General features: G+C 47.8%; 53 protein-coding genes (2 of these 53 running past the window's edge). 10 read left to right on the top strand and 43 right to left on the bottom strand.

Going from position 1 to position 57,671, the window contains the following annotated elements:
- Positions 1-1,162 carry the 3' portion of a transglycosylase domain-containing protein gene (locus tag M3212_RS04395; protein ID WP_251192741.1) on the top strand. It extends 911 nt beyond the left edge of the window, so 1,162 of the gene's 2,073 nt are visible here — the last part of the coding sequence; its start codon lies off the left edge, out of view; the stop codon is at positions 1,160-1,162.
- A gap of 252 nt (positions 1,163-1,414) precedes the next feature.
- Here the strand turns inward: M3212_RS04395 and M3212_RS04390 are convergent, their stop codons facing one another.
- Positions 1,415-1,954, bottom strand: a complete 540-nt coding sequence (locus tag M3212_RS04390; RefSeq protein ID WP_251192740.1) for a YwhD family protein — start codon at positions 1,952-1,954, stop codon at positions 1,415-1,417.
- 179 nt (positions 1,955-2,133) lie between these two features.
- Here M3212_RS04390 and M3212_RS04385 point away from each other — a divergent pair, with 179 nt between their 5' ends.
- Positions 2,134-2,319, top strand: coding sequence for a 2-hydroxymuconate tautomerase (locus M3212_RS04385; protein WP_251192739.1), 186 nt, complete (start codon positions 2,134-2,136; stop codon positions 2,317-2,319).
- A 148-nt stretch (positions 2,320-2,467) separates the two neighbouring features.
- On the opposite strand, the gene M3212_RS04380 is transcribed toward M3212_RS04385, so the two are convergent.
- The 13 genes from M3212_RS04380 to M3212_RS04320 form a co-directional block, all read right to left on the bottom strand.
- Positions 2,468-4,429: a TRAP transporter permease gene (locus M3212_RS04380; protein WP_251192738.1), complete on the bottom strand. Its 1,962-nt coding sequence runs from the start codon at positions 4,427-4,429 to the stop codon at positions 2,468-2,470.
- A gap of 4 nt (positions 4,430-4,433) precedes the next feature.
- The gene (locus M3212_RS04375) at positions 4,434-4,913 is read right to left on the bottom strand and encodes a DUF1850 domain-containing protein (RefSeq protein WP_251192737.1); all 480 of its coding nucleotides are present in this window, start codon (positions 4,911-4,913) and stop codon (positions 4,434-4,436) included.
- 143 nt (positions 4,914-5,056) lie between these two features.
- Positions 5,057-6,064: a TAXI family TRAP transporter solute-binding subunit gene (locus M3212_RS04370; protein WP_251192736.1), complete on the bottom strand. Its 1,008-nt coding sequence runs from the start codon at positions 6,062-6,064 to the stop codon at positions 5,057-5,059.
- 317 nt (positions 6,065-6,381) lie between these two features.
- Positions 6,382-7,737, bottom strand: a complete 1,356-nt coding sequence (locus M3212_RS04365) for a sigma-54-dependent transcriptional regulator (RefSeq protein WP_251192735.1) — start codon at positions 7,735-7,737, stop codon at positions 6,382-6,384.
- Positions 7,734-9,722: a transporter substrate-binding domain-containing protein gene (locus M3212_RS04360; protein WP_251192734.1), complete on the bottom strand. Its 1,989-nt coding sequence runs from the start codon at positions 9,720-9,722 to the stop codon at positions 7,734-7,736. The genes M3212_RS04365 and M3212_RS04360 overlap by 4 nt, the downstream gene beginning before the upstream one ends.
- 215 nt (positions 9,723-9,937) lie before the next feature.
- Positions 9,938-10,630 carry a ribulose-phosphate 3-epimerase gene (locus tag M3212_RS04355; RefSeq protein WP_251192733.1) on the bottom strand — a complete coding sequence of 231 codons (693 nt, stop codon included), beginning with the start codon at positions 10,628-10,630 and terminating at the stop codon, positions 9,938-9,940.
- Between the two features lie 147 nt (positions 10,631-10,777).
- Positions 10,778-12,058, bottom strand: a complete 1,281-nt coding sequence (locus tag M3212_RS04350; RefSeq protein ID WP_251192732.1) for a TRAP transporter large permease — start codon at positions 12,056-12,058, stop codon at positions 10,778-10,780.
- Between the two features lie 58 nt (positions 12,059-12,116).
- Positions 12,117-12,602, bottom strand: coding sequence for a TRAP transporter small permease (locus tag M3212_RS04345; RefSeq protein WP_251192731.1), 486 nt, complete (start codon positions 12,600-12,602; stop codon positions 12,117-12,119).
- Between the two features lie 18 nt (positions 12,603-12,620).
- The gene (locus tag M3212_RS04340) at positions 12,621-13,664 is read right to left on the bottom strand and encodes a C4-dicarboxylate TRAP transporter substrate-binding protein (protein ID WP_251192730.1); all 1,044 of its coding nucleotides are present in this window, start codon (positions 13,662-13,664) and stop codon (positions 12,621-12,623) included.
- A 445-nt stretch (positions 13,665-14,109) separates the two neighbouring features.
- Entirely contained in the window at positions 14,110-14,625 is a 516-nt protein-coding gene (locus tag M3212_RS04335; protein WP_251192729.1) for a YwgA family protein, read from the bottom strand.
- Positions 14,626-14,643: 18 nt separating this feature from the next.
- Positions 14,644-15,942 carry an HD domain-containing protein gene (locus M3212_RS04330; protein WP_251192728.1) on the bottom strand — a complete coding sequence of 433 codons (1,299 nt, stop codon included), beginning with the start codon at positions 15,940-15,942 and terminating at the stop codon, positions 14,644-14,646.
- A gap of 234 nt (positions 15,943-16,176) precedes the next feature.
- Positions 16,177-17,421 (bottom strand): dicarboxylate/amino acid:cation symporter, encoded by a 1,245-nt coding sequence (locus M3212_RS04325; RefSeq protein WP_251192727.1) that lies wholly within the window; start codon positions 17,419-17,421, stop codon positions 16,177-16,179.
- Between the two features lie 419 nt (positions 17,422-17,840).
- Entirely contained in the window at positions 17,841-18,065 is a 225-nt protein-coding gene (locus tag M3212_RS04320) for a DUF1450 domain-containing protein (RefSeq protein ID WP_251192726.1), read from the bottom strand.
- A gap of 168 nt (positions 18,066-18,233) precedes the next feature.
- Here M3212_RS04320 and M3212_RS04315 point away from each other — a divergent pair, with 168 nt between their 5' ends.
- Positions 18,234-19,070: a lipoate--protein ligase family protein gene (locus tag M3212_RS04315; RefSeq protein ID WP_251192725.1), complete on the top strand. Its 837-nt coding sequence runs from the start codon at positions 18,234-18,236 to the stop codon at positions 19,068-19,070.
- 27 nt (positions 19,071-19,097) lie between these two features.
- Here the strand turns inward: M3212_RS04315 and pta are convergent, their stop codons facing one another.
- A complete protein-coding gene (gene pta, locus M3212_RS04310) occupies positions 19,098-20,093 on the bottom strand; it encodes a phosphate acetyltransferase (RefSeq protein ID WP_251192724.1) in 996 nt (331 codons plus the stop codon).
- A 362-nt stretch (positions 20,094-20,455) separates the two neighbouring features.
- On the opposite strand from pta, the gene hemQ reads away from it, so the two are divergent.
- The 3 genes from hemQ to gerQ all read left to right on the top strand — a co-directional run bounded on the left by hemQ (position 20,456) and on the right by gerQ (position 22,455).
- Entirely contained in the window at positions 20,456-21,205 is a 750-nt protein-coding gene (gene hemQ, locus M3212_RS04305) for a hydrogen peroxide-dependent heme synthase (RefSeq protein ID WP_251192723.1), read from the top strand.
- 288 nt (positions 21,206-21,493) lie between these two features.
- Positions 21,494-21,925, top strand: a complete 432-nt coding sequence (locus M3212_RS04300) for a cell wall hydrolase (protein WP_251192722.1) — start codon at positions 21,494-21,496, stop codon at positions 21,923-21,925.
- Between the two features lie 29 nt (positions 21,926-21,954).
- On the top strand, positions 21,955-22,455 hold the full coding sequence (gene gerQ / locus M3212_RS04295) for a spore coat protein GerQ (RefSeq protein ID WP_251192721.1): 501 nt from the start codon (positions 21,955-21,957) through the stop codon (positions 22,453-22,455).
- A 129-nt stretch (positions 22,456-22,584) separates the two neighbouring features.
- On the opposite strand, the gene M3212_RS04290 is transcribed toward gerQ, so the two are convergent.
- Complete coding sequence (locus M3212_RS04290) at positions 22,585-22,959, bottom strand: DUF423 domain-containing protein (protein ID WP_251192720.1); 375 nt, start codon at positions 22,957-22,959, stop codon at positions 22,585-22,587.
- A 148-nt stretch (positions 22,960-23,107) separates the two neighbouring features.
- On the opposite strand from M3212_RS04290, the gene M3212_RS04285 reads away from it, so the two are divergent.
- Positions 23,108-23,719 carry a GNAT family N-acetyltransferase gene (locus M3212_RS04285; RefSeq protein ID WP_349774168.1) on the top strand — a complete coding sequence of 204 codons (612 nt, stop codon included), beginning with the start codon at positions 23,108-23,110 and terminating at the stop codon, positions 23,717-23,719.
- Between the two features lie 126 nt (positions 23,720-23,845).
- Here M3212_RS04285 and M3212_RS04280 read toward each other — a convergent pair whose 3' ends face one another.
- The 18 genes from M3212_RS04280 to M3212_RS04195 all read right to left on the bottom strand — a co-directional run bounded on the left by M3212_RS04280 (position 23,846) and on the right by M3212_RS04195 (position 42,541).
- Positions 23,846-24,115 carry a DUF5327 family protein gene (locus tag M3212_RS04280; RefSeq protein WP_251192718.1) on the bottom strand — a complete coding sequence of 90 codons (270 nt, stop codon included), beginning with the start codon at positions 24,113-24,115 and terminating at the stop codon, positions 23,846-23,848.
- Between the two features lie 258 nt (positions 24,116-24,373).
- Positions 24,374-24,634, bottom strand: coding sequence for a MerR family transcriptional regulator (locus M3212_RS04275; protein WP_349774166.1), 261 nt, complete (start codon positions 24,632-24,634; stop codon positions 24,374-24,376).
- Between the two features lie 31 nt (positions 24,635-24,665).
- Positions 24,666-25,418 carry a 3'-5' exonuclease gene (locus M3212_RS04270; RefSeq protein WP_251192717.1) on the bottom strand — a complete coding sequence of 251 codons (753 nt, stop codon included), beginning with the start codon at positions 25,416-25,418 and terminating at the stop codon, positions 24,666-24,668.
- Entirely contained in the window at positions 25,409-26,428 is a 1,020-nt protein-coding gene (locus M3212_RS04265; protein ID WP_251192716.1) for a DUF294 nucleotidyltransferase-like domain-containing protein, read from the bottom strand. Before M3212_RS04265 ends, M3212_RS04270 begins: the two co-directional genes overlap by 10 nt.
- 2 nt (positions 26,429-26,430) lie before the next feature.
- Positions 26,431-27,699 (bottom strand): ammonium transporter, encoded by a 1,269-nt coding sequence (locus M3212_RS04260; RefSeq protein WP_251192715.1) that lies wholly within the window; start codon positions 27,697-27,699, stop codon positions 26,431-26,433.
- 431 nt (positions 27,700-28,130) lie between these two features.
- Positions 28,131-29,177, bottom strand: coding sequence for an AbrB family transcriptional regulator (locus M3212_RS04255; protein ID WP_251192714.1), 1,047 nt, complete (start codon positions 29,175-29,177; stop codon positions 28,131-28,133).
- Between the two features lie 147 nt (positions 29,178-29,324).
- Complete coding sequence (locus M3212_RS04250; RefSeq protein ID WP_251192713.1) at positions 29,325-30,014, bottom strand: uracil-DNA glycosylase; 690 nt, start codon at positions 30,012-30,014, stop codon at positions 29,325-29,327.
- A 113-nt stretch (positions 30,015-30,127) separates the two neighbouring features.
- Positions 30,128-31,243 carry a mandelate racemase/muconate lactonizing enzyme family protein gene (locus M3212_RS04245; RefSeq protein WP_251192712.1) on the bottom strand — a complete coding sequence of 372 codons (1,116 nt, stop codon included), beginning with the start codon at positions 31,241-31,243 and terminating at the stop codon, positions 30,128-30,130.
- A 17-nt stretch (positions 31,244-31,260) separates the two neighbouring features.
- Positions 31,261-32,412, bottom strand: coding sequence for a mandelate racemase/muconate lactonizing enzyme family protein (locus tag M3212_RS04240; protein WP_251192711.1), 1,152 nt, complete (start codon positions 32,410-32,412; stop codon positions 31,261-31,263).
- A gap of 38 nt (positions 32,413-32,450) precedes the next feature.
- Positions 32,451-33,725, bottom strand: a complete 1,275-nt coding sequence (locus M3212_RS04235; RefSeq protein ID WP_251192710.1) for a TRAP transporter large permease — start codon at positions 33,723-33,725, stop codon at positions 32,451-32,453.
- 25 nt (positions 33,726-33,750) lie between these two features.
- The gene (locus M3212_RS04230) at positions 33,751-34,248 is read right to left on the bottom strand and encodes a TRAP transporter small permease (RefSeq protein WP_251192709.1); all 498 of its coding nucleotides are present in this window, start codon (positions 34,246-34,248) and stop codon (positions 33,751-33,753) included.
- 107 nt (positions 34,249-34,355) lie between these two features.
- Positions 34,356-35,378 carry a TRAP transporter substrate-binding protein gene (locus M3212_RS04225; protein ID WP_251192708.1) on the bottom strand — a complete coding sequence of 341 codons (1,023 nt, stop codon included), beginning with the start codon at positions 35,376-35,378 and terminating at the stop codon, positions 34,356-34,358.
- Between the two features lie 143 nt (positions 35,379-35,521).
- On the bottom strand, positions 35,522-36,637 hold the full coding sequence (locus M3212_RS04220; protein WP_251192707.1) for a mandelate racemase/muconate lactonizing enzyme family protein: 1,116 nt from the start codon (positions 36,635-36,637) through the stop codon (positions 35,522-35,524).
- 19 nt (positions 36,638-36,656) lie between these two features.
- A complete protein-coding gene (locus M3212_RS04215) occupies positions 36,657-37,352 on the bottom strand; it encodes a GntR family transcriptional regulator (protein ID WP_251192706.1) in 696 nt (231 codons plus the stop codon).
- A 223-nt stretch (positions 37,353-37,575) separates the two neighbouring features.
- The gene (locus M3212_RS04210) at positions 37,576-38,637 is read right to left on the bottom strand and encodes a TRAP transporter substrate-binding protein (RefSeq protein WP_251192705.1); all 1,062 of its coding nucleotides are present in this window, start codon (positions 38,635-38,637) and stop codon (positions 37,576-37,578) included.
- Positions 38,638-38,784: 147 nt separating this feature from the next.
- Complete coding sequence (locus M3212_RS04205; protein ID WP_251192704.1) at positions 38,785-40,065, bottom strand: TRAP transporter large permease; 1,281 nt, start codon at positions 40,063-40,065, stop codon at positions 38,785-38,787.
- The gene (locus tag M3212_RS04200) at positions 40,062-40,574 is read right to left on the bottom strand and encodes a TRAP transporter small permease (RefSeq protein WP_251192703.1); all 513 of its coding nucleotides are present in this window, start codon (positions 40,572-40,574) and stop codon (positions 40,062-40,064) included. Before M3212_RS04200 ends, M3212_RS04205 begins: the two co-directional genes overlap by 4 nt.
- 287 nt (positions 40,575-40,861) lie before the next feature.
- Complete coding sequence (locus tag M3212_RS04195; protein WP_251192702.1) at positions 40,862-42,541, bottom strand: methyl-accepting chemotaxis protein; 1,680 nt, start codon at positions 42,539-42,541, stop codon at positions 40,862-40,864.
- Positions 42,542-42,757: 216 nt separating this feature from the next.
- Here M3212_RS04195 and pdxK point away from each other — a divergent pair, with 216 nt between their 5' ends.
- Positions 42,758-43,567 (top strand): pyridoxine/pyridoxal/pyridoxamine kinase, encoded by an 810-nt coding sequence (pdxK, locus tag M3212_RS04190; protein WP_251192701.1) that lies wholly within the window; start codon positions 42,758-42,760, stop codon positions 43,565-43,567.
- A 259-nt stretch (positions 43,568-43,826) separates the two neighbouring features.
- A complete protein-coding gene (rarD, locus tag M3212_RS04185) occupies positions 43,827-44,795 on the top strand; it encodes an EamA family transporter RarD (RefSeq protein ID WP_251192700.1) in 969 nt (322 codons plus the stop codon).
- A 177-nt stretch (positions 44,796-44,972) separates the two neighbouring features.
- Here the strand turns inward: rarD and glnA are convergent, their stop codons facing one another.
- The 3 genes from glnA to M3212_RS04170 form a co-directional block, all read right to left on the bottom strand.
- Entirely contained in the window at positions 44,973-46,331 is a 1,359-nt protein-coding gene (glnA, locus tag M3212_RS04180; protein WP_251192699.1) for a type I glutamate--ammonia ligase, read from the bottom strand.
- Positions 46,332-46,774: 443 nt separating this feature from the next.
- A complete protein-coding gene (locus M3212_RS04175) occupies positions 46,775-48,259 on the bottom strand; it encodes a DEAD/DEAH box helicase (RefSeq protein ID WP_251192698.1) in 1,485 nt (494 codons plus the stop codon).
- A 95-nt stretch (positions 48,260-48,354) separates the two neighbouring features.
- Positions 48,355-50,037 (bottom strand): alpha-glucosidase, encoded by a 1,683-nt coding sequence (locus M3212_RS04170; protein ID WP_251192697.1) that lies wholly within the window; start codon positions 50,035-50,037, stop codon positions 48,355-48,357.
- A gap of 218 nt (positions 50,038-50,255) precedes the next feature.
- Between M3212_RS04170 and M3212_RS04165 the strand changes: the two genes are divergently transcribed.
- Positions 50,256-51,800 carry an FAD-dependent oxidoreductase gene (locus M3212_RS04165; RefSeq protein ID WP_251192696.1) on the top strand — a complete coding sequence of 515 codons (1,545 nt, stop codon included), beginning with the start codon at positions 50,256-50,258 and terminating at the stop codon, positions 51,798-51,800.
- Between the two features lie 262 nt (positions 51,801-52,062).
- Here the strand turns inward: M3212_RS04165 and M3212_RS04160 are convergent, their stop codons facing one another.
- The 6 genes from M3212_RS04160 to M3212_RS04135 all read right to left on the bottom strand — a co-directional run.
- A complete protein-coding gene (locus tag M3212_RS04160; protein WP_251192695.1) occupies positions 52,063-52,542 on the bottom strand; it encodes a 2,4'-dihydroxyacetophenone dioxygenase family protein in 480 nt (159 codons plus the stop codon).
- Between the two features lie 28 nt (positions 52,543-52,570).
- The gene (locus M3212_RS04155) at positions 52,571-53,350 is read right to left on the bottom strand and encodes an SDR family NAD(P)-dependent oxidoreductase (protein WP_251192694.1); all 780 of its coding nucleotides are present in this window, start codon (positions 53,348-53,350) and stop codon (positions 52,571-52,573) included.
- 206 nt (positions 53,351-53,556) lie between these two features.
- Positions 53,557-54,567, bottom strand: coding sequence for a C-terminal binding protein (locus tag M3212_RS04150; protein ID WP_251192693.1), 1,011 nt, complete (start codon positions 54,565-54,567; stop codon positions 53,557-53,559).
- Positions 54,568-54,855: 288 nt separating this feature from the next.
- On the bottom strand, positions 54,856-57,033 hold the full coding sequence (locus tag M3212_RS04145; RefSeq protein ID WP_251192692.1) for a DNA topoisomerase III: 2,178 nt from the start codon (positions 57,031-57,033) through the stop codon (positions 54,856-54,858).
- A 68-nt stretch (positions 57,034-57,101) separates the two neighbouring features.
- Positions 57,102-57,419, bottom strand: coding sequence for a DMT family transporter (locus tag M3212_RS04140; RefSeq protein WP_251192691.1), 318 nt, complete (start codon positions 57,417-57,419; stop codon positions 57,102-57,104).
- A 1-nt stretch (position 57,420) separates the two neighbouring features.
- A protein-coding gene (locus M3212_RS04135) for a DMT family transporter (RefSeq protein ID WP_251192690.1) crosses the window boundary here: on the bottom strand, positions 57,421-57,671 show its 3' portion. 97 nt of this gene lie beyond the right edge of the window; only the last 251 of its 348 coding nucleotides appear in the window; its start codon lies beyond the right edge, outside the window — the gene reads right to left on this strand; its stop codon occupies positions 57,421-57,423.

Genomic DNA, 57,671 nt, shown 5'->3' with positions numbered 1-57,671 from the left:
TCCCGCTATGCAGAAAGAAGCGGAGAACTGGGTCGAGAAGGAAATGCCGGACTCCGAGCTGCAAACCGCTCTTGTGGCAATGGACCCGCGCACAGGAGATGTGAAGGCATTGGTCGGCGGAAAAAATTATGCCGACAGCCCGTACAATCGCGCGACGCAGGCGAAGCGCGCTCCCGGCTCTGCTTTTAAGCCTTTTCTGTACTATGCGGCACTCGAAAACGGCTTCACGCCCGCCTCAACCTTACTAAGTGAGGAAACAACATTCACCTATGATGACGGACGGGCAACGTATTCGCCGAATAACTTCCAAAGTGTCTATGCCGATGATTTTATTACCCTTTTACAGGCGATCGCCTTTTCCGACAATATTTATGCAGTGAAAACCCATCTGCTGCTCGGCACCGACAAAATCATTGAAGTCGCGGAAAGACTGGGCATTACGTCGCCATTACGGGAAATTCCTTCTTTGGCGCTTGGGACTTTGCCGGTTGATGTCGTTGAGATGGTCCAGGCATACAGCGCCTTTGCCAACGGCGGAAATAAGGTTGAGCCGCGCTTTATCCGCAAGGTTGTCGATGCCAAGGGAAATGTCCTGTTTGAAGCCGAGCCTGAACTCACCCAAGTGCTCGACCCGAAATTGGCTTTCATTTTAACCGACCTGATGACCGGGATGTTCGATCCTTATTTGAATGCCCACACCTCTGTCACAGGCGGTTCAGTTGCCCATTTAGTCAATCGCCCTGTTGCCGGGAAGTCGGGCTCGACCTCGACCGACAGCTGGATGATCGGCTATGCGCCACAGCTCGTTACCGGCGTCTGGGTCGGTTATGATCAAGGGCAGACGCTTGAGCATGCCACTGAAGGGCAGATCGCCAAGAAAATTTGGGCCAACTTTACGGAACATGCGCTGGAAAAGCAATTAAAAATTCCATTTCAGCAGCCGGAGGGTGTCGTCGCGGTCGAGATGAACCCGCAAAACGGACTACTCGCAACCGCCGACTGCCCGACTCATCGCGTCACTTATTTTGTCGAAGGGACCGAGCCGACAAAGCCGTGTCCACCACCCGCGCCTGACGGCGAAGAAGTGGAAGCGATTGACGAGGCTACCCATGAAAAGGAAAACATCATTAACCGTTTCTTTAAATGGTTTCAGCACAACTGAACTGCTGAAAATGGATTACTTTCAGCAGCCGGGACAAGCCGACGAGCTGGTCGAATCAAACTCCATTCCCCAGCTCGTCAAAAAAGAGTGCCCCAAAAGCGCTTCAGCTTTTGGGGCACTCTCGTGTCCTAGTATAAATGTGTTTTTATACTGCCTTTAAGTTTACTCGCTCTCGTCGAAAAGCTCAAGAGGGCGCACCAGTGTTCAAAAATCGTTCAAAGTTATGTTATTTTAGGGGTTTACAATCCTCCTTTAAGCTGATCCTTCCCCCGCAAGCGCATTATGCAGCTCTTTTTCAGAATGAAGCCACATTTGCTCATTATGGTTTTTCAAAAATTCAGCGAGAATTGTTTTTGACTTCTGATCCATATGCTCAACGATAATTTTCCCTTTCAGCGCCTTATCCATGTTATTAACATGCTCGGGAAGGCTTTTATAGCCGCGGCGGATTTCTTTATCAACCGTCATCTCACAGCCCGTCACTCCGGCGTAATACGGCTTGCCTTCTCGGTATTGGATGGCTACCCAGACGAGCCAGTACAGCTTGCCGTTTGGCACGTCCTCCTTGTTCGGTAGGAATTTAATCCGTTTTTCAACGGCTGAGCGGGCGTGCAGCGCGCCCATATCGACGAACGCTTCCCCTTCCGCCGGGTCGACGAAAACCGGCGATACGTTATCAAGGTTCAGCACACCAGCCCCATATCCTCCATGACCGGAAGTGGAATCCCCACTTAAAATATTAAAGCCGCTGCTTTTCTTTTTCTTCAAATTATCGTTATTCAGTAAATCCATCTATGTCACCCTTTCCTATTTCCTGCCTTAATTAAATTCTACACAAAATGACCTTCCATATGCTAGTCTTAAGATAGCGTTTTCTACTTCCCTGCTTTTATGCCTGATCAGACACAATCGCAGCGGGAGGAAAAACGGATGGATACATATTCTTCTCAATAGGAAAGGAGGGTGTTTTCATGCCAATCGTTACCGTAAAAATTCTTGAAGGACGTTCTGATGATCAGAAGCGGGCATTGGTTGAAAAAGTGACAGAAGCGGTCACCAATTCAATCGACGCGCCGGCTGAGCGCGTCTCAGTCGTGATTGAGGAAATGAAGAAAACCAATTTCGGCGTCGCCGGCGTAAGGAAGTCTGACGAATAGGCGATACTGGCGGGGCTACTCTACCCGCTGACTGTAACTAAAAAGCTGCTAAAAAAGTGAGTATTGCACTTTTTTAGCAGCTTAGCTTTTGCTTTTCCTCCGTTCCATCATCATTGCCCTGTTCCGCAGGTCCTTTATACCACTTCTCCTACATGCTGAGTTGCTTTGGCGTCGTCTTCTTACTCCGTTGCCATTGCAGCAAGCCGACGACAATAATGATCGTAAAGCCGATGATATCCTGGATAAAATTTGGATTCATAAATAACAGCGACCCGGCAAAGAGGACGATCCGCAACGGCCACGGAATGTCGGTAAATAAATAGCCCTCCGCCGCTGTTCCAAGCATGATCACACCTGTCACCGACGTAATCACCACGACAAGTCCCTCTGTAAAAGTCGTATTCAACAGCAAAAGCGCGTCATTATAAACGAACATATACGGGACGATAAATCCGGCAATCGCCAATTTCATTGAAACAAACCCTGTTTTCATCTGCTCGCCTCCCGAGATGCCGGCCGCGGCAAAGGCAGCCAATGCGACAGGCGGGGTAATGTTGGCAAACAGACCAAAGTAGAAGACAAACAGATGCGCCACGAGTGGCTCAATCCCCATCGAAATAAGTGCTGGAGCGGCCATCGTCGCCGTAATAATATAGGTTGGAATACTGGGCAATCCCATACCGAGGACGATGCAGGCGATCATCGTAAATACGAGCGTCAGCAATAAACTTTCACCGCCGAGGGTGACAATGCCATTGGCCAGCTTCAAACCAAAGCCTGTCATCGTCGCCACACCAACAACGATCCCGACGCAGGCGCAGGCAATCGCCACCCCGATTGAGGTTTTCGCCCCCTGTTCGAGCGCTTCCACGATATCCTTCAATGACATTCTCGTCGTTTTGCGCAGCATTGCCACCAGAATCGTGACGAGAATCGTTAGCAGCGCAGAAAAAATGATCGTCCGTCCGCTGAAAAAGAGCATATACATTAAGAACATCAGCGGAATCAGCAAATGTCCCCGTTCCTTTACTACTTCCATCACACGCGGCAGATTTTCCTTTGATATGCCGCGCAGCCCCTGCTTTGTCGCCCGCAAATGAATCTGGACGATAATCCCTGTGTAATAAAGCAGGGCAGGCAGCAGCGCGGCAAGCGCGATCTGGCTGTACGGAATCCCGAGCGTTTCGGCCATAATAAACGCCGCCGCCCCCATGATTGGCGGCAAAATTTGCCCGCCGACTGAAGCCGATGCTTCCACTGCTCCGGCAAAGTTGCGGCTGTAGCCGATTTTTTTCATTAACGGAATCGTAAATGAACCTGTCGTGACGACATTGGCAATCGCCGCGCCATTAATACTTCCGAGAAATCCGCTGGCGATGACCGCGACTTTCGCTGGACCGCCTTTCGTCTGGCCGGCAATCGCCAGGGCGAGATCATTAAAAAATTGCCCCATGCCTGATTTTGACAAAAAGGCGCCAAACAAAATAAAAAGGAAAATATATGTCGCCGAGACGCCGATTGCCGTCCCATAAATCCCCTCTGTCGTCACATACATGAAATTGACCAATTCATCCCATGTATAGCCGCGGTGGCGAAAGATCCCCGCCATCTCTCTGCCGAACAAGCCGTATAAGAAGAAGAGAACGGCGAGCAGCGGCAGACCCCAGCCTGTGACCCTGCGTGCCGCTTCCAATACGAGCAGAACGAGCAATCCCCCGAACAGAAGATCAAGCTGATTAGGCAAGCCACCACGATTTACAATCCCTAAATAGTCGACGAAAATATAAACCGACGTCGAGATCGCACAAAGCGCGAAAATAATATCGTAGAATGGCAGCTTCGTCCGGCTTGCCTTTTTAAAAGGCGGGTACAGCAGAAAGACAAGCGCTAAAATCACCGCCACGTGCAGGGAACGATGCTGGAGCGTGACCGGCGTTCCGAAATAGGATGTGTACATATGATAAAGCGAAAGCGCAATCGCCAGAATCGAGACAAGTAGAGCGGCGATTTTACTGGAATGAGTGCGAACCCTTGATTCGCTGTCGTATTTTTCTAAAAGCTCCTGCTGGTCATTGGACAGTTCAGCTTCTTGCTGCTTCGTCTGTGCCATGCTATCACCTCTTCTCTAACACGCTTTTTTGATTCGTCTGAGGGAGCGCCCTGATTTCAATTTTTTCAAGGTGGGGCAAGTCCTCCGTCTGAAAAGCCGGTTCCCCATCGACTGTCAGTTCAAATCCGACATGATGCGAGTGGATCCAGCGTAAGGCATCGATCCGTTCATTAAGATTGCGGACGATAACCTCTCCATTTTCAACGGTCATCTCTCCTTTTTGGTGAGGGACACCGGCACCAAAGGACTGAAAAGCCGTTTCGATCAGCTCCAGCTCCCCATCTTCGGTCAACTGATAGGTTTCCCTCCACGGTGTATGCTCGACAGAGTGAACCCATGTTAACGAAAATGTGTCTCCGGCTTTCAGCTGCTGCACTTCTTTATAAATTTCATGATGCTCCTGATGCTGGACGACGAGCGTCATCTCGTTACTATCGGCGCACGCCGTTAAGCAAAGTAGGACAATGAAAAGCCTGCCTTTCATCGGAGGATGCTCCTTCCAGGGATAATGTCGATACTTTTACATGAAGGCCGCCCCTATTTTACAGGTGAGCAGGGAATGCGACACTCCCGCTCACCTTGTGCGGCACAGAGCCGCGACACCTTTTCGGATGAAACCAGACCGGTTTACTCCAGCACCCCGACTTCCTTCAAGTAGCGCTCAGCGCCAGGGTGAAACGGCACAGGCATCCCGACATCGACTGTGTCCAGCGAAATGTCCTGAGCGGCATTGTGAGAGCCTTGAATGGCTTCCAGGTTTTCAAATAGCGTTTTCGTAATTTCATAGGCGACATCCTCGGAAAGATCATTGGAAATCAGCAGTAAATTTGTAATCGCCGCTGTCTGGATCTCTTCTTCGTTGCCGTACACATTAGCCGGAATGACTTCCGACGTAAAAAATGGATACGTTTCAATCAAATAATCGAGCGCTTCCCCTTCGATCGGCAAAATCTTCGCGGAGTGAGTCGTGTCAAGATCGATGACGGTCGCATTTGGAACACCGCTCGTCACAAAGGCGGCATCAATCATTCCATTTTTAATCTGATCGATCGCTTCACTGTAAGAAAGATAATCCTCCTCGATATCGTCATAGCTTAATCCATATGCCTCCAGCACCATCCGTGCGTTTAATTCAACCCCTGAATTCGCCGCGCCGACGCCGACACTTTTGCCGGCAAGGTCGGCAATGCTTTCAATGCCCGAATCCTCTGTCGTCACAACTTGAACAAAATTCGGATACATCGCCATCAATCCTCTCAGCGATTCAATCGGCTCCTCCCCTTCAAACGCGCCATTGCCCTCATACGCCTGCAGCACCGCGTCGGCCATCGTGATCGCCAGCTCGGCCCGTTCCGTATTGAGCAAATTGATATTCTCGACAGAGGCGCCAGTCGCCTGCACGGAGGAATCAACCCCTAACTCCGTTTCGAGTATGTTCGCAATTGCTCCGCCAATCGGGTAATAGACGCCTGAAGTCCCACCGGTTGCGACCGTGACGAACAAGTCCTCCAGACCAGCGGCTTCACTCTGCTCACCTGCCGGTTCTTCCCCCTCCGTTCCCGCAGGCTCATCACTTCCACCGCAGGCCGCCAACAGCAAGCTCGACATCACCAACAAACTTAAAAATTTCTTCATCGTTTTTCCCCTTTCTGTTTATAAAGTATTGGACACCTTCCTTTTGCAATAATGATGCCAACTCAAAAACGGCTTCATTATTGGAAACGCATACATTTCCACCATAAGAAAACCGCAGAGCGGCTTTTTTCTTAGAAGCGGCGTGCGGAGCCGTTACAATCATTTAAGGCCGTCTGAAAGCGGGGTTCTTTCAGACCGCCGCGTAACGTGCGAAGCCGCCGCCCTTCCTCGAATCCAGCCGAAAATTTTATCCTTTCTTATTTTTCTAAAAAAAGCGGAAAAAAATTCCGCCCTGCATTTTTTTCCGCTTTTTCGTTTTAGTGATGCTCATACTGCTTTAACTTGTCGCGCAAGCTGCGTTCGCTGATTCCTAACATTTGCGCTGTTTTCTTTCGATGTCCTTTATTCGCTTCCAGTGTTGCCAGAATGAAATGCTTTTCGATCTCCTTTAAAGGCAGACCGACAAAGCTTTTATGTAGCCCGTTCTCCCCGTTTGAAGCGTAATTGATTTTCCGGACCTGATTTGGCAAATCCGTTTCTTCCACGTACTCATCATCGGCCAGAACCATCGAGGATTCAATAATATTGGACAGCTCGCGAATATTGCCTGGATACTCATAATCAAGCAAAATCCGCTGCGCCTGCTTCGTCAGCCCTTTTACATGCAGGCCCATTTCCTCGTTAAACTGCTCGATGAAATGCTTGATTAAATACGGAATATCTTCCTTTCTCTCTCTTAAGGCCGGCAGCGGCACCTTAATGACATTCAGCCGAAAATAGAGATCCTCGCGGAATTCACCTTTTTTTACTGCTTCATCGAGGTTTTTATTGGTAGCGGCTATCACCCTGACATCAAGCTGAACGTCCCTGTTCGATCCGAGCCTTGTGACGACCTTCTCCTGCAGGACGCGGAGCAGCTTCGCTTGCAGGGCAAGCGGCATATCACCGATTTCATCAAGAAAGATTGTTCCCCCATTTGCCTGCTCGAACTTGCCTTTCTTGCTTGAGACCGCTCCGGTGAAGGCTCCCTTTTCATAGCCGAACAACTCACTTTCCAGCAATTGATCCGGTATCGCCGCACAATTCACAACCTCAAAGTGAGCTTTTTTTCTTTTGCCTGAGAAGTGGAGCGCTTTCGCGACAAGCTCCTTGCCCGTCCCGCTCTCTCCGGTTATTAAGACGTTGGAGTCGACCTCCTTCACTTTTCCGATCAGGTGAAAAACTGCCTTCATCGCTTTGCTTTTGCCAATGATCCCTTCATAGCTGTACTTTTTCTCCAGCTCCTGGCTTAAAAAATCGACCTGCTCGTTCAGATGCTGATAGCGAAATGCCTGCTCAATCACGGAATGAAGCTCTTCGATATTGATCGGCTTTGTTAAATAGGAGTAGGCCCCCTCCCGGATGGCCCGGACAGAGGTCGCGATCGTCCCGTAAGCGGTAATCATTAAAACAACCGTCTTCGGGCTGACCTCCTTTATTTGCTTCAGCACCTCAATTCCGTCGGTCTGCCCGATCTTTAAATCAAGCAGGCAAAGGTCATAGTCGTCAAGTTCGAGCCACGTTACTCCTTCTGCCGGGTCTGTCGTCGTCTTTACCTCATACTTGTCCTCCAGCGCAAACGCAAGCGAGGAGCAAATGGCCGCTTCATCATCAATGATTAAAATTCGTCTCATCGCGCTGCCTCCTTTTCCATCGCTTTTATAAATGTTAATGTAATCGTCGTCCCTGCTCCTTTTTCACTGTTTATCGCCAGCTCGCCGTTGTTTTCCTTTATATATTGACTGGCGATCGCCAGCCCAAGCCCCGTCCCTTTCGCTTTCGTCGTATAAAAGAGCTTCAATGCCTGTCCTCGCTCGTAGTCATCCATTCCTTCCCCCGTATCCGTCACTTGAATGCAGACGTTGGGGCCTTGTTCAAATGCCGCGAGCTGCAAAAGTGGCTTCACCTGCTCTTCTCCGCTGCTTAGGGCATCAAGGCTATTAATAATTAAGTTGATCAGCACCTGTTTCAGCTGATTGGCATCGGCCTCGATCCAGAGATTTTCCTCCGTCGTGCACTGCATCGTAATTCCTTTATGAAGCGCCGTCCGTTCAAATAGGATCAGACATTCTTCGACCACCGCGCCGGCATCGATTCGCTCTTTATTGAGCCGGGCCGGCTTCGTGTAATCGATCAGCCCTTGAATCAGCTGATTCATCCGCTCTATTTCCTGCGGGACATAGGTCGAAATTTCATTTTGAAAACGTGCGTTATTGTATTTAAGGGGGATCAATTCCACAAAAGTTTTTATCGAGGTTAACGGATTGCGGATTTCATGGGCAATGCCGGCAACGATTCTGCTAAGCTCTTCATTTTTTTCTCGTTCAAACAGCTGGAGTCTCAGCTTATGTTCCTCGGTAATATCCTCAAATGTCACAATCAGGCCGATAACCTGCTTTTCAAAGTTTTTTAACGGGTAAATATAATAGCGTAAATAATACGTATCCGTCTCATTTTTCTGCCAGACGGCTTCCTCGCCCAGTATTAAATTGTCCGGGCGCAGCACTTCCGCAAACCGCCCTTCCAGCAGCAGCTTCAATAATGGAATATCGTGATAATGCCTGTCGGTAACAGCTTGCCGTTCCCCGGAAATCGCGCGCGCTTTCTCGTTAAAGGACGTAACGAAGCCGGCAGCATTAATCGTCGCGATCCCTCTTGGGCTGCTGTTTAAAATTTGCTTTTGAAACTCGTCACTATTTTTGATCTCGGCCATTTGCTGTTCAAGCTGGACATTCATCCTTTGCAGCACATTCGTTTTCTTCGCGACTTCCCGCTGCAGCTGCTTGTTCCAGCGCATCCCTAATAAGAACAAAACCGTCGCAACAAGCAGCAGGCTGCCGATAATTTGCAGGGCCAGCCACAGGCGGTCCTCAAGCTCATTTTCGCTTTCAAACCAGGCTTCATAAATGAAGCTATACGTCCCATCGGCTTTCATCTCGCGAATCGCTTCATTGAGCCTGCTCAGCAACTGATAATCTTCCTGCTGGACGGCCATCGTATAATCAACCGGTAGTAAGTAGTTTCCAACAATTTTATAATCATCCTCCAGCCCTCTGGCGGCCAACTCATACTCCGCTGTCAGCATGTTTCCGACAAAGGCGTTCGCTCTCCCTTTTAGCAAAAGCTCAAGAGCGGTTACCTGGTTGCTGGCGATATGGTACTTAATGCTGCGAATATTACGGAGAAAATCATATTCCAATGTGTCCTTTTGCAAGGCCGTCACAGCATCAGTCAGCTCAGCAAGCCCCTCAATATTTTCGTTCTCCCGGTGGACAATCAAGCCAATGGACGTCGTCAAAATCGAGTCTGAGAACTCCATCATCCCGGCATGGTCCTCATTAAAATAGGCGCTCAGCAAAATATCAAGCTCGTTATTCTTCAGCTGTCGCACTCCTTCCGACTGCGGCAGGGGCACATAGACTATATCTTCCCCCATCCTGGAAGCGATTTCATTCATCAGATCAACGGCAAAGCCTTGAGGGTTCCCATCAGCGGTGAAATGAACGGGAGGAAAATCCGGGTCATAACCGACGACTAAGCGCCGTTCCTCAGCCGCCTCCACCTTCTGGCTCATAAGCAAGAAAAGCAACAAAGCGATAAGCATTCTATTTTTTCCCACGCTTTCCAGAGACCTCCCTTCTTTTTTAATCCTAGTCGATTGCTTGTGTATTGACAATCATTATATTTGCGGGAGGGGCGGTTGATAGGATTGAGCTGCGCGGGTACTTGAAACATGTTCTCTTCACGCCAAAACAAAGAAAAGCCGTTCCGCAAAGGTCAGAATTACCCTTTTGGAACAGCTTCCCGTATCGGACCACGCATGCTCTTGCGACATCAGTCATGCAGACATTTACGGCTTATCTCCACGTTGTGCATGTCCTGTTGGAACTTTTTGCAGGCTTCCGTCAAGCCGACTGATTGATTAAATATCGTATAGATGCCGGTTATTAAGATGTCCGCTCCTCTTTTTACACTTTCAATTGCGTTTGGATAATCGATCCCACCGTCGACCGAAATCAAAAAGGAGGCCTTGTATTTTTGTCTTAGCTGCTGGAGTTCATCGAGACGCTCGAGCGACCCCTCCATAAATGTTTGGCCGGCAAATCCGGGCTCGACGGTCATTAAAACGACATAATCCACATAGCGGATTAACGGCTCAATACAATCAATTCGCTGGGAAGGATTGATGACAACACCCGCTTTCATCCCTTTTTCTCTAATATCCCTGAGGATTCTGATTGAAAAGCTTGTGCTGTCAATATGAAAGCTGACATAATCTGCGTCATATTCTTTCAGAAGATCCACATAAGCTTCAGGATTGGAGACCATTAAATGCACATCTGTCACAATATGCGGATATTTCATTTTAATCGCCTTTACAACACTGGTCGGCAAAAACAAATTCGGTACGTAATGACCATCCATTAAGTCGATATGCAGGAAAGTAACACCGCCTGCTACAAGCTCGTCAATTTGTTTTCCGATATGCAAAAGATCGCAGTTAGCGATTGATGGCGCGTTGATCATCCATCTGCCTCCTCTTTTTCGCCAGATCATACACTGGAAATTAAGCTGCCTGTACGAAACTCATATGCTCTACTGATGAGGCCCGGCCAGACGTGCACTCCAGTGCTTCCCGCTTCGGAGCATTTATCGTCCCAAGTCTTTCCTTCGTTAGCCATATAGCCACTTAGGCAGGAAAAGCACAAGATCAGGTACAGCGATTAGCACGGCGATTAATACAAAGATCGTAATAACAAATGGCACATTTTCTTTTAAATAATCTTGCATTTTACATTTTAAGATGCCGCATATCGTATACATCGCAATTCCTACCGGCGGTGTCAAGATTCCCATCGTCACGACGATGCTCATAATGACGCCGAAAAACACCGGGTCGACTCCAAAGCCGCTGACTAGCGGCAGCAAGATCGGCGTAAGCAAAATAATGAGAACGGAGCCCTCCATCACCATCCCAAACAGTAGGAGAAACAAAATAACGAGTATGAGCACCATTCCTGGCTGGCTCGTGATTTCCGAGACAAAGGCGGTCATTTTTTGCGGAATTCTTTCTAGCGGTATTCCGTACCCAAAGACGCCGGACATCGTTATCATGTACATAATCGCCCCGATTGTCACAATCGATTCCTTTAATGTTTTGACCAACGTTTTTATCGTTAGCTCTTTGTAAATAAAAAAGCCGACAAACAAGGCGTATACACAGGCGAAGGCCCCGATTTCAGAAGCTGTAAACAGGCCGAGGCGAAGGCCGATAAGCAGCATAACCGGAAAAAGCAATGCCCAGATTGTTTCCTTGAGGGAGACTAGAATTTCGATAAAGCTTGCCCGCTTTTCCCTTGCAGGCTGGAAGCCCCGCAATTTAGACGTTATCGCTACCGTCACCATTAAAAAAATCATCATCAGAAAACCGGCGACGATTCCGGCGGCAAACAGTCTTCCAATCGAAACCTCACCAATCGTTCCGTAGAGGATTAACCCTACGCCAGGAGGAATCGTGGAAGCAATCAAAGACGAATAACCAATAACAGAGCCGGAATAGCCCTTCGGATACCCTTGTTTTTCAAGTTCCGGCCCTAGAACCCTCGCCTGCATGGCGGCATCCGCATTGGACGAGCCCGAAACGCCCCCCATCAACGTACTAAGAACAACACTTACCTGGGCCAGCCCTCCCCGCATATGTCCTGTCAGGAGCATAGCCAGCTTAATTAAACGGCTCGTGATTCCCGATGCATTCATTAAGCTCCCGGCAAAAATAAAGAGCGGCACAGCAAGCAATGTCACATTTTGTGTTTGAGAAATCGGGAGCTGGACGATCGTCGTTAATGGAAGCTCTGCATTCTGAAGAAAAAATACCGTTCCCGAAATCCCAATCGCAAACCCTACCGGCATTCGAATCAGTAACAAGAGTAAAAAAGTGATCATGACAAGTATCATCGCTGTACTCCTTTTATCAGCGGGAAAGAAATCCCGCTGATCGTCATCTGACAGATTGTTAATTTATGTCGCTACCCGTTTCTGATTTAGTCACCTTCTTATAAACCTTCACAAGTAGCGTGACAACCATAAGCAATGCCGTCACTGGTATACTTAAGGTAATCCATGTGTAACTAAGCGCCGGAATACCTTGGAAGGAGCGGTTCCATGTGCTGATTGACAGGACCGTGCCCAAGTAAATCAACATACACAGAAAAGCAAAGATCGCCGCGTAGAGTAACATTTCCACAATTCTTTGCACACTGGCGGGGAATTTCCGGAAAACAAAGTCCACTTCGACAAACTCCCCTTCTCTAAAAGCAATGCTTCCTCCGAGAAAAGCGCACCAGGCAAAGCTTAAAAGAGCAATATCGAGCGCCCAGTTGATCGGCGTTCCGAGGCTTCTCATCAATGCTGCTGCCGTTAACGTGAACACGGTTATCAATAAGCAGATGATCGCTAACGCAACTTCCACTTTGCATAAATTTCGGTACATTGACCTCATCGTATCTCACCCGGATTCCTATTCTGCAATTTCTTTTCCTAATTCCTCATATATCGCTTTTCTGGCATCATTCAGATCAAGCGCATCATAAGCGGCCTGGCCGGCTTTCTTAAATGCTTCGATATCCAGCTCGTCATATGGTATATAATTCATTCCTGCATCGATCAACGCCTGTTTATGGCCTTCAGCCTCTGCTTCAAGCTGCTCGGATACCTCAAGTCCGGCATTGTTTGCTTCCTCAATCAGAATTGTTTGGTACTCTTCAGGTAAGCTGTTGAACCATTCCGCACTGCTTACGACGAAGTTAATAAGATAAATATGCTGTGTTTCGATAATATGATCGGCCACCTCTTGAACATTGAGATTGCGGGCCGCCGCATACGAAAGCTCAGCCCCATCGACGACATTCGTTTGAATCCCGTTATACAAATCGCCGTACGGCAATGCGACCGCTTCACTGCCAAGTGAATTGACCGATTCAACCCAAATAGGCGCTCCCGCCGTTCTTAACAGCATCCCTTTAAACTCATCCGGATTCGTCCCGACCTTATTGGAAAAAACATTCCGATGTCCCTGGGCATAGGCGAAGGAAATCACTTTAATCTGATACTCTTCTTCAAGTCGCTGCTGCCATTCTTCCATCACTTCTGACTCCATCAATTGGCGCACTTCATCAAGACTTTCGAGAAAATAGGGCGCATTGAGCACGGCAATCTCATTGACATAGTTTCCTAACCGGGCAGAGTCTGTTTGCCAGCCGATATTCGACCCTTGTCTCATTTGTTCAAGTACATCCTCCTCAACCCCCAGCTGGGCATTTGGAAATACTTCTATCAGGACATCACCCTCTGTTTTCTCGCTTACAGCCTCCGCCCACTTCTTGAACGAAGCATGAAAGGGATCCTGCTCGGTCAAAACATGGCCAAATCTTAATGTATATGTCGGGTCATTAGATTCCGAAGACCCGCCCGCCCCCTCTGTCTTTTCATTGCCCGAACAGCCAAGCAGCGCAATTACGCTCACAATGGAAACAAAAAATAGTAAAGGCCATTTTCGTCTCATTTTATCTCCCCCCGCATATCAATTCATAAGAGCAACCTCTTCATCAGGAAAGCGCTTACTTACTTTTGCAAGCAGGCTCATGCAAACGCAGAACTACTTCAATCTCCCCCCTTCTTGAGCTACTACAACTATATTCATTCGGTCTATTATTTAGCATTATTATTTGCATGTTTGATACTAGTGACCTTGAAATTTCAGTCATAATGAGTGACATTTGTCTATTAGGTTCGCTAATGGAGAAAAGCGATGGATCTCCCTAACGAATGACACAACCAGCAGACCAAAAAAGAAGCACGAAAAAGAAAAGAGGCTGGACAAAAGGTTGTTTTTTTCACCTTTTGTCCAGCCTCTAAACAGTGAGCGGAACCGCCACAACGGGCTTGTGGCGTGTGAAGCCATTGCCAGTAGGTCCAAAGCTAGTTTTATCTCAAGCTCTTATCCTAATTTATCCGGCTGTCCGGCTTACTGTCTCCTTTAGTGATTCAATAAATCGATAGCCCTGCTCAATTTCTTCTTCACGGTAATTTTGCTTGCGTTTCAATGTAAATACCTTCTCTTCGACTTCCTCACGCGGCAGCTCCTCAAAATAAAGAAGCGTGGAGACAAGCTCAAGGAAACGGGAGCTCTGCTCGTTTAACCTGGCTGCGAGCTCTCTCACATCAGGCTGCTCAAATTGATATAATTCCAAAAAACGTCTGCCAGATTCAGATAACTGATACCGGTATTGAAAATAGTTGCCTTTATCTTCCCTCGTTTCTGTCATAAAACCGAGGTTGCACAGCTCCTCCATCCGCAATGACAGCTCCTCTGAATAAGGGCCGAACATATGAAAGGTGTAACGCTCGGAAAAAGGCATGTCCAGTTTTTTCGCGATGTAGATTATTTTTTGCAGCTTTTTTCTCCCGACGACCTCGCCGACCTGCAAGAAAAGGCTCATGACATTGGCATGGTCCTTCAGCAATGCCAACCCCTCCTCCCATTATTGATTTAATAACTGACGGATCTGCATCTTACTCCGCCGATGCTCCCCTTCGTCGGTCAGGCAATCATGCGGAAAATACAGTTTATGATCGGTGCGCTTCTTTCCAGATATTGCTTCAACGACCTCCGACTCACGCGAAAGCTCGCGGATCTTTCCATTCGGTAAAATAAGATGGATCGGCACCCGCTCTTCCTCTTCACCAGGCCTGTAGAAATCATAAGGCAAATCAGATGAAGAATCGATCACCAGGTAATAATCAGGATCAAGCTCCGCTTCACGAAACAGCTCCTGTAGTTTAGGCCAGTCATTCATCCGCTGATTCGGGTCAAATTCGACATACTTGAAAAGACGCCTATTAAGGAATCTTACACAAAGATCACGCAAAATGCGATCCTCTTCCTCCTGCCAAACCTGGAAATAATACAGGGTTATCGCTTCGTCGAGCCTTAAATAGTCGCGCAAGCTCCCTTTTCCATGAAAAAAGGAAAGAAAATGGAGCGGCTGATGGGTAAAGGAGTAGCCTTCGTGATACAACGTTTTCACCCGTTTAAAAATCTTGCTTAAAATCACTTCCGCGCTGCGGGTCACAGGATGAAAGTACACTTGCCAGTACATTTGATAACGGCTCATAATATAATCCTCGACCGCATGCATGCCGCTCTGCTTAATCACAACCTGATCCTCCATCGGCCTCATCACCCGCAAAATCCGTTCCATATCAAAGTGTCCGTAGCTCACACCGGTATAGTAGGCATCGCGCTGCAAATAATCCATCCTGTCCGCGTCTATCTGACTTGAAATGATGCTCGTCACCAGCTTGTTGGAATAGGTTTTTTCGATAACATCAGCGACCGCCTTCGGAAACTCCGGACTCACCCGCGCCAGCACGTGATGAATTTCGGTGTCCCCCATAATGATTTCACGCGTCCATTCCTCATGATCGGTATCGAACACTTTTTCAAAGGAATGAGAAAATGGCCCGTGTCCTACATCGTGGAGAAGAGCCGCAACAAGGGCCAGCAGTCGCTCATCCTCTTCCCAATTCGGCCGCCCCTTAAACACCTCAAGTATACGCCTCGTGATTTCATATACGCCAAGTGAATGATTAAAGCGCGTATGCTCCGCCCCATGAAACGTCACATACGTCGTACCGAGCTGCCTGATTCGCCGAAGACGCTGAAATTCCTTTGTGCCAATCAAGTCCCATATCAGTTCGTCTCTCACATGAATATAACGGTGCACCGGGTCTTTAAACACTTTTTCTTCTTCTAATTGACGATAGTAAGGTTTAGCCATAGTTCCCTCTCGTTTCCATAGAGTCGTACCCTTATTATATACGAACAGAACAGCGTTTTGTTAGCTCGTTTCTCATTTCTCTTCTAAGAAAACCGCGTAGCGGCTTTTCTTAGAAGCAGCGTGCGAAGCCGCCACCCTTCCTCGAATCAACCCGAAAATTTTATTTTTTCTTATCTTTTGAAAAAAACCTTACCAGCGCACCGGGAAGCCCGCCGGCTGATAAGGTTCTTCTTCCTAGGCTCTCCGCGCGCTCGCGGCAGCCTCCTTTTCGATATGCTTTGCCTCGGTCCGGTCGATGATAACCGCAGCGGAAGCATCTCCAGTTATGTTGACCGCTGTACGAAGCATATCCAGAATGCGGTCAACGGCCAGTACGAGGGCGATTCCTTCCACCGGCAATCCGACGGAACTGAGCACCATCGCCAGCATGATCATCCCGACACCCGGCACACCGGCTGTGCCGATACTGGCCAGCGTGGCCGTTAAGACGACGGTTACCAAATCACCGAATGATAATTGCGCTGCATAAACCTGGGCAATAAAGACCGTCGCAACCGCCTGCATAATCCCGGTCCCATCCATATTAATCGTCGCCCCTAACGGCTGAACAAAGCTTGAGACCGGCTTGGATACACCGAGGTTCTCCTGAGCCGTCTTCATCGATAGCGGCAAAGTCGCATTACTGCTGGACGTACCAAAGGCTACTGTCATCGCCGGGAAAAACCCTTTAAAGAAAGCAATCGGATTTTGTCGTGCCAAAAGGGCAATCAATCCGCCATAGGTTAGGAGGGCGTGAATAACCAAAGCCAAAATAACCGCGACAACATACATCATCATTGAGCCCAACGCATCAAGCCCAAGCTTGCCCAATGCCGAAGCAATTAATGCAAACGCGCCAATCGGCGCCAGCTTCATCGCCACGGTTACGAGATACATCATGATTTCATTTCCCTGTTCCATCAGCCGGAGGATGCCACGCGTTTTGTCTCCCAGCTTCGCTAATGCAAAACCGATAAAGACAGCAAACGCGATAATTTGCAGCATCTCTCCCGTCGCCATCGCTTCAATTGGATTTTCTGGGATAATATTTAACAAGGTCTCCATAATCGGTGGAGCCTCTTCAGCCGAGTATTCCGCCTCGCTTTCTCCCATCAATCCCGGCTGTCCGGGCTGCAATATGTAGGCAACTGTGATCCCGATGACAAGAGCGACTGCTGTTGTCACCAAATAATAAGCGATCGTTTTCGAACCAATACGTCCAAGCTGCTTCGGGTCCCCAATCCCGGCTGTTCCAAGGACAATGGAAAAGAATACAAGCGGCACAACAAGCATCGTAATCAATTTCAGGAAAAGCTGCCCGAGCGGGGTTAACGCATAAGTATCAAGCGGAATAAAAGCGTTAGGCGCAAAAAGATTGAAACCTAAGCCTACAATAACACCCAAGATAAGGGCGATTAATATTTTTTTCGTTAAACTCATCGCCTAGCCTCCAATCTGTCTCTTTGTTCTTATCATCTAGATTCAAAAATATTCTGCCATTTGTTATTTCCCGAGACGGCCGATCTCGAAACCCACTTACGCTTCAAAATTTTATCAGTAAAATATCTTTTAGACAACCATGAACTAATTATGTAGGATTAAGGACTTGTTTGAAAAAATTTCCACCATATGTGATAAGGACCTGAGAACTGGATCCTTTAGACCGTCTGTCCCTTTAATAAAACCATTTTTAAAGAGGATGACACAAAGCTAGTTAACATGGAGTAGCAATGGCTTCACGCGCCACAAGCCCGTTGTGAGAAACCCACTCACAACGGGCTTTAAAAAATCGTGACGGTTCCGCTCATTGCTTAGGGGCTGGGCAAAAGGTAAAAACAACCTTTTTCCCAGCCCCTTTCTTATTTTGAAAGTTTACTGATCACTTTTTCGATTAATTGATCCTCGTCCGGTGCAGCTACAGGCCGATTATTCACAAATGCAAACGACTTTTTTCTACCCGGTCCACAATAGGATTGACAACGAATATCGATCTTCGCTTGCCCGTCAACCTTTTTCAGCCGTGGAAGGAGTGTCTTCACATTGGTCGCTTGACATTCATCACAAATGCGAAATTCATTAGCCATTTCTGATGTTCCTTTCCTTATTCATTTTTCTTCCTTCATCTATATCAAATCGATAAATTTGTTTGTTGCGCTACCCTTCAGTATAGCACATATTCTGAGAGAAGCAATCCTTTCACCAGCATGCTATAATGGGCTTGTTTGAGAATTTATCTATAGGAGCTGCCTCCCATGAAACATGATTTACAGACGATTTCCTCCCAATGGCGATGGCTTGATCAAACGAGATTCGGTCCGGCCTTTGATGCATTGCAATCCTTTGCCTATGATGACACATTTTGTACATTAATCGGTCAAAAACAGGCAGTCCCGCTTGTGCGAACATGGGTTCATCACAATACCGTCGTTCTCGGTATTCAGGATACACGTCTGCCTGCTGTCGAAGCAGGCAGCTCTTATTTGGAAGAGCAGGGATACCGTGTGATCGTCCGAAATTCAGGCGGTCTTGCTGTCCTGCTAGACAGCGGGATATTAAACATCTCGCTTTTATTTCCGGAGATCAAGGGAATGACGATTGATGCTGCTTACGAGCTGATGTACGGCACGATAAAGGCGCTGCTCGCTGATTATGATCAGCCGATTCAGGCGTATGAAATTGTCGGCTCCTATTGTCCCGGAAGCTATGATTTAAGCATTGACGGCAAAAAATTCGCCGGGATTTCCCAACGGCGGCTACGCAACGGCATTGCTGTCCAAATTTACCTGTGCGTAGAAGGCTCAGGTTCAGGGCGAGCTGCTTTGCTGCGGGATTTTTATCAGGCTGCTGTTCCTGAGTCACATTCTTTGTCCGCCTATCCGCTCATTAAACCAGAGACGATGGCTTCTTTAGCTGAACTGCTTGATCCGGATCTGACCGTTGCCGCTTTAAATGAACGGCTGCTTTATCTTTTGCAGCAAAAGGTTGACGTACACCCTCATCTGACCTCAACAGAGGAGACAGCGTTATTTAGTACGAACTATGAACGGATTGCCAGCCGCAATGAAAAAAGACTGACACAAAAGGGGTGATTGCCCTTTTGCGTCAGTCTGTCTCATTTACATCGTAACAGCCTCTCTCTGGTTGATCGCCTGTAGCGCTGTGATTAACGACAGCTTATAGACATCAGCTGCGTTACAACCGCGCGATAAATCATTGACCGGCTTATTCAAGCCCTGCAAGATCGGACCAATTGCATCGTAGCCACCAAGGCGTTGGGCAATTTTGTAGCCGAGATTGCCGGACTCAAGACTCGGAAAAATAAAGACGTTGGCCTGCCCTTGAAGCGGAGAATCAGGAGCCTTCTTCTGAGCGACCGCCGGGACAAACGCAGCATCGAATTGGAATTCACCATCAATTACAAGGTCAGGGCGGGTCTGCTGGGCGATTTTCGTCGCCTCCGCGACCTTTTTCGTTTCGATCGAGGAAGCGGAACCTTTTGTTGAGAAACTCAGCATGGCGACCTTAGGATCAAGTCCAAAAACTTTCGCTGTTTCCGCCGTTGCAATCGCAATTTCTGCTAATTCTTCACTTGTCGGGGCGATATTGATCGCGCAATCGCCGAAGACGAATTTCTTTTCATCCTTTACCATCACAAAGACACCTGATGTTCTTTGAATCCCCGGTAATGTTTTAATGATTTGTAAAGCCGGACGTACCGTATCTCCGGTTGAATGGGCCGCCCCGCTGACGAGGCCGTCTGCCTTTTCCATATAAACGAGCATCGTGCCAAAATAATTAACATCTTTCAATTTTTCCCGCGCTGTTTCTTCCGTCTCTTTGCCTTTGCGGCGTTCCACAAAGGCCGCTACCATCTCGTCAATCCCGCTATAGGACGCTGGATCAATGATCGGCACCCCGCTGAGATTGACATTGTTTTCCGTTGCCTTCATCTTGATTTCTGTTTCATTTCCAATTAAAAGCGGCTTAACAACCTGGTCGATGGCCAAATTGGCTGCCGCCTCAAGAATTCGTTCATCTGTCCCTTCAGGCAGAACGATCGTCGGCCGGTGTTTTTCCACCTTTGCCTTTATATCTGTAAAGAGATTACTCACTACAGCATCCTCCTCTTTTTCATACACGAAATGGTCTCTTTCAAGGATACCTTCCTCCTGTGAAAAAGGAAACCGATTTTGTCAAGTTCATTATAATATCAATTTTTCAAAAAATCTTATTGATTACGCTTCCATACTCTTTTTTTTTCCTTCTTTTCGCTTATTCAAACGCTTTTATAGCTTAGCCAGTAATCGATTTGTTATGTAAAACGGGCAGATGACTATTTTGTGAACAAGGGTCGTTTCCGTTCTCCTCCCTCGGTCATTTCCTTTTTTCTCCCTCACTAAATATGGTATAGTGCTAGTGACACGGTGCGCAAAAGCGTCCGACAGATGGTAATAAAAAAAGGAGCTGTTATTCAATGAGTGAAGCTGCGATAACATTAGATGGCTGGTATTGTCTGCATGATTTTCGGACAATCAATTGGCCGGCCTGGAAATCAATTTCAACAGAAGAGCGGGAGCAGATTTTAGCTGAATTCCACGCGATGATTGAAAAGTGGGAGCAGACGGAAGCAAAGGAACAAGGCAGCCATGCGATCTACTCGATCGTCGGACAAAAGGCTGACATCATGCTCATGCTGCTTCGCCCAACGATGCAGGAGCTAAATGAGATTGAGAATGCCTTTAACAAAACACGCCTTGCTGAATTCACGATCCCGACCTATTCCTATGTGTCTGTTGTCGAGCTCAGCAACTATATGGTCGGGGAAAGCGATGGCGATCCATACCAAAATCCTCATGTACGTTCGCGCTTGTATCCGACCCTTCCAAAGGCAGAGCATGTCTGCTTTTATCCAATGGACAAGCGCCGTCAAGGCGAGGATAACTGGTATATGCTTCCGATGGATGACCGCCGCTCACTTATGAGAAGCCACGGTATGATTGGCCGGAGCTATGCCGGTAAGGTCAAACAAATCATCACAGGTTCAGTCGGCTTCGATGATTGGGAATGGGGCGTGACGCTCTTCGCCGACGATGTTCTTCAATTTAAGAAGCTGGTTTATGAAATGCGCTTTGATGAAGTGTCAGCCCGTTACGGCGAGTTTGGCTCATTCTATGTCGGAAACATTCTCAATCCGACCGAGCTGTCCCGTTATTTCCACGCTTAACAAGACCGGGGCAAAAGGTGGTGTCTCTTTTCCCTTTTGTCCGGTCTCCATAAAAGCTAACTCCAGCGTTTTTTTATAAGCAGAGGGTATGTCAAAAGGAAATCGCCCCTTTTGGCATACCCTTATTTTTTATAAATCAGGCTCCAGTAAAAAATGGTCTATACCTTTCCTTTTCTTCATAGTAGTGAGGTAACTGTACTTGCCTGCGTCAGCCAATGTCTTCGTTACATAGGAAGGCAATGAACTTCGCGACACCTGAGATTGCCAACATGATGAGGAGGTGAATGGATGGCTGTTATAAAGGCTTCATCCAGCGATATTGATATGCTCGCACGACTGATGCGGGCCGAGGCTGAGGGAGATGGGGAGCTCGGTATGCTCAACGCAGGAAACGTCATGGTAAATCGTACGAGAGTCCGCTGTCTTGATTTTGCCGGTATTGCCACGATTTCACAGATGACCTTTCAATCGCCCGGCGGCTTTGAGGCGACACAGAAAGGATACTTTTACCAAAGGGCAAGAGAGCGAGACAGGAGACTGGCTCAACGGGTAGTTAATGGAGATCGGTTCAACCCAGGAGAATTTGCTTTATGGTTTTTCCGTCCGGAAGGGGCCTGCCCTCCCCAATGGTGGGGCCAATGGAATTCAGGAAGGTACAAATCTCATTGCTTTTATACCCCGCTCGCATCAGAATGTCCGGAAGTATATAGCACTTACTAAATCATGATAAAAAAAGAGGGGCGAGAAAGATGAGTCAAAATAATCAGCAGTGGAACCCGGCGACACAAGGTTTGGAAAACTACGGCTATGCGAAGCAGCAGCAAGGATATGCACAGCCGATGCAGCCGCAGCCACAGACCCAGGCTCAAGGCCAGATGCCTTATTTTTCTGCGCAAAATTATCAGGATCAGGTTCCAGGCTTTGTCCAGCAGCAGCAGGCTGCCCAGAATCAGGGAGGGTTGCTGCCACTGGAACAATCCTTTATTGAAAATATTCTCCGGCTCAACCGGGGGAAAATGGCGACTTTTTATATGACCTATGAAAACAATGACCAATGGAACGCGAAAATTTTCAGAGGAAGAATCGAGGAAGCCGGCCGCGACCACATTATCGTCGGTGACCCGGAGACAGGGATGCATTATTTGCTGTTGATGGTCACGTTGGACTATGTGACATTTGAAGACCCAATTGACTATGAATACCCTTACGGCGGGCAAACGCCGCTTACACAGTATTCACCGCGGCCATAAAGATTGGCAATCGCTTCGTTTGCTAACCGGGGGCGGGACAAAACTAAAGGCTGGGCGAAAGGGACAAACAACCTTTCGCCCAGCCGTTTTGTAACAGCTCCTTCAATGCTTCGCCTTTCCCACAATCCTCTACAAGCCGCGAACGACTGCGATCCCCAGCAAAATCCAGCCGATGATAAAAGCAAGTCCACCAATTGGAGTAATGGCGCCAAGCTTCGTTACACCGGTTAACGCCATCGCGTACAAGCTTCCTGAAAAGAGAACAATCCCGATAATGAAGCTCCAGCCTGCTCCGGTGAGCAAGGATGAATGCGCCAGCTTAAGCGCGACCAAACCGACGAGCAAAAGACCGATCCCGTGAATCATATGGTATTGGACTCCTGTCTGGTAATTTTTCATCATTCGTTCTGACAAGCGGCCCTCGAGACCGTGAGCGCCAAATGCCCCGATCACAACTGCCAGCGCCATCAAAAGGCTACCTAGTAAAAGAAAGATTTTTGCCATACAGACAACTCCTATTCCTTCGTTTTCTTCTATATACAATAGCGAATATCGCTCCAGACGTCAAAAGATCGCCAATAGACTCCTTTCTACAGGTACGCTAAAATAAGGACAATAGCCGTCCATAAAGGAGTGATTGATCTTGGCTTCGATGACAATCAGACGATACACAATGGAGGATTATCCGCAGCTGTTAGATTTGCAAAAGGAGGCCTTTCCACCGCCCTTCCCGCCGGAGCTTTGGTGGTCTCCTGAACAGATTCAGGCCCATGTCGATACTTTTCCGGCCGGTGCTTTATTGGCTGAAATAGATGGTACTGTCGTCGGCTCAGCGACCTCGCTTCTGACTACGTATAACGGGAAGCCCCACACGTGGGCCGAGATCGCCGATAATGGCTACATTCGGGCGAGCCACGAGCCCGACGGTGACAGTTTATACGGAATAGACGTGTGCGTCCGGCCAAGCTTTCGCGGCCAAGGTGTCGCCAAAGCGCTCTACGAAGCGCGAAAACAGCTCGTCCGCGAGCTTGGCCTCGCCCGTTTTCTCGCAGGCTGCCGTATTCCCGATTATCATAAGTATGCCGACACCCTCTCACCGGACGAGTATGTAAAAGCGGTTGAACGACAGGAAATCAAGGACCTCGTCCTTTCCTTCATGCTCAAGCAAGGGCTGACTCCGCTCCAAGTGCTGCCAAACTACGTCGACGACGACGAATCACTCCACAACGCCGTCCTCGTCGAATGGAATAATAAAAGCGATTAACCTCGCTTTTATTATGTGCAAAGTGCTGGACCGTTGCCTGGTTTTAAGGCGAGTGACGAGCGTTTTTTTGTCACTCGCCGCGCAACGAGTACTGCCTTTGCCTTCCTTGAATTGCTTTGGCTTTGGCTAAAAATCCAGCAGACTGCCCTTGTTTTTTTCTTCCTCTTTTTCGTGGATCGTTGGCTGGACAAAAGTCAACGGCTTGGGCGTGACAGTCTGCTGATTGACAGAGGCAGATGGCTCTTGCTTCGCCGACCCTTTCAGCAACTGACAATAGGCCTCGATCGCCGTGGCACATTCGCTTATCCGCGCCGTTTCACCCTCCGCCGCCGCTTTTTTCATCGCCGCTACTTGCATGTCTATATGGTGAATAATTTTCTGTGCAGGTATGTTCATACAACTTCCTCGCTTTCCTGATACCATCTTAGCATAGAGAGATCGAGAAGCCTATAAGAAAACCGCCATAGGCGGCTTTTCTTTGAAGCACTGCGAGGAGCCGTTACAACGATCTTTGTTTTCCATGAAAGTGGTGTTTTTTCAGGGAGAACGTAACGTGCGGAGCCAGTGTCTTCCTCGATTTTTCCCACACTTAGCTCTGCGAATGTTTATAACTTTCTGACCCTAAAAAAGAGACCAATCACCTATTTCAAGTGATCAGTCCCGTTTGTCCTGTTCTTTAGCGGCAAAAATTGCTTTAATTCCCGCAACATTCACCCCCTGTTCAATAAATCGTTTGATTTCGCGAAACTGCTCGATATCTTCAATTGAAAACATCCGCTGGTTTCCTTCATTGCGTGAGGGCTTCACTAAACCTTGTTCCTCATAATAACGTATTTGCCGGGCAGACAGATTTGTCATTTCCATCACAACTCGGATGGGAAAGCAAGCCTGCTCACGTGGAATATCGGGTTTCACTCCCTCCCCTCCTCCTTCATTCACCTATTCTTTATCTAGACGCTTCTCCTGTACGACCTTTTGCTAAAAAAGTGTATACGTCACGCAACGTGTCAAAGCCAGCTTCCCTCGCTAAGTGTATATTTGCCTGCCAAAGTCTCGCTGTCATCAGAGCATCTTCCTTAGCGTGGTGCCTCTTCTGCACGGGAATATTGAAATACTCACAACATTCATCTAACGTAACAAGCTTTTTTGCCGGTACTACCACTTTGGTTAAAAAGGACGTATCGATGATACGGTGCTGAAAGGTTGTTCGTAATGTTTGCCATGTTGCATGAGACATAAAGCTTTTTTCATGACTTGCATGATGAGCGACCAAGGTCGAATGACCCGTAAATTGATAAAAATCTGTCAGTACTTCAGCTAAGGGTGGAGAAGCAGCCAGTTCGTCCCGTGTAAGACCAGTCAGCTCAAGCACTTCATCCGACGGCTCCTTTTTACACTGGATCGTTGAGTAAAACGTTTCCTCCGTTAAAATGTCGCTCCCCTTCATTTTCACAGCGCCAATCGAAAGAATACAATCTCCTTTGTCAGGGTAGAAACCGCTCGTTTCCAAATCAAAAATGACAAAAGGCAGCTCTGTCAACTTCTTATCCAATACATCTTCCTGTTTCAGCTCCCGCTGTATTTGACGCAAATGGGAAAGGCGTGCCGCTGCCGACTGTTGCTGCATCGACGTATAAATGGAAGGACTCAGCTTTCCTGACAGCTGCTTTACCAGTTGCACCATGGAATTCATGACCATGCGGATCCACCCTTTTTATAGCGTTTTTCAATTTCCCGGTACAGCTGATGCCCTTCCTTTACCCAGCTTTTCAACAGCTGTTTATCTTCCTCATTAAGCTCGTTGAGGGCAAGATGATGGATATCCCCGTACCGCTCTGTCGTCTTTTGCCATTGAAGCCTTTTTTCCATTAGTTGTTCAAAAGAAGATCGCAGCTCTTTGACAGAGGCAAAAGCCGAAGACAGCTCATCGAACCGTCCGAGCGTGGAAGAAGAGAATAGCTCCTCTTCAATCGCCAGAAGCCTGAGCGCATTGACGTAAGGAAAGAGAACAATTTGCTTTAAATCAAATTTCCCGACATGCTCTCCTTTTGTCTCGACGAGCAATTGATTGAACAGCCCGAGCCCTTTTCGCAGCCTCCCTGTGTTTTCCGTCAGCCGGGGCAAATAGTTCGGGTTCTTCTTCACTTCCTGAAAGAGAAATGATTTTAACTCCTTGACCAACCTGGCTTCCCCATGTACGGGACGGGCATCGACAAACGTCAGCGTATGCCGCAGCGTCTCCCACTTATCCTCGTTCAGCCAATGCCTGAGCTGGGCTTTCCAGCTTGCATATGAACGGCACCAGCGCGGATGCGACGCCATCACTTTGCCATCACACCGCTCATAGCCAACCGCCGCCAAGACATTCACTATTTCCTTTCCTAAATGAAGGAAGTATTCCTGGTCCTCCTCGTTTTCGCTTTCAAACACAATGCCGTGATCCTGATCGCTCCAAAAGGATTGCTCCAGCCTGCCACCACTTCCCATTAAAAAGAAAGCAAAGTGAGCAGGAGGCCTGCCCCACTCACTTTCAGTCCTGTTTAAAGCGAGACTGACCGCTTTGACAATTATCTCTTCGTGACTCTGCTGTAGTGAGGTCGAGGTATGCTCCTGCTGATGAATCTGACGAAGACGTTCCTGATACAACTGCTGTTTACATTCATCCCATTCTTCATTTTGCTTCATCGGAAAAACCTTGGCCTCTGACATGCTTACGCTCCTGTGCTTTTATTTTGACCTTGCATGCTTTCAGGATAACCGTAGCTGCCATGCTCACTTAAGTCAAGACCGACAATTTCCTCTTCTTCGCTAACACGTAGGCCACCAATTAGAGCTTTCGTCACCAGTAACAGAACGTAGGAAGCGATGAACGCGAACGCTCCACAAGCGACAACACTTAACGTTTGAACACCTAACTGACCAAGCCCTCCACCATAGAAGAGACCAGCACTACCGCCGTTCATTGCGGCAAGCTCAGGTGTTGCAAAGAAACCAGTTGAAATTGTGCCCCAGACCCCGGCTACCCCGTGGACGGATAAAGCGAAAATCGGGTCATCAATCCGTGCTTTGTCAAAGAACTTCATACTGAAGAATACGATCAGCCCGCCGACAATACCAATCACGACAGCTGCCCACGGCGCAACAAACGCACAACTCGCTGTGATCGCAACGAGACCGGCCAAAGCACCATTCAGCATGGTTGGCACATCTGATTTTCCTGTCATTGCCCAGGCGATGAAGAGCGCTGCTACCGCTCCGGCTGCCGCCGCCAATTGCGTGTTGAGAGCTACGTAGCCAAAGAAGGCGTCTGCCACTCCTAATGTACTACCTGCGTTAAAACCGAACCATCCGACCCAGAGAATCAACACACCTAATGCTGTATACACCTGGTTGTGACCGGCAATTTCGTTGACTGAACCATCTTTGTTGTATTTGCCCAGACGCGGCTTTAATAGAATCGTGGCCGCAAGCGCCCCCATTGCACCTGTTAAGTGAACAACTGTCGAACCGGCAAAGTCCTGCTTTCCTAGCTCAGATAACCAGCCATCTCCCCAAATCCAGTGAGCGACAATCGGATAAACGAAAGCCGTGAATAAAACAGCGAAGACGAGGTAGGCTGAAAGCTTCGCCCGCTCTGCGAAACCACCGAAAGCAATCGTTAACGCGATCGCCGCAAACATCACCTGGAAGAAGAAGTCAACCGAACCGACCAGCCCTTCTTCTGCCGTCGATGTATCGCCGAAGAAGAAATCAGACAATCCGATAAAGGCGTTTCCTTCCCCGTACGCGAAGCCCCATCCGACGGCCCAGTAAACGAGCGAGGCGATACCGACAGTGAAAATTGTCTTACCGGCGATATGACCCGCATTTTTCATTCTTGTTGAGCCTGCTTCAAGAAGTATGAATCCACCTTGCATAAATAAAACTAAAATTGCAGCAACCATGACCCAAAGATTATCCATAAGTACTAATGCATCCATTTCCTATCTCTCTCCTCTCGTTAATAGAACATATCAGCGTTAAGGAAGCTGACATCTTTTGTTAGTTCTTATTATACGTCTTTCCTTTTTAGCTTCCACACCCTTGTCAGGTTTGCTAACATGCTTTTTGATCGCCCATGTAAGATGGTGGACTTTATTATCCGCAATCCTTACAACATCGGCGGGTTTCGTTCAGAGGAATGCCTAAGAAAACCGTACAGCGGCTTTTCTTAGAAGCGGCGTGCGGAGCGTTACAATCTTTTAAGGAGGGCTGAAAACGGGCTTTCTTCAGCCATCTGCGTAACGTGCGAAGCCGCCGCTCTTCCTCGAATTAACCCGAAAATCTTATACTTTCTTATCGTTTTAAAAAAAATAGCCATCGAGGTTGAACATTCAACCTCGATAGCTATCTCCTTTACCAGCTGTCCTCTTTAGTTCGGTAGCTTCTTTTTGGCGTTAACAGGCGTTGAAAACCATTTAATTAAAAACGGAAGAGCTGCGAACAGTGTTAGGACCCTTAGCATTTGCAAGGTCGCGACCATCATCGGCTCGACGTCGAGCGCCGTCGCGGTCGACGCCATCTCGGCCGCACCGGCCGGCACAACACTCAGAAGACTGGTGAAAAACTCAAGCGGTGTCAACAAATAAAACAAACCCGCCAGCCCAAAGCTCATCACAAAATAAAGCGCAAGCGTCATTAAACTGACCCCGCCGATTGCCTTTAATTCCAATAGTGTTTCCTTATCAAAACGGATACCGATAATCGCTCCCATCAGCCCCTGGGCAATGCCGGAAACAAAGTTGGGAATCTCGAGAGTCGGCACGACCCATTGATGAAAAATAAAGCCGAGCGCGATCGCCAGAAACAGCGACGAACCCGGAAGCGGAATCCGCTTGCCAAGTAGCAGAGTGACGAGACCAATCCCGCCGATACAGACGAAGGATAGAAGCGCGTCACCAACCATAACCCCGCCGGCAGAACCGTTTTGCGCGGGGATCGGCACATTTAAGCCGATGACGAGCGGAATAAAGAGAACGAACACCGTAATTCTCGTCGTGTGGAAGGCAGCCACAATTTGCTGGTCGGCGCCATACTCTTTGCTTAACGCAATGACCTCTGAAGCGCCGCCAGGCATACAACAGAAAAAAGCCGTGTTCGGATGCAGGCTTGAAAAACGTTGCATGAACTTACCGAGCAGCAGGCCTCCTGTGATCGTCAACAGAAACACAAAAACAAAAGGCAGCAACAGCGAGCGGTAGGTGATAAACTGCTCCGGTATCACTCGAAAGCCGATTGTCGCGCCAATAATCGCCAGTGCTACTTTAAACAAACTATCGGGAAAATATAATTTTTTTATAAAAAAGGCACAAATGAGGCCCGTGACAAGAGAACCGAGCAACCAGCCCGCAGGAACTTGCCCTAATGCGCATAACCCGCCAACGGTTATCGCGATGATCAGATAAAGGATTTTTTGCATAAGAAGCGCCTCCCGCTTGTTCGGCAACGTCCCTGTTGCCGCTTTGCTCCTTTATTTTACCACTTTTTTCTCCTGCTAGCAGTTTTCCTGACAATCATCCTGTGAGAGGCGACATCGTGACACTTTTCTTTTATAAGAGAAGAAAGGCTATTCCGACGCTTCGACCTCTTCCGGAAGTTCCCAATCGATCCCTTTCTCCCCCATCTTCTCGAGCAGCTGATTGATTTTTGAGAACGGTCGGCTGCCGAAAAAGCCTCTGTTTGCGGAGAATGGGCTTGGGTGAGGGGCTTCAAGAATATAATGACGGGAATTCGTGATTAGCTCCTTCTTCTCCTGCGCGTGACGCCCCCATAGGACAAAGATAACCGGACGCTCGCGCTCATTAAGCGCTTCGATCACGGCGTCGGTAAATCGTTCCCATCCTTTGCCGCGATGCGAGCCCGCCTCTCCTTTCCGAACGGTCAGCACTGTGTTTAAAAGCAACACCCCCTGCTTCGCCCAAGGGACTAAATAGCCGTGCCCCGGTATCCGGCAACCGAGGTCATCCTGTAATTCTTTATACATATTTTGCAGCGAGGGCGGAACCTTGACACCGGGCTTGACCGAAAAACTTAGCCCGTGAGCCTGATTCGGTCCGTGATAGGGATCCTGCCCGAGTATCACCACTTTCGTTTCGGAATAATCGGTATAGTGCAGGGCATTGAACAGGTCATACATCGACGGATAAATAACCCGTGTCTTGTACTCCTCTTTTAAGAAACTCCGTAATTCTTGATAGTAAGGCTTCGAAAATTCAGCGCCTACTATCTCATTCCATTCATTTTTTAAAATGCTCATACTAGACTCCTTTCCTGCCGTTTCTACCAGTTTACCAGAAATAAGCGGCGTTCGTTTCCAAAAAAAAGCGATGGACCAAAAGGAATAAACACCTTTTGATCCATCTCCGAGACCTATTTGCTAACCTGATACCGTTGCAGCACTTCCTCATCAAGCTCAATGCCGAGACCCGGTTTATCGGGCAAATAAATCGTTCCTCTTTCCAGTTTGAAGCCGTCTACCGAGAGCGCCGAACGCAGCGGGTTATCATCCATCGTTAATTCAAACCATTCCACATTTGTCAGGGAGGCTCCGAAGTGGAGGTTGGCGGCAAGTGAGACAATCCCAGCTGAAAAATGAGGAATGCATTTTTTTCCAAAGGCAGCCGCAAGAATACCTATTTTCCGCGCTTCCGAAATTCCTCCTGTCCAGATGGCGTCTGTCTGGACAATATCAACCGCATCATGCAACAATAAGTCCCGTATTCCATAGCGGGTATATTCCGTTTCGTATCCGGCGATTGGAATATCCGTCTTACTGGCGAGCTTCTGGCTGTTTCTAATGTCATCTGATGATAACGGTTCTTCAAAGAAAAAGATACCCTCCTTTTCAACCGCTCTCGCAAATCGTAACGCCGTTTCGTAATCATAGGCATTATTCGCGTCCACTGCCAGTTTCATTGACGAACCTAATGCTTCCCTCGCTGTCCGGACACGTTCGATATCTTCCTCAAGACTTTCGCCGCCAACCTTCATCTTAACCGCAGTGAAGCCCTGATCCTTATAGCCTGTCATTTCCGCATGTAACTCAGGAAGACCCTTCCCTTCCTGATAATAGCCGGCGCTTGCATAGGCGGACAAGGAAGCGCTCGCCCCACCCAGCAATTTATAAACCGGCAAGCCAGCTTTCTTTCCAAGCACGTCCCATAACGCGACATCGATCGCGCTCATCGCCGCCAGTACGATACCTCGTCGCCCGACGCGGAAGGAGCCCCGGTACATTTTTTCCCAAATCCTATCAATATTTGTCGGGTCCTCATCCTTTAACAGCGGTTTTAAAATTTCCTCGACAATGACCGCGGTAGAATGCAGGGAACCAAGGGCAAATCCTTCCCCAATTCCTATAATTCCTTCATCCGTATGGATCTTCACGAGGAAGACATCCCTTGTCTGAATCCCTGACAAACTATCACGTGGCGGTTTGCTTGGCAAGTAGGACAGCATGATCGTTTCAATATTTGTTATTCTCAAGACAGGCTCCTCCTCAATCAATTTTGTTTATATCTGAGAATCACATCACGGTTTATCTCAACACCAATCCCCGGCCGGTCTGGGATAGCGACCATTCCCTGTTCATTCATCGAAATTTGATCAAAAATCAACTCCGATCTGAAAGGATGCGACGATTGATCGTACTCAAGCATTGGCTCAATCGGCTCCATCGCCAGCGGGGCCGGCGGAATCGTCGCCAAATATTGCAGGGAAGCTGCCAGTCCTACTCCAGAGCCCCATACGTGGGGGTTTAACATCGTATTCCATGTTGAAGCTAATACAGCGATCCGTTTACAGGCGGTAAACCCTCCTGATGAGCACAAATCAGGCTGCAGGACGTCGAGGGCTCTTGTTGTGACCCAATCGCGAAACCCAATTGAGCCAAACTGATTTTCACCGGAGGCAATAAAGGTCGAAGTCAGTCCCTTCAGCTCTTTGTAGCCGCCAATATCTTCAGGGTCGAGCGGTTCCTCGAACCAGTAGAGGTCGGCCTTTGCCTCAGCCAGCTCAAACAGGATGCGTCTGGCCGTCGCCGCATTATACGCACAATTGGCATCGGCCATTAATAGAATCTCATCACCAACAGCTTGACGGACAGCTGTAATATAGTCTACGTCGGCTTTAATGCCAAAGCCGGTTTTCAGCTTCATCGCTCTAAACCCTTTTTCCATATGACGCTGCGCTTCCTCAATTGCCGTCTCAGGGTATTGCTTTCTTTCCTCGCGATAGAAGCCGGTAGCATACGGCCTGATCTCCGTCCGGTGGGCCCCGCCCAACAATTTATGGACCGGTTTATTGACCGCTTTACCAACGATATCCCAAAGACCAATATCGACAGCACTCATCGCGTTAATAACAGCCCCGCCATGATACGGACGAGTAAAGGCGAAGAGCTTGTCCCAAATGACTTCAACGTCAAACGGGTCCTGCCCTATGACAAGCGGTGCCAGGCTATGTTCGATAATAGCCGCCGCTACTTCGGGCGGCTGCAGACCATGGCATAATGACTCTCCCCAGCCGGTTATTCCTTCATCAGTTTCGATTTCAACCAGCACTGTGCTCCGCTGCTTGACCCAGCCCTGGGAAAAGGCAAAGGGGATTTCCAGCGGAACCTGGAGGACATGAACTTTCAGATTGGTAACTTTCATGAACGTTTCCCTCTTTTCTGTTCGTTGTTGCTTTGCTTCTATGATCCAATACTAGGCAGCCAGAGAACAAGGCTTGGGAAGAACGTAATAATCAGCAGTACGGCAATTAATACGAGCAGGAAAGGAAATACATGCTTTAATAGCTGAACGACATCGATATCACCGATCTTCGATACGACAAACAGCAACATGCCAAACGGCGGAGTCAACAAACCGATCATTAAATTGAAAACCATAATAATCCCAAAATGAACAGGATCTATATTAAACGTTTGCATAATCGGCAACATGATTGGCACAAGAATCGTGATCGCTGCAATGGTTTCCATAAAAGCACCGACAAGTAAAAGAAATAGATTTAAGATCAGCAGCATCACGAACGCCGAATCAACTGAAGCCGTGAAGAAATCAAGGATTTCCATCGGAATTCTTTGGCGCATGATCACGTTGCCGAACAAAGTTGACATTGATACGATAAGACCGATAATAGCACTATCACGGGCTGTCTCTCTGAGCACCGCTATTAAATCTTTAAAACTCAATTCACGGTAGACGACCATTGATAAAAACAATGCGTATAATACAGCAAATACTGCCGCTTCGGTTGGAGTGAATACTCCCTGGTAAATACCTCCTATAATGATTATCGGGGTTAACAGCGGTAAAAAGGCACCCTTTAAAGCCTGAAAAAACAGCGGAAAAGTCGGGCGCGCTTCCCTTGGATAATTATTTTTCTTGGCATAATAAGCGACAAGCATCATCATCGCAATCGCCATAATAATCCCGGGAAGAATCCCTGCCAAAAATAAAGCACCGACTGAGGCACCGGCGGCGACCCCATAAATGACCAAAGGCAAACTGGGTGGAATAATCGGCCCGATCGTCGACGAGGCCGCGGTCACGGCTGAGGCAAACCCTTTATCATAACCTCCGTCCTTCATCCCTTTAATGACTACAGGACCGAGGCCAGCCGCATCGGAGATCGCTGTTCCGGACATCCCGGAAAACAAGACACTGCTCGTTACATTAACATGACCTAAGCCGCCAGGTAAGAAACCGACACATACCCGGCAGAACATAAAAATACGGTTGGCGATCCCGCCGACACTTAACAGCTTTCCAGCTAATAAAAACAGTGGAATCGCCAGGATCACAAAGCTATTAATTCCGCCCATCAAGCGTTGAGTGGCATTAGCATATTGGATTCCCCCGTCCAGCCACATCAGAAAAACCGACGTAAAGCCCATTGCGAAGGCAACTGGCATTCCAATAATAAACAAGATAATAAGCACGATCAGGAAAGTAAATAACATACGATGTTTTACTCCTTCCAGCAAATTATGAATTCTTCACGATATCCTCTTTTAGCACGATATCTTTTACCGTTTCAATCAGTCGCAAAATGCTGTAAAACATCATCAGAACACCGCCAATAAATAGGCCGAGATAGACATAAGACATACTGAACCAGCGCATTCCCGCCGAAGATACATCCCAGCTGCTCTGCACCATGAACCAGCTCCCTTGCAGCAGAACGATAAGAAAGAGCATGATCCCGATTTGCACACCTAATGATACAATCAGCCTCAGCATCCGCGGCAGCCTGTCTACCAGAACATCAATACTAATATGGGTTCTCTCCTTAATTGCCAGCGCCCCGCCAATATAGGTTAAGTAAATAAACATAAACCGGGCGATATCCTGCGTCCAAGGTGCAGAAATATTAAAGACGTAGCGAAACACTACCTGAAGTGTGACGACAATGACAATTCCGATAATCATCAGTAACATAAAGAAATCAATTGCTTTTTCAAGAGCCTGTAATGTTCGTTTCATAAAGCAATGTCCTTTCCATCCTATTATCTGGTTTATTGAAGCACCCCCACCTACGCCAAAGTGGGGGTCTGGTAGTCACCTGATTTTCTGACTAGAGAAAAGACTTCCTATTCAAGGTACGATCTGACTTCTTCAAAAGTGGTGACCGTCCATTGAGTTTCAAAGAATTCCTGCAACGCCTCTTCACCAACTCTGGTAAAGGCTTCTTTATCTACCTCGACAAACTCCATCCCGGCGTCGATCAGTTCATTTAAGAAGCGCTCGTCATCACTTGCCGCTTGTTCGTCAGCAAAGGCTACTGCTTCCTCAGACGCTCGCTCGACGATGTCCCTTTGCTCATCGGTCAGTGAATTCCAAAGGTCACCGTTCATCCAAATGAAGGAGGCTTCTTTAATATGACCGGTGTTAATCACATAATCCTGAACCTCGTTCAATTTAAACGTCGCTATTTGTTCATAAGGACCTTCCGAGGCATCAGCAACACCGGTCTGCAGGGCGCCATATAATTCCGGCAACGCCACGGCCGTAGGGGAGGCTCCCATCGCCGCCCATCCGGCAACCCACGCTTCCAGTTCAGGTAAACGCAAGTTTAATCCTTGAACGTCTTCAGGTGTCCGGACCGGAATGTTCGCTGTCATGTTTCGTTCTCCGCGCATGATCGTGCCAATTACTTGAATATTATTTTCCGCCATTTTCTCAAACATCTGGTCCCCTAATTCGCCTTTAATCACTTTTTCCATATGAGCCATATCTTCAAATAAAAACGGGGCACCCATAAACATATATTCAGGGGCGTACATGTCCACCCCGGTGAAGCCACCAAGTGTCATATCAAGGTCTCCCGAGCGGACCGCTTCAAAATTCTCCCGTTCTGAACCTAGCGCGCCATTAGTAAAAAGAGTGACCTCGATGCTTCCCTCTGAGTATTCATTAACAAGTTCGGCGAACATCGCAGCTCCCTTTGTATGTGCTGCTTCATCCTCGAAAACGGTAGCCAAATCAATTTGAAGAACGTCTCCACCACCTTCTTCAGCACCGCCTGATTCTGAACTTTCCTCCGCTCCGCCACATGCGGAAAGGGCCGCGACACAAGCAACAAGTAACAAAAAGCTCCAAAAATTCTTTATCATCTTAATCCCCCTACGTTTATTATTAAAATGTAATACATTACATTTTAAATTCTTACACGAAGTCTATCACATAATTAAAGCGCTTTCAATTTTATTTTTACAAGTTTACGAGACTAATGAGAGAATGGTCATTCCGTTCAGCTTCAGGAGACTGTGTATTTCCTGATCACTTCTTCATTTAACTCAATTCCGAGTCCCGGGCTATCTGGGAGCTTAATCCGTCCGTTTTCATGAATGAGAGAGTGATGAATCAATTCATCACGTAAAGGATTTTCATTTCTATCCAACTCCAGCAAATGAGCATTAGCTGTGGAAGCGATAAAATGAAGATTGGCGGCTAAGCAGACACCAGAAGAAAAGACATGCGGCATGATCGCTAAATGATTCGCCAATGCTAAAGCGGCTATTTTTTTACATTCGCTTATCCCGCCTGCCCATATCGCATCCGGCTGCAAATAGTAGACAGCCTGATTCTTGATCAGCTCCATGAAGGCATATCTTGTGACATCCTGCTCATATCCGGCGATCGGAATAACTGTACTGTTTGCAAGCTTTGCCGTCCCGGTTACATCATCTGCCATTAACGGTTCTTCGATCCATTTTATATTAAATGGTTCAAGCTGCTTCGCCATCCACAAAGCCGTCGGCAAATCCCAGTTGCTGTTTGCATCGACCGCTAAGCCAATTTCATCACCAACCGCCTCACGAACAGCTTGTACTCTTTTCAGATCATCCTTCGCGCTCATTCCCCCTACTTTCATCTTTACTGTTTTGAAGCCTTCCTTCACATAGGTCTCCATCATGTGAGCTAATTGGGGAAGACCCCGTCCTTCACTGTAAAAACCGGAGCTGGCATAGGCCTCGACTTCATCCCTGTAACCGCCCAATATTTTATAAACCGGTTTATTAGTCGCCTTGCCAATCAGGTCCCATAAAGCAATATCGATCCCGCTTAAAGCGGCAATAACAATCCCTCTTCTCCCATGCTGAACTGTGCCCTTATACACGTCATCCCATAATCTCTCCACATCAAAAGGGTCCTTGCCAATAAAATAGTTTTTTAATTCCTTATCGATTACCGCTTTCGTCGTTTCAATCGGTCCGCCGAAACTCGCCGATTCCCCTAATCCGATTAACCCCTGATCGGTATACACTTTAATGATCAGCGCCTGCCTTTTTGGGATATAATGCTGTGCATCCCAAATCGGCTCCTGCAACTCAGCTGCCAATGGTATTGTTTCAATTTCAGTAATTTTCAATTGTGTCCACCTCTGCTGGTCATGGTAATCTCTTAACTGCCAGAATTCCTTCTAACCCGGAATGAAGTAATGTTGTTAGGTTACTAAATTCCCGAACCGTTTTTTGAACAGCATGAATATGCTTGCTCATCGCGACTTCCGCTGCGTCCAAATCCTCTTTTTCCATTGCGCTGATCACGTCTACATGTTCATCAACCGTGCTTTTCATTCGCTGTTCATTAAGTATGGTCAAGTATCTGACCCTTCCCACCTGCACATTAAATTTATGCAAGATCTCTGTTATTTTGTTGTTTGCGCAGCTATTAATAATCAACTTGTGAAAATGATCATCCTCTTCAAAAAACTCCTCATAGCTTTCCTCAATGAGAAGCTGATACATTCGTTGATTTTTATCCTTGAGTTCTTTGACGAGCGAGGGCAGGTGTTCCTTCTTCAATAACTGGATCGCCTTACACTCAAGCGACTCTCTAACCTCAAATATCTCCATAATGTCCTGCACACTCAGCTTGTACACATAGAGCTTCCCTGCTTCCTCTAATAAAAATCCTTCATTCGTTAATTGTCTCAAAGCCTCTCTAACCGGAGTTCTGCTAACATGAAATAATTCAGCAATCTTTTTTTCGTGAACCATTTCCCCTGGAAGGAATTTAAACGAAATAATCTTTTGTTTTAATTGATGATAGACATGATCAGCCTTTGTACAGCTTTTTTTCAATCTTTCACCTCCTGAAAAAAGGATTAAAATTTGTATACATTGATTGTATACTAATCTGAATTCATTTTTCAATATATTTATATTATTTAGAATATTTACATTACACTTACACTTTCTGCTGCCGGAGTTTTTCCCCCTTCGCAAACTAAAATAAGAGGCCGCGGAAGGGTTGCTAAACAACCTTTTCCACGGCCTCTGTCAAAGTCGGTTTTATCTCACATTATTAGGCTTCTGCTTGAATTCTCTCGACAATGTCTTCTGCCCAGTCATACTGTTCGAAGAATGAATCATACATTGGCTGAACAGCGTCGATCATTTGCTGTCTGAATTCATCAGACGGAGTCGTGAATTCAACACCGTGCTCCTCTAAATAGGCACGGTCTTCTTCATAGCTGTTCTCCATTAATTCAAATTCATACGCCGCTGATTCAAGCGCTGCATCCTGGATCACCTGCTGCTGCTCAGGGCTCAATGAATTCCAGAAATTGGAGTTGATAATATAAAGGTTCGGGCTGAACATATGGTTTGATTCAAGCACATTCGACTGTACTTCATACCAGCCTGATGCACGCACTGTCGCAACAGGGTTTTCCTGGCCATTAATTACGCCTTGTTCAAGTCCGGTAAACACTTCAGAAATAGCAAGTGGAGTTACGTTAGTTCCAAGCAGCTCCCACATTTCGATATAGTTTGGAATGTTTGGCGTACGCATCCGGAAGCCGCTGAAGTCATCCATGCTTTCAATCAGCTTATCACTTGATACCATTCTGAAACCGTTTGCACTCCAGGCTAAAGGTTTCACGCCATGGATCTCTTCAAGATCAGCCATTAGTTCGTCACCAATTGGACCGTTTAAAACATTTTTCACGTGCTCGTAATCTTCAAATAGGAATGGCCATTCGCCGACCGCCAGCTTTTCGACTGAGGACTGCATGATCATACCCGGAATCCCCATTTCGATTGTCCCGTTACGGACACCATCATAGAATTCCTGCTCTGCGCCAAGCTGACTGTTTGGATAAATTTCAACCGTTAAGCTGCCGCCTGATTGTTCTTCGACAGTTGGCTTAAACACTTCCTTAAGCGCGATGTTTTGCGGATGATCTTCAGCAAAGTAGTGAGCGATTTTGACCGTGTGAGATTCTTCAGTCGCAGCACCTTCACCGCCGCCTTCTGTCGCTCCACCATCCGTGGATGCCTCATCTCCACCTCCACAAGCTGTGAGGAAAAGGACGCTTGCCATCGTTATTCCTAAAAAACGATTCAGTAATTGACTCTTTTTCATCTTTGTCTCCTCCTTGAATGTAATATCTATAGCAGCCATTGGCTTACTAACTTTCTAAATGAAAATCTCCCTTTATACCGAGGGCTGTCTCAAAAGACTTTCGGCTTGTCTTCTGAGACACCTCGGTTAAACAGGTTGACATTCACGCTACTTCATCAGCCATTCCAGCGGAACGAGAACAATTTGCGGGAACAGGACGAGCAGGAATAAAACCAGGATCTGGACAAGCAGGAACGGCCAGATTCCTTTTGTTATATCAATAATACTGATACGGCTTATTCCACAAGCAACATAAAGTACGGTTCCGACCGGCGGTGTAATTAAACCGATACAGAGATTAATAATCATTAAGATCCCGAAGTATACCGGATCGATCCCCGCTGCCGTAACAACAGGCAGCAAGACCGGAGTGAAAATCAGAATCGCCGGCGTCATGTCCATCACTACTCCGACTAATAGCAAGAACACCATTAGGATGAGTAGCAACACAATTGGGCTGTCTGTAATACCGCTCAGCATCGATGCCAATTCCGCAGGCACTTGAGCGACAGTGATGACCCATGATGTAACAATAGCAGCCGCGGCGAGGAACATAACAACACCGGTTGTCTTTGCCGAGGCAACAAGAACGTCAGGAAGCTGTCTGATTTTCAGATCCCCGCGGTAAACAGTCAAGCTGATTAAAAGTGCGTATACACAGGCAATAACAGCTGCCTCGGTTGGCGTGAAAATCCCGCCCCGTAAACCGACAATGATGATAACAGGTAAGAAAAGCGCCCAAATCGCCTGGCCAAAGGCTTTTAATCTTTCTTTAGCCGTCGCTTTTTCCATTGTTTCATAGTTTCCGCGTTTGGCGACAAAGTACCAGGCAACCATCAAACCTACGGCAAACAAAATACCGGGAACGATACCACCCATAAACAATTGCGTAATGGAAACGCCCCCAATAACGCCAAACATAATCAATGGAATACTCGGCGGGATAATCGGAGCGATGATCCCTGCGGACGCGACAAGTCCCGACGCCCGGTTGACATTATATCCGCGGGCAACCATCATCGGGATTAAGATCGCCCCCAGCGCTGCTGTATCAGCTACAGCAGAACCGGATAGTCCGGCAAACATCACACCCGCCAAAATCGTTACATATCCGAGCCCACCGCGGATATGCCCGACAAGCGTCGTTGCGAAATGAACAACACGCTTTGAAATACCGCCGGCGTTCATGATCTCACCGGCAAGAATGAAGAACGGGATTGCCATCAATGGAAAGCTATTCGCCCCATTTACGAGCTGTTGCGCAACAACCTGAGAATCAAAAATTCCCATCACAAGCATCATTGCAACCGCACTCATAAGCATCGAAAACACAACAGGCAATCCTAGAAAGAGGAAGAAAAATAATACGCCTAAAAATACCCAAATCATAACGGTTTCTCCTCCTCTCTTGCTTTAGCCCAGGAAGGTAAATTTTGATTTTTCACTACATATTGGAACGTTTGGATAAGGCTCATTAAAATAATGACAACCGCCGCTAATGTGGCGGCGATAAAGAGCACAGACAAAGGAATCCCGGTTGCCGGCCCGTAACTGTTACTGTTTACTTGGATCATTTTCACTCCACCGTTAATAACAATGCTCATCAAACCGATTATCACAACCTGGTTAAATACATAAAGAGCTTTTTGTGCTTTTGGCGGCAATGACCCTATTAATATATCAACACCCAAATGAGAACGATCTTTAAATGCTGCAATCGCACCTAAAAACACAATCCAGACAAATAAATAACGCGCCATTTCTTCAGACCATGTAATGCCGGATTCAAATACATAGCGAAGCACTACATTCATAAACACGAGAAAAACCATTGACGATAGAAAAACGGTAATCGTTGCTGTCAAAATACCGTTCAAAATCCGCAGTAACTTTTGCATAATATCCCCCTTACTTTTTACATTTTTTCAAAAATCTAATTTGTTTTATATTACAAAACAAAGTTTCATTTATAGGGTTCATCATTTCTTATTTTTCACTTTATAAATAATATGTTATTGAAAGCACTTTCAAATGTCAATATAGTTTTCGAATTTTTTGTCAATACTGCCCTTAAACCAAAAAATATTTTTTATTCCAAAAAATCCGAATCTTTCAACTTATTAAAAACAGGGTGTAAAAAGGCTTGTGTTTCGCCTTTTCGCACCCTGTTCCTAATAAAAGCTTATTAAAGTTTAAACTTGCTAACCTCTTCTTGCAATTCCGTTGATAAATGATTCAGCGCTTCTGCCGAGCTGGCGATTTCCTCCATAGAAGCCAATTGCTCCTCAGTGCTGGCAGCTACTCCCTGGGACGCGTCGGCATTTTGTTCAGATGCCGTCTCCATTTCTGACAGCGCTTCATTAAGACGGCTCGTGTGTAGCGAAATCTGCTCTGTCGCTGCAGAAACATGGGTCATTTCCTGCGTGACCCGTTCAACCGCATGCGAAATCCGGGTAAATGACTCTCCCACTTCATGGACAACCTTTGTTCCGACCTCGACTTCGGCAGTACCGCGATTCATCTCTTCCACAGCTCTTTCCGTATCTTCCTGAATGAGAAGAATCATCGTCGAAATTTTTTCTGCTGATGCTCTTGATTCCTCGGCTAATTTACGGACCTCATCCGCTACGACGGCAAATCCTTTTCCATGTTCACCCGCCCGTGCAGCCTCAATCGCGGCATTTAAAGCAAGCAGGTTCGTCTGCTCCGAAATCGACGTGATTAACTCCAGAATATTTCCAATCTCATGGGAACGCTCACCGAGCTGTTGAATGAACTCAGCCGACTGGCTAACCGTCTCCCGGATGGTGCCAATTTGACTGACCGCCCGTCCAATTGAAGCTTCTCCTTCTTTTGCTTCCCGGGAAGCTTCCTCCGCCATCGTACTGACACCTGTAGTGGCTTCAGTAATCATCTCAACTCCTTCATTAACCTTCAGAGCTGATTGTGTGCTCTCCTGTGAGCGATGAAGCGTTTGCTCAGACGCAGTAGATACCTCCTGGATCGTCATGGCGATTTGATTGGTCGCCGATGATGTCTCCTGGGAACTTGCCGACAATTGTTCAGCGGTGGCCGCGACCTGTTCAGACATATTCGTCGTTTTAGTTAATAGATCGCGAAGATTGTTACGCATGCTATTGAACGCCATCGTCAATTGACCGATTTCATCCTGTTTCTTTACTGGAATTTCCTCACCCGTTAAATCACCGCTGGCGATAATGTTGACGCGACCGAGTAGCACATTAATCGGTTTGACAATCATACTCGCAATGAAAAGACCGCTGATAATGCTAAGCACCGTGACAGCTACGGAAATCCAAATCGTCGTCATTTGCAGCCGCGACCCCTGGGTATTGATTTCATCCAACTTCGTCGCCAATGCTTCACGATTTACTTCAGACTGCTCCTGAAACGCCCGCATGATCTGCTGCGCCGGCGAAGTTCCTCTCGACAACAGAATCAGCATCGCCTCGTCCTCATCACCACTTTGCTGAGCAGGAAATACCTCATCGACCATGATCGTTTGCCATTCACGCGTTCGATTGACGAGGTGATGCAGAACTTCATCGTCCGTATTTTGCAACAGCCACTCTTCCAGCTCTCGACTTTCATCAGTTAACTTTTGAAAATCCTCCACATATTGAGTATTCCCCATTAATAGATACCCTCTCGACAAAGCCAGACGGTTGGCAACATTAAACGCCATTCGTTCCATTGTCATCAAAAGCGGTACTTCTTCCTCCTCCAGTTGCGCTATTTCCTGATTCGTTTGCTGGACACTCCACACACTATAGCCGGCATAGCCGATCATTAAAATGACCACAAATAAAAACCCTAGTAATATTCTCCCGCGAATTCCCCTCAATGTCTTTCCTCCTCATCTCTTTTCTCTTTTTCGAATTTTCTATTTTATAATATATTTCTAGATCATTATACTCTATTTTTCCACTACATAGATGATAAAAATCTACTTTTCGAACTAGGAGATTTGTTTCATGTACGATAGGACGCTCACTTACTTTAATATGACTAGTTCTTTTAGTATAATAAAGAAATCATGAAAGAAGAGGGGATGAACGTTATGTCAATGCCAAAAGCATTAACGATCGCGGGTTCAGATACGAGCGGCGGAGCCGGCTTGCAGGCAGATTTAAAAACATTTCAAGAGCTGGGGGTTTACGGAATGAACGCCCTGACGACAATTGTCGCGCAGGACCCTCATCGTGACTGGTTTCACGAAGTCTTCCCGCAGCCAGTACACGTGTTAGAAAAACAGCTTGAAACAGTGCTGGCGGGTATTGGAATAGATGCCGTTAAAACGGGGATGCTCGGTTCGATCGAGATCATTGAGCTCGTCGCTCAAAAGGTTGAGCACTATCAGCTTAAGCAGCTCGTCGTCGACCCAGTTATGGTCTGCAAGGGCGCAGATGAAGCCCTTAATCCGGAAACGGACGCCTGCCTGCGCGACGTCCTTGTGCCAAAGGCCTTTGTTGTCACACCAAACTTGTTTGAGGCCGCCCAATTAAGCGGCGGCGGTCCGATCACTTCACTGGAGGACATGAAGGCTGCCGCAGCGAAAATACATGATCTCGGCGCCAAGTATGTCATTGTCAAAGGCGGCAGCAAAATCGGACTCGATCGCGCGGTTGATGTCTTGTACGATGGTAAAGACTTTACCTTATTAGAATCTGAAACAATCGAAACGAGCTTTACGCATGGAGCCGGCTGCACCTACTCAGCAGCGATTGCGGCAGAGCTTGCTAAGGGTCGGGCGGTCGATGACGCGCTGCAGACGGCCAAGCAATTTATCACTGCGGCGATAAAGCATTCCTTCCGGCTGAATCAATACGTCGGGCCTACCAATCATGGTGCCTACCGCCGGGGAATGTAGGCAGGGGGCGTCTCCCTCTGCTAATATGTACGTTAGTTAGTTCCGGCCGGAGTGGTACTCTCCGCTCCAGCCGGATTCCCATCAACTCATACCCGCGTGCTCATTCAGAGCCCTTTTTCGCTTTCCTTCCATACATCAGCCTGCCTTTTGCCAATTTACATTAAGTAGTGTATACTCATGATCAAACGTTTCTATACACGAAATAAATATTATCATACACTCGTAAAAAACCTTTTATTCTTGGAAAGGATCTGAGAGAATGCAGGACACTACTTACCGTAATGGCGTCATTGCAACGGTTACGGCTTATTTGCTGTGGGGAATTCTTCCGCTTTACTGGAAACTGCTTGAGCATGTTCCGGCAATGGAAGTGTTGGCCCACCGGATCATTTGGTCATTGGTTCTGATGTTTCTTCTTTTACTTGCGCGAAAACAGCTTCCCGCCTTCTGGAAAGAATGTAAGATCATTTTTTCCAACAAAAAATCGGCTTTCGGGATTACGTTCGCTGCTTTTTTTATTAGTATCAACTGGTTTTTATTTATCTGGGCCGTTGCCAATGAGCGCGTAGTTGAAGCCAGTCTCGGTTATTATATCAACCCGCTTATTAGCGTGCTGCTCGGAATTTTATTTTTGAAGGAACGTTTTACGCGTTGGCAGGCCGTCTCATTCGTGTTAGCCTTTATCGGGGTCATGATATTGACGTTGTTTTACGGGGTGGTTCCATGGGTCTCACTGATTCTCGCCTGTTCGTTCGGAATATACGGATTATTAAAGAAGACCGTCCAGATCGGCGCTCTTTTCGGCTTGACGATCGAAACGTTAATTACCGCGCCATTCGCCCTTGGCTTTCTTTACTTCTATCATCAACAGCTTGCAGAAAGCAGAAGCTTCTTTGTCGATTCAACGACAGCCTGGCTGTTGATCATCGCCGGAGCAGCTACAGCGATCCCGTTGCTGTTGTTCGCGACAGGGGCGAGGCGGATTCCACTATCGCTGATGGGCTTTCTTCAATACATCGCTCCAACGCTGATGCTCATCTTAGGTGTTTTTCTTTATAAGGAGCCGTTCCATCTCTCGCAGCTGATCGCTTTTCTCTTTATCTGGACCGGGTTGTTTATTTTTACATCTTCCCGCCTCGGCTTCCTGCAAAAGCTGGGACGCCACCTGCCTTTTCGGCAGCGGCACCGGAAAAGTGAAAGTCTCGAAAAGGGAAAGCAGGCCCTTTGATACCCTTTGAGACAAAACTAGCTTTGGACCTACTGGCAATGGCTTCACACGCCACAAGCCCGTTGTGAGAAACCCACTCACAACGGGCTTTAAAAGATCGTGGCGGTTCCGCTCATTGCTTAAAGGCTGCGACAAAAAGGTAAAAAAACAACCTTTTGTCACAGCCTCTCTTTCTCTTTAAAATTTCGCTTGGTAGGCAGAAACTTCCCAACCATGAACCGTGGTGCGGAACTCATCATATTCTGCACGCTTTAACGCTACATACTCACTGAAGGAATGCTCACCCAATGCCCGACGGCCAATTTCTCCTGCTTCAAAACGGTCAATCGCCGCTTCCAGGTTCGTCGGTAAGTTCTCAATCCCGCGCTCTTCAATCTCCGCGACATCCATCGCAAAGATATCCGCATCAACAGCTGGAGCAGCTGATAATTGACGCTCTATTCCGTCAAGACCGGCAGTCGCGACAATTGCAAAGGCGAAATACGGATTGGCTGATGGGTCCGGACAACGGATTTCCACCCGTGTACCAGCTCCGCGAGTGGCCGGAATCCGGATTAAGGCTGAACGGTTTGAAGCCGACCAGGCAATGTAGCAAGGCGCTTCATAGCCTGGGACGAGACGCTTGTAGGAGTTAACAAGCGGATTCGTCACCGCGACAAAGTCCTTGACGTTCTCCATTAAACCAGCAATGAACTGGTATGCGGTCTTTGATAGTCCAAGCTCATCCGACTCATCATAAAATGCATTTTCCTGCTTCTCAACATCAAAAAGCGAGATATTCGTATGCATTCCACTTCCGTTTGCTCCTGCTAACGGCTTTGGCATAAATGTCGCATGCAAACCAAATTGCTGTGCTACCGTCTTGACGACCCATTTATACGTTGTCGCTGCATCAGCCGAACCTAACGCATCGGCATATTTAAAGTTAATTTCATGCTGACCGATTGCCACTTCATGGTGAGAAGCTTCAATCGTGAAGTTCATCATTTTCAACGCTCTATAGATTTCCAAACGAACGCGTTCCCCTAAGTCTTTTGGCGATGGTTCAAAATAACCGCCGACGTCCTGTGTTCTTAGTGTTGGCTGTCCATATTCATCCGTTTCAAATAAGAAGAATTCAAGCTCAGGTCCTACATTAATCGAATAGCCCTTCTCTTTGGCCCGTTCAACTGTTTTTTTTAGTACGTTACGAGGATCACCCTCAAAGTCAGAACCGTCTGGATTTGTTACACTGCATAGAAAGCGTGCTTCTGAATATCCGTCTTCGACTGTCCAAGGCAATACAGCGAACGTTGTTAAATCAGGTGCTAAATACAAGTCAGAACGGTTAATCGGCGTGTAGCCTGTGATGGAAGAACCGTCAAACATCACCTTCCCGTCAACAACCTGATCAATTTGCTCAGCTGTGACTGTAACATGCTTTAATGTCCCTTCAATGTCAACAAACTGCATGTGAAGTAATTCGACATTCTTCGCTTTAATCGTTTCCTTGATCGTTTCTATTAAGCTCTCTCTTGTTGGTGCAGATACCGTCATCCCCAAACACTTCCTTTTCATGTAATCTTATGTGACATCAATTTGTTATGTTTTACTTTAAAGCTGATTGAAGATTTCCGCAATAACAATGTCAGATAATCTTACATAAAACCTTTTCTATCCATTTCTTTACTATAATTAGCAGTTGTATAGGAAATAAAAAAAAGTCGGCTGAAGCGAGCTGCTCAGCCGATCTCAATCAAGGGGTAATACGATGAAGAGTCTTACTTGTGTGGGTCACCTTCAAGATACCAACCGAACACAGAAGAGACAACCCTTTCCGCTTAAACTTAAAAAAATGCTAACATAATTTACAATCGCTTAAGAAAAACGCGTACCGCCCTACCTAAAAGCGGGGCCCTTCAGCTCGCCGCGTAACGCGTGAAGCCGATGCCCCGCCCCGAAAATCTTTATACTTCCTTCATCGCCTAGTGGCTTTTCCTTTACGCGTGATGCTTGGCTTTACGCTGTTGTCCACCACGGCCATGCGACGACTGACGACGACCGCTTTCCTTCCCGCGATACTGCGGGCGACGGCGATCATCTCCCCGAAGCTGGCGATATGGTTTCCCTGCGGCTGAGCCTCCACCTTCGCGGCGTTTTTTCGCACGCAACGGTGCTTCAGCTGTAAGGCGAACCGGCGTCATATCCGGCTCTTTTGTCAGAAGCTTCAAAGCTGCGGCAAGCGCTGTTGCTGCATCCGATTCCTGCAGAAGCTCCTTGGCCGCTTGACGGTAGGCGTCAGCTCCTCCATCTGCAATCAATGAGCGAAGCTGGCTAAGCGCAAGCTGCTGCTGGCCTTCAATTGCTTCCTCAAAAGACGGCATTTCACGCTTTGTCATTTTCTTCTTCGATAAACGTTCAATCGCTTTAACATGATCCTTTTCACGCGGTGTCGCAAAGGTTACCGCCACACCGGATTTCCCGGCACGTCCTGTCCGTCCAATCCGGTGGACGTAGCTTTCCGGGTCCTGCGGCAAATCGAAGTTATAGACATGCGTCACTCCGCTAATGTCGAGTCCGCGCGCCGCCACATCGGTAGCGACAAGAACATCAATCAATCCGTTCTTAAATTTGCGCAGCACACTGTCACGCTTCGCCTGATTCAGGTCTCCGTGAATTCCTTCCGCACGATAGCCGCGTTTTGCGAGTGCTTCTGCCAGTTCATCAACCCGACGCTTCGTCCGGCCAAATACGATCGCCAGTTCCGGCGTGTGAATGTCAATTAACCGGCATAACGCATCAAACTTGTCACGCTCCGCAAGCTCAATATATTGCTGCTCAATGTTTTCCATTGTTACTTCTTTTGCTTTGACCGCAATAAGCTCAGGTTCCTTCATAAAGGTTTGCGCCAGCTTTTCAATTCGCTTCGGCATTGTCGCGGAGAACAATAATGTTTGGCGCTCAGTCGGCACCTCTTTCAAAATTGTCTCAATATCTTCGATGAAACCCATATTTAACATTTCATCCGCTTCATCCAGAACGACTGTCTCCACTTCCTGAAGGCGGATCGTCTTACGGCGCATATGATCCATCAAACGCCCAGGTGTGGCGACGATCACATGAGGCTTCCGCTTCAAGTCGCGAATTTGCTTACGCATATCCTGTCCGCCGTAAACTACGACCGTGCGGACGCCCTTATATTTCCCAAAGGCAATCAGCGATTCTGAAACCTGATTGGCCAGCTCTCTTGTCGGCGCAAGAATTAACGCCTGGACATGATCCTCTTCCGTCTTTATCCGATTAATTAACGGCACGCCAAACGCACCGGTCTTTCCTGTTCCCGTTTGCGCCTGTCCAATGATGTCCTTACCTTCCAAGGCTGTTGGTATCGTCGCTGTTTGAATAGGGGTGGCTTCTGAAAAGCCCATTTCTGTTACGGCTCTCACCACTTGATGGTCCAAGCCAAATTCATAAAAAGTTGCCAAATATATAATCTCCTTTATCAGTGTTATCCACCGTACTTAAATAAAAAAACATCTTTTAATGATACCATGTCCAAAATGTCAATGCAATATAATTGTTAAGGATTTAAATCTCTAACACCCTTTTCCTGCTCTTTATATACCCTCGCTTCGTAAGGGCGAAACCATGCGTGAGAACTGACCTGCTGATTCGATAACAGCAACTCCATTTTCTTCAGCTGTGCCGCCAGCCCAGCCTCGAGCTGAGAATCGGACGCTACCATATTGACAATGATCAAATACGACTGTCCCTGCAACACGCGGCGATAAGCATAGATGGCCGGGTCATCCTTCGCCTCCAGCACATAGCGTCCATATATTAACGGCAGGGCTCCTTTTCGCAGGCGGATCATCGCTTTGTAATAGGAGAGGACAGAGCCGACGTCTCGTTCCTGGGCGGCGACATTGATCGAGCGGTAGTTCGGATTGACGCCGATCCATGTTTTGTCGGCCGTTGAAAAGCCTGCATGTGCCGAATCATCCCATTGCATCGGAGTCCGGGCATTGTCTCTTCCGTTCGTCCAAATTACAGCAAGCGCCTCATCGTTGGTCAGTCCTTCTTCCCGTTTAAGCCGATACTCATTTTTCGCGCTTACATCACGATACTCATCAATTGAAGAAAACCTGACATTTGTCATGCCGATTTCCTGCCCTTGATAAATAAACGGCGTCCCCTGCATAAAAAAGAATACCGTCGCCAGGGCGGTAGCGCTCTCACGCCAATATTGTTCATCGTTTCCCCACGAGGAAACGCTCCTTGGCTGATCATGATTTTCAAGAAATAAAGCATTCCAGCCAACGCCGTCCAGCTTTTCCTGCCAGGTAGAGAGAACTTGCTTCACTTTTTTCAGATCAAATGGCCGCCCATCGTTTCCCCACAAGCCAAGATGCTCAAATTGAAAAATCATATTAAAAACTCCGTCAGCTTCTCCAACCCATAAGCCGGCCTCTTCAGCGGATACTCCATTCGCCTCGCCGACCGTGACGATGTCATAGTTGGCAAATGTACGCTGCTTCAATTCCTGCAAAAACCGCTCAATCCCTTTTTGATTCAGGTGGCCGGCAAAGGAAGGAACATAGCGCAAGCCTTTCGGGTTGGGCAGATCAGGAAGACCATCCGCCTTCTTAATATGGGAAATCGCATCGACCCGGAAGCCATCAATCCCTTTAGCGAGCCAGCCGTCTATCATCTGATAAAGTGCTTGACGAACCTTTTCGTTCTCCCAATTTAAATCAGGCTGCTTCTTTGAAAAAAGATGAAGATAGTAGTCCCCTGTATGCCGATCATATTCCCAGGCCGACCCGTGAAAGATCGATTCCCAATTATTCGGCTCACTGCCGTCCTGTTTTGGTTCCCTCCATATATACCAGTCTCGCTTCGAAGAGCTTCTGGAGGAGCGTGATTCAATAAACCATTGATGCTCATCAGAAGTGTGGTTAATGACCAAATCAAGAATCAGCTTCATACCCCGCTTATGAATTTCCTCCAACAGGCAATCAAAATCCGTCATCGTCCCGTACATCGGCAGGATCGCTTCGTAATCACTGATATCATAGCCGTTGTCATCATTCGGTGAAGCGTATATAGGACAAAGCCAGATTAAATCAATTCCCAGCTCCTTCAAATAGTCCAGCTTTTCGATGATTCCCCGCAGATCGCCGTTCCCATCGCCATTTGAATCCTTAAAGCTGCGCGGATAAACCTGGTAAGCAACGGCTTCCTTCCACCAGCATCTTTTCATTCCTGACCTCCTCTTAGTATACCCCGTTCCTCTTTCTCTCTTTCATACTCGATAATGATTACATTGAATCATCTGAAAGTGGGTATGTTAAAAAACAACTGCATGTTCATCGATCTCCACATCACGTAACCATTTCAAAAGCGGCATAACAAGTCATTCACTTTTTTATACTTACTTTTCTTTGCAGAAAGTATTCCACGAATTGGAGGAAGATAGTTATGACAGATCACAACGACCGGCATTCATCCCTGCCGGAACGCCCTGAGCCATTTTGGCGTGTTTCCACGCAGCTGGCTTCGTTTCCCGCCCTCAGTCAAGATATTGAAACCGATGTAGCGATTGTCGGTGGAGGCATCTCCGGTTTGACGACAGCCTACCTGTTGGCCAAAGCCGGAAAAAGAGTAGCTCTGCTAGAGGCCGATGTGCTGGCCAATGGTACAACCGGTCATACGACCGCAAAAATAACCGCCCAGCATGACATCATTTACGATGAGCTTATTTCACACATTGGTAAGGAGCAGGCAAAGCTTTACTATGAAGCAAGCATGGACGCTTTGCGCTTCATCCGGAACCTTGTCAAAGAAGAAAAAATGGAATGCGATTTTTCTGACCAGGACGCCTATTTATTTACAACAACGAATCAAGGTGTAAAAAAACTCGAGGATGAGTACAACGCTTATCAGGAGCTCGGGATTCCAGGGGAATTACGGACAAGTATTCCGGTGAAAAACATTCCGGTGAAAGCCGCCCTCGTTATGAAGGAGCAGGCTCAATTCCATCCGTTAATGTATATCGCGCACCTCATAAAAGGCATTGTCGATAATGGCGGTTCTATTTATGAACAGACCGTTGCGCTCGATATTGAGGAGAAGAGCCGGCCGGTTATTTTGACAAAGAGCGGCGCGAAGGTCGAGGCCGATCATGTTGTCATCGCCTCTCATTTTCCTTTCTTCGATGGAAGCGGTTTGTATTTCTCGAAAATGTACCCGTCCCGCTCCTATGTCGTCGCCGCAAAAGTGGATAATGACTTTCCGGAAGGGATGTATTTAAGCGTTGATTCCCCGTCCCGTTCCTTGCGCTATACGATGATGGATGGGGAAAAGCTCGTTTTAATCGGCGGCCAAAACCATAAAACGGGCCACGGCATAGACACGCTGAATCATTACGAGGCGCTTGAGCAGTACGGGCAGGAAATCTTCCAGACGCTGGACATTCGCTTTCGCTGGTCAGCGCAGGATTTAACAACCCTGGACAAAATTCCTTATATCGGGCGGCACTCGAAGCTTCATCCTTCCATTTTTGTCGCGACAGGCTACCGGAAATGGGGGATGACGAACAGTACCGTCGCCGCGCTGTTGATCAGCGATCTTATTTTGCAGCGTCCGAACCGCTATCAGGAATTGTTCAGCCCGGGCCGCTTTGTCGCTGATCCAAGCATCAGGAATTTCATCTCGCAAAACACGGATGTCGCCAAGCAGCTTTTCCAGGGGAAATTTGACCAGACAGAGCGCAAGCCGGAAGAGGTTAAAAAGGGAGAGGGTACCATTGTCAACGTGAATGGCAAACGTGCCGGCGCCTACCGCGAACAGGACGGGACCCTGCACGTCGTCGATACAACCTGCACTCACATGGGCTGTGAGGTTCATTGGAATCACGGCGACCATACATGGGATTGTCCCTGCCACGGCTCACGCTTTTCCTTCAAAGGTGAAGTCGTGGAAGGACCGGCCAAACAGCCGCTTAAATCAATTAAAACTGACTAGCTCAGCTCAGTCCCAAGGAAAAATCTTTCTGAGCGGCAATGGTTCCACCCGCCACAAGCCCGTTGTGAAAAACCCACTCACAACGGGCTTTAAAAGAACGTGGCGCTTCCACTCATTGCCTCGCTTCAGACAGTGGCTTCGTTCTGCGCTCATCTGATACCGAAGAAACCCGTTTCGGTAGCAGATTTTAAAACCAGGCGCAGACTGCACACACTGTTTCGCCCCGTCCTCTCAGGAAAAACCATTCTGAGAGGACGGAGCTTCAGTAAACGAGATTTTTCTTTTCGATGTTGTGCTGGTCACAGTAGTCGTAGTAGCGTTTCATTTTGCTGAAGACGTCGTCCTGGACGATCACTTGGTCCTGATCATCGAGGTACTGGATTGTGCCTTCGAGCATAAAGATCGTGATCATATCCTCTTCACCATCGACGGTAAGCGTATGAATGTCACCCGGCGGTTCAAAGACGAATGTCCCCGGCTTGGCTGACCACTCCCGTTCTAAATAGCGCCATTCCCCCTGAATCGTGTAGGCCAGCACTTGACCGCCTGTGTGGCGATGCCGGTTGACCACACCACCCGGTCTGACCTTTAACAGATTAATCCAGGCTCCCGTTGCCAGATTAAAACGCACCGGTTTAAACCAAACACGATCTCCTTGCGGCACCCATGGAATTTCATTCAAATCAATTGCCTGATCTGGCAAGCCCATCTGTTCTGTAAACGTGTTTAAATCAATACTCATTTTAATGTTCCTCCTTTTTTCTCCTTGTTTATGATTGAGCGGCTGGCGGATAAAGCACTGGATCGCCGGCCAACAAACCACCATCTATCGGAATATCCACGCCCGTGACGAAGCTCGCATCGTCCGACAGCAGAAAATCAATCACCGCCGCCACCTCTTCCGGTTTTCCGAACCTTCTTTGCGGAGTGCGGGAAAGAATCCGCTCCTTAAACACCGGGTCCTTTGTTGCCCCGGCAGACAGCTGCGTTTCAATATAGCCCGGACTGACAGCATTCACGCGAATATTGTCTTCTGCCCAGTCTACGGCCAGGCACTTTGTCATTTGGATGACAGCCCCCTTGGACGAGGCGTAGCTGATTAAGTTTTTGCTGCCATAATGAGCGAGCATCGAGCCGAAATTAACAATACTGCCACCGCCGTCCTTGGCCATAAACGGGTAGACCGCCTGGCACATCAACAAACCGCCGACCAAATTAATTGACAAGACCCGTTGATAGTCATCCTTTTGAACGCTTTTCGCCGGAGCGCGCGTAATAATTCCCGCCGCATTGACTAAATAATCAATTCTGCCAAAATCACGGTAAATTTCGGAAACCACCCGGGAAACCGCCTCTTCGTCTGCGACATCCCCGTCATAATAGACAACGCTTCTTCCCTGCCCCTGCAGCGAACGCTCCGTTTCGCGGCCAAGCTCTTCTGTAATACCGACAATTGCAATACGAATCCCTTTGCTGCTTAATCGTTCAACGACCGCCCGTCCGAGACCTGTTACTCCTCCTGTAACGATCGCAACCTTCCCCTCATTCACTCAAGCCACCTCCTGTAAACTGCTTTTAAGAAAACCTCGTAGCGGCTTATCTTAGAAGCGGTGTGCGGAGCCGCTACCCTCTTTATAAGGATGGCTGAAAACGGGCTTTCATCAGCCATCTGCGTAACGTGCGAAGCCGCCACCCTTCCTCGAATCAACCCGAAGGTCTTATACTTTCTTATCTGTTCAAAAAGCCGATTCATTCACTAGACTACGAGATTCTGTTTAGCCTTCAGCGCTATTTTCGGCTTCACCTCCTTATTCACCATATATGGCGGATAATAACCGGTAAGCACGGCGGCCACATTCTCGGCACATTTCCGCTTCAGCTCCTGCTCTGATTCCACTGAGTACCAGGCGACATGCGGATTGAGGATGACATGATCCATCTTCAAAAATGGATGGTCGACTGCTATAGGCTCCGTTTCGACGACATCTAGTCCCGCCCCGGCAATCTCTCCATTCTGCAGAGCAAAGATGAGCGCCGCCTCATCAACGACCGGCCCTCTCGCCGTATTAATCAGAAAAGCTTCGTTCTTCATCAATTTAAAATGCTCGGCTTTGATCATGCCGCGCGTCTGCTCCGTCAGTGGCGCATGAATCGATAGATAGTCGGATTTTTGGCAAAGCTCTTCCAGCGAAACCAACTCCACATTCAATGCGGCGGCGACTTCTGCTGAAACAAACGGGTCAAACGCCATTACCTTTAAGCCAAAGGCCTGCGCTTTAGGAACGAGAGCACGCGGAATGCTTCCAAGTCCCACGAGGCCGAGTGTCCGGTTTTTCAACCGATAAACCGGCACCCCCTGCTTAAAATCCCATAAGCGGTCTTCCTTAATCGCGGCGTTCAGCTTGACGACTTTCCGGGCGCAGGCGATCAGCAACGCAAATGCGTGATCGGACACCTCATCCAGACAGTAGTCCGACACATTGCAGACTAAGATACCCGCCTCCGTTGCCGCCTTAATGTCAACCGTATTGACTCCGATGCCATACTTCGCAATGACTTTGCAGTTATTGAGCTTGTTGATTATCTTTTCGGACAGGGGCGCATATTGATTCAAAATCGCATCGGCTTCTTTGACCGCTTCGAGCACCTCATCCTCTGTCCGGCATTGCGCCGGAATGAGCTCCGCCCCAATGCCCTCAAGGACTTCCCGTTCAATATCAAGAGAACTGTATTCAAAATCCGTGACGACTACTTTGAACTTCCCCATAACAATGTGTCCTCTCTTCCCCGCTTGTTATTTTAAAGCGCTTACAAAAAAAATTCAAAAAAGGGACTCGCGATATATGTAATATATTAAATATTAATATATGTATTGTCAAGCTGAAACATCCCCCGCCAAAAAAGCCACAATGACAAGCATCAGCCAACATTCACGCTTCTATATGAGGATATTGGCTGATTCCACCAGATATGAATAAAATCCGTCCTGCTGCCATTGCTGAAAAAGCAAGCCTGGCAAAAGGTCCATGCCAACCTTTTGTCTCAGGCTTCCCTTCTATTTATCCAGCTTCAGCTTAGCCAATGCTTCGGCCAGAGCGTTGTTTGCAAACTCGTCTTCGTTTTGCTTTTTCATATAGTTGGCGACTTCTTTTTTTGACACTTTCTTATGCTGATTCTCTTTTCGCCGCTCCTGAAAAGCCGACAGCTTCTCACGGTGACCACAGCTGCAAACAAAAGTTTGTCCTTCCCCTTCTCCCCAAAGCTCCAGCTTCTTTTTGCATTTCGGACAACGGGCGTTGGTCACCTTTGCAATATTTTTCTTATAGCCACACTGCCGATCCTGGCAGACCCGTTTTTTGCCATGCTTTGTTTTCAGCTCAATCAGCAGCTTTCCGCATTGCGGGCACGGCGTTCCCGTAATATTGTCATGCTTGAACGTTTTGTCGCTTTGCTTGATTGATTTCACAATGTTGGCGGCGTACTGCTTCATTTCCTCGACAAACTGCGATTTGCTCAGTTCGCCTTTGGCGATTTTCTCCAGCTTCAGCTCCCATTCGGCTGTTAAAGCCGGAGATTGAAGGTCCTCGGGAACGAGGTCAAGCAACTGCCTCCCCTTTCCCGTCAGAAACAGCTCTTTTCCTCTCTTTTCCATTAGCTGTGTTTGCAGCAGTTTCTCGATGATGTCGGCTCTTGTCGCCACCGTTCCGATTCCGCCTGTTTTGCCAAGCGTATCGGCGAGCTCCTTCTCCTCCTTGCTTAAAAAAGCCATCGGCTTTTCCATTGCGGAAAGCAGCGTCGCTTCAGTCAGTCGGGCCGGCGGCTTCGTTTCCCCGTGCTTCAGTTCGACCTTGCCAGAGCGAAGTTGGTCACCTTTTTTCAGACGGGGAATGTCGACGTCCTCCTCTGTGCGGGAATCATCCCCGGCATACACTTCCCTCCAGCCCGGCGAGAGCGTGCGTTTTCCTTTAGCAGAAAGCTGTTCCCCTGCAACTTTTGCACTAATCGTCGTCTGCTCATATTCGGCTGCCGGAAAAAGAGCGGCAAGAAAACGGCGGACAACAAGGCGGTACAGCTTTGTCTCTTTTTCACTTAGCGCAGCCGGAGCCGGGGCCTGCTCGGTCGGAATAATCGCATGATGATCGGAAACATGCTTATCATTGATGCAGGCAAGCCTCTGATCAAATGAGCGTCCTTTCAGCGAAGCAACGACCTTCCGAAATGGCTGCACGTCACACGCCTTAATCCGTTCCGCCAGCGTTCCAACAAGATCGGAGGAAAGATAGCGCGAATCGGTCCGCGGGTAGGTCACAGCCTTATGCTGCTCGTATAAGCGCTGCAGAATCGACAGCGTTTCCTTGGCCGAAAATCCGTAGCGGCTGTTCGCTTCACGCTGCAATTCTGTTAAATCGTACAGCTGCGGAGGAGGTGTTTTCTTTTTCACCGTCTCCACTGCGGTAACGACACCCTCGGCGTTTTTCAACAGTTGTTCCAGCTTCTCTGCTTTGGCGCGATCAAAGATGCGCTGCTCCTTCGTCTTTGGATCGTGCCATTGCAGCGTCAGCCCCTGTGCGGTTGTCAGCGCCAGCTGGTAATAAGGGACGGGCTTGAACGAACGGATATCAGCTTCCCTTTTCGCAATCATCGCCAATGTTGGCGTCTGCACGCGTCCGCACGATAACTGCGCCTGAAATTTAGTCGTCAGCGCCCGCGTTCCATTCATTCCGACGTACCAGTCCGCTTCTGAACGGGCAACGGCCGAGTGATAAAGGCCTTCATATTTTTTCGCGTCGGCAAGCTTGGCAAAGCCTTGCTTAATCGCCTGGTCGGTAACCGAGGAGATCCAGAGCCGTTTCAATGGCTTATTAACATGGGCTTTCTCCAGAATCCATCTGGCGACCAGCTCCCCTTCACGTCCGGCGTCGGTGGCGATGATCACACTGTCGACATCCTTTCGTTGCAGCTGTGCCTTTACCGCATGGAACTGCTTGCTCGTCTGCTTAATAACCACGAGCTGCAGGCGCTTCGGCAGCATCGGCAAATCCTCCAGCTTCCACGTCTGATACGTTTCCCCATAGACTTCAGGCTCAGCCAGCGTGACGAGATGACCCAGCGCCCACGTGACAATATATTTATCCCCTTCTAGAAAGCCATTTCCCTTCCGCTCGCAGCGCAGCACTCTGGCAATATCGCGGGCGACGGACGGCTTTTCGGCTAATACCACCGCTTTTTTCATAAAAACATCCTTTCTCAACAGATCACTTATTGTCAGTATACATGATCTGGCTTTTCCCAGCTAATCTCTTATGCCGTGACGAGTTTCAAGCCGATTACAGCGGCAATGATCATGCTTAAACAGACCATCCGGGTGATGCTTTTCGCTTCACCGTAAAAAAGCATTCCGATGAGTGCTCCGCCTGCCGCCCCGATTCCGGTCCAAATCGCGTAGGCCGTTCCCATCGGCAACGTTTCCAACGCCAGCGACAACAAAAAGAAGCTGACCGCAAACGCGGCGAACAGCGCAAGCAGGCTTGCGCCGGATTTGCTTTTATGAAACTGGTTCATCATTGTCACCCCGAGCATCTCAAAGAAGCCAGCAACGATCACATAAAACCATGCCATATTAGTTAGCCTCCTTCTCTACTTCCTTTGTACTTGTTGCCGCTTTTAACCCGATAATGCCAGCAAGCAAAAGCGCGAGAAAAAACAATACGGATAAACGCAGCGGTTCCCCGAATAATATAATGTCCATCGCCACGGTTCCCGCCGTGCCAAGGCCAACAAAGACCGCATACACCGTACCGACAGGCAGACGCCGGCCTGCCCGGATTAACAGTCCAAAGCTGACGATGATCGCTGCTACTGTCAGCGCCC

The organism is Halalkalibacter oceani, assembly GCF_023715705.1.
In the GTDB taxonomy this organism is placed as follows: Bacteria; Bacillota; Bacilli; order Bacillales; family Bacillaceae_D; genus Halalkalibacter; species Halalkalibacter oceani_A.
The sequence above is the reverse complement of the archived record's forward strand: the minus strand, read 5'-3'. Positions and strand labels throughout refer to the sequence as shown.

What these genes read in the sequence shown, in the direction of transcription:
- M3212_RS04390 (WP_251192740.1), bottom strand. Translation starts at nt 1,954, where the DNA reads ATGGATTTACTGAATAACGATAATTTGAAGAAAAAGAAAAGCAGCGGC.
- M3212_RS04385 (WP_251192739.1), top strand. Translation starts at nt 2,134, where the DNA reads ATGCCAATCGTTACCGTAAAAATTCTTGAAGGACGTTCTGATGATCAG.
- M3212_RS04380 (WP_251192738.1), bottom strand. Translation starts at nt 4,429, where the DNA reads ATGGCACAGACGAAGCAGCAAGAAGCTGAACTGTCCAATGACCAGCAG.
- M3212_RS04375 (WP_251192737.1), bottom strand. Translation starts at nt 4,913, where the DNA reads ATGAAAGGCAGGCTTTTCATTGTCCTACTTTGCTTAACGGCGTGCGCC.
- M3212_RS04370 (WP_251192736.1), bottom strand. Translation starts at nt 6,064, where the DNA reads ATGAAGAAATTTTTAAGTTTGTTGGTGATGTCGAGCTTGCTGTTGGCG.
- M3212_RS04365 (WP_251192735.1), bottom strand. Translation starts at nt 7,737, where the DNA reads ATGAGACGAATTTTAATCATTGATGATGAAGCGGCCATTTGCTCCTCG.
- M3212_RS04355 (WP_251192733.1), bottom strand. Translation starts at nt 10,630, where the DNA reads ATGATCAACGCGCCATCAATCGCTAACTGCGATCTTTTGCATATCGGA.
- M3212_RS04350 (WP_251192732.1), bottom strand. Translation starts at nt 12,058, where the DNA reads ATGATACTTGTCATGATCACTTTTTTACTCTTGTTACTGATTCGAATG.
- M3212_RS04345 (WP_251192731.1), bottom strand. Translation starts at nt 12,602, where the DNA reads ATGAGGTCAATGTACCGAAATTTATGCAAAGTGGAAGTTGCGTTAGCG.
- M3212_RS04340 (WP_251192730.1), bottom strand. Translation starts at nt 13,664, where the DNA reads ATGAGACGAAAATGGCCTTTACTATTTTTTGTTTCCATTGTGAGCGTA.
- M3212_RS04330 (WP_251192728.1), bottom strand. Translation starts at nt 15,942, where the DNA reads ATGGCTAAACCTTACTATCGTCAATTAGAAGAAGAAAAAGTGTTTAAA.
- M3212_RS04325 (WP_251192727.1), bottom strand. Translation starts at nt 17,421, where the DNA reads ATGAGTTTAACGAAAAAAATATTAATCGCCCTTATCTTGGGTGTTATT.
- M3212_RS04320 (WP_251192726.1), bottom strand. Translation starts at nt 18,065, where the DNA reads ATGGCTAATGAATTTCGCATTTGTGATGAATGTCAAGCGACCAATGTG.
- M3212_RS04315 (WP_251192725.1), top strand. Translation starts at nt 18,234, where the DNA reads ATGAAACATGATTTACAGACGATTTCCTCCCAATGGCGATGGCTTGAT.
- hemQ (WP_251192723.1), top strand. Translation starts at nt 20,456, where the DNA reads ATGAGTGAAGCTGCGATAACATTAGATGGCTGGTATTGTCTGCATGAT.
- M3212_RS04300 (WP_251192722.1), top strand. Translation starts at nt 21,494, where the DNA reads ATGGCTGTTATAAAGGCTTCATCCAGCGATATTGATATGCTCGCACGA.
- gerQ (WP_251192721.1), top strand. Translation starts at nt 21,955, where the DNA reads ATGAGTCAAAATAATCAGCAGTGGAACCCGGCGACACAAGGTTTGGAA.
- M3212_RS04290 (WP_251192720.1), bottom strand. Translation starts at nt 22,959, where the DNA reads ATGGCAAAAATCTTTCTTTTACTAGGTAGCCTTTTGATGGCGCTGGCA.
- M3212_RS04285 (WP_349774168.1), top strand. Translation starts at nt 23,108, where the DNA reads ATGACAATCAGACGATACACAATGGAGGATTATCCGCAGCTGTTAGAT.
- M3212_RS04280 (WP_251192718.1), bottom strand. Translation starts at nt 24,115, where the DNA reads ATGAACATACCTGCACAGAAAATTATTCACCATATAGACATGCAAGTA.
- M3212_RS04270 (WP_251192717.1), bottom strand. Translation starts at nt 25,418, where the DNA reads ATGGTCATGAATTCCATGGTGCAACTGGTAAAGCAGCTGTCAGGAAAG.
- M3212_RS04265 (WP_251192716.1), bottom strand. Translation starts at nt 26,428, where the DNA reads ATGTCAGAGGCCAAGGTTTTTCCGATGAAGCAAAATGAAGAATGGGAT.
- M3212_RS04260 (WP_251192715.1), bottom strand. Translation starts at nt 27,699, where the DNA reads ATGGATGCATTAGTACTTATGGATAATCTTTGGGTCATGGTTGCTGCA.
- M3212_RS04255 (WP_251192714.1), bottom strand. Translation starts at nt 29,177, where the DNA reads ATGCAAAAAATCCTTTATCTGATCATCGCGATAACCGTTGGCGGGTTA.
- M3212_RS04250 (WP_251192713.1), bottom strand. Translation starts at nt 30,014, where the DNA reads ATGAGCATTTTAAAAAATGAATGGAATGAGATAGTAGGCGCTGAATTT.
- M3212_RS04240 (WP_251192711.1), bottom strand. Translation starts at nt 32,412, where the DNA reads ATGAAAGTTACCAATCTGAAAGTTCATGTCCTCCAGGTTCCGCTGGAA.
- M3212_RS04235 (WP_251192710.1), bottom strand. Translation starts at nt 33,725, where the DNA reads ATGTTATTTACTTTCCTGATCGTGCTTATTATCTTGTTTATTATTGGA.
- M3212_RS04230 (WP_251192709.1), bottom strand. Translation starts at nt 34,248, where the DNA reads ATGAAACGAACATTACAGGCTCTTGAAAAAGCAATTGATTTCTTTATG.
- M3212_RS04225 (WP_251192708.1), bottom strand. Translation starts at nt 35,378, where the DNA reads ATGATAAAGAATTTTTGGAGCTTTTTGTTACTTGTTGCTTGTGTCGCG.
- M3212_RS04210 (WP_251192705.1), bottom strand. Translation starts at nt 38,637, where the DNA reads ATGAAAAAGAGTCAATTACTGAATCGTTTTTTAGGAATAACGATGGCA.
- M3212_RS04205 (WP_251192704.1), bottom strand. Translation starts at nt 40,065, where the DNA reads ATGATTTGGGTATTTTTAGGCGTATTATTTTTCTTCCTCTTTCTAGGA.
- M3212_RS04200 (WP_251192703.1), bottom strand. Translation starts at nt 40,574, where the DNA reads ATGCAAAAGTTACTGCGGATTTTGAACGGTATTTTGACAGCAACGATT.
- pdxK (WP_251192701.1), top strand. Translation starts at nt 42,758, where the DNA reads ATGTCAATGCCAAAAGCATTAACGATCGCGGGTTCAGATACGAGCGGC.
- rarD (WP_251192700.1), top strand. Translation starts at nt 43,827, where the DNA reads ATGCAGGACACTACTTACCGTAATGGCGTCATTGCAACGGTTACGGCT.
- glnA (WP_251192699.1), bottom strand. Translation starts at nt 46,331, where the DNA reads ATGACGGTATCTGCACCAACAAGAGAGAGCTTAATAGAAACGATCAAG.
- M3212_RS04170 (WP_251192697.1), bottom strand. Translation starts at nt 50,037, where the DNA reads ATGAAAAGATGCTGGTGGAAGGAAGCCGTTGCTTACCAGGTTTATCCG.
- M3212_RS04165 (WP_251192696.1), top strand. Translation starts at nt 50,256, where the DNA reads ATGACAGATCACAACGACCGGCATTCATCCCTGCCGGAACGCCCTGAG.
- M3212_RS04160 (WP_251192695.1), bottom strand. Translation starts at nt 52,542, where the DNA reads ATGAGTATTGATTTAAACACGTTTACAGAACAGATGGGCTTGCCAGAT.
- M3212_RS04150 (WP_251192693.1), bottom strand. Translation starts at nt 54,567, where the DNA reads ATGGGGAAGTTCAAAGTAGTCGTCACGGATTTTGAATACAGTTCTCTT.
- M3212_RS04145 (WP_251192692.1), bottom strand. Translation starts at nt 57,033, where the DNA reads ATGAAAAAAGCGGTGGTATTAGCCGAAAAGCCGTCCGTCGCCCGCGAT.
- M3212_RS04140 (WP_251192691.1), bottom strand. Translation starts at nt 57,419, where the DNA reads ATGGCATGGTTTTATGTGATCGTTGCTGGCTTCTTTGAGATGCTCGGG.